Raw genomic sequence first — 56,299 nt, forward strand, 5'->3', positions numbered from 1 at the left:
TCGCGAGCGGCGGGAGGAAGCGGATGACGTTGCCGAACGTGCCGCAGGTCAGCACGATGACGCCCTGGGCGATCGCCGCCTTGGCGACGGCCGCCGTGAGCGCCGCGTCGGGCTCGCCGGTCTCGGGGTCGACGAACTCGGCGGCGATCATGGCGCCGTGCCCGCGCACGTCGCCCACGCGCGGGTCCTTCTCCTTCAGCGCGGTGAGGCGCTCGACGAGGATCGCGCCGACCTGCTGGGCGCGCTCGACCATCCCCTCGTTCTCGAAGGCGTCGATCGCGGCGAGCGCGGCGGCGCACGCGACGGGGTTCCCGCCGTACGTGCCGCCGAGACCGCCCGCGTGGGCGGAGTCCATGATCTCGGCACGGCCGGTGACGGCCGCGAGCGGCATGCCGCCGGCGATCCCCTTGGCGGTGGTGATGAGGTCCGGCTCGATGCCGAAGGTCTCGCTCGCGAACATCGCGCCGGTGCGCGCGAACCCGGTCTGGACCTCGTCGGCGATGAAGACCACGCCGTGGGCGCGGCACCAGTCGACGACGGTGTTGAGGAAGCCGTCCGCGGGGACGATGAAGCCGCCCTCGCCCTGGATCGGCTCGATGATGACGGCGGCGAGGTTGTCGGCGCCGATCTGCTTCTCCACGAGCGTGATCGCCCGCTTCGCCGCCTCGGGGCCGGTGAGGCCGTCGCGGAACGGGTAGGAGCCGGGGACGCGATAGACCTCGGGGGCGAACGGGCCGAAGCCGCTCTTGTAGGGCATCGACTTGGCGGTCAGCGCCATGGTGAGGTTGGTGCGTCCGTGGTAACCGTGGTCGAAGGCCACGACGGCCTGACGGCCCGTGTGCTTGCGGGCGATCTTGACCGCGTTCTCCACGGCCTCGGCGCCCGAGTTGAACAGGGCGCTCTTCTTCGCGAAGTCGCCGGGGGTGATGCGGTTCAGGGCCTCGGCGACCGCGACGTACGACTCGTACGGGGAGATCATGAAGCAGGTGTGCGTGAGCTGCGCGGCCTGCGCGGCGATGGCCTGGGCGACGGCGGGGTGGGCGTTGCCCACCGTGGTCACGGCGATGCCGCTGCCGAGGTCGATGAGCGAGTTTCCGTCGGCATCCACGACGACGCCGCCGCCTGCGGCCACGGCGGCCACGGGAACGGTGTGGCCGACGCCGGCCGCGACGGCGTCCGCCTTGCGCGCCAGGATGGCCGCGGATCGCGGGCCGGGGAGCTCGGTGACGAGACGGCGCTCCTGAGGGAGCGTCGGTCCACCGGCAGGGATCGTGGAGGTCTCATCGATGAGGGTCATGCCGCCGAGGCTACGACCACGGCGGGGCGGATGCACTCGCCGGACCGTACAATTGTGAGGCAGTTTTCGCCCGTCCGTATAACCCTGATTCGCGAGGAGAGTCGCCGTGGACACCGCCTCACCCCCCACGCTCCGCACTCTTCTCGATCGCCGCGATCTCCGCCTGCGTGCGATCCCGTCGCTCGGCATCGCGGATCCCGCCCTCGACCACCCGGTCCGCTGGGTGCACAGCTCCGACCTCGCCGACCCGACCCCTTTCCTCGCCGACGACCTCGTCCTGCTGACCACCGGGACGCAGATGACGGACGCCGATTCCTGGTCTCCCTACGTCGCCCGCCTGGCCGCCCGCGGCGTGGTCGCCCTGGGCTTCGGGGCGGACGTGCACCGCGCCGGCGTGCCGGACGAGCTGGTGCGGGCGTGCGGCTCCCACGGCCTCGCGCTGTTCGAGGTTCCCTACGGCACTCCCTTCATCGCCGTGGCCCGCGCGCACGCGGAGGCGATCGCCGCGCAGGCCTACGCCCGGCGGACCTGGGCGCTGGAGACCCAGCGCGCCTTGGCGATCGCCGCCCTACGGCCTCGCGGACTGGAGTCCACCCTCAGCGAGCTGGCCCGACGGCTCGGGTGCTGGGTCGGCATGTTCGACGCCGCGGGCGCCATCGCGCACGCGCATCCGGCCGAGGCGGATCCTCCCGCGGACATCGCCGCCGCCGCGCGCGAGCTGATCGCCCGGGGCGGCTCGGCGAGCCGCACGATCGAGCACGGCGAGGGCGCGTTCACCCTGTTCACGCTCGGCCGCACCGGACACCTCCGCGGGGTCATCGCGATCGCCGCCGCCGCCCTCGACTCGGAGACCCGCACCGTGGTGACCTCCGTGATCGCCATGGCCGGGCTGTCTCTGGAGCAGAGCGATCAGCTCGCCCGGAGCCGCCGGCGACTGCACACCCAGCTGCTCGCGTCGCTCCTCGACGACGACCCCGCGCTCGCCCGGCGCGTGCTCGGCGCCCTCCCCCCGGCGCCCGTCATCGTCGCGGTCGCCACCGGGGGCCACGACACGGCGGTGCTGGAGTGGTGGGACCGACACCGCGGCGCCTCCCCCGCGTTCGTCGCGGAGTCCGACGAGGGCGTCGTGATGTGCGTCACGGAGGGCGACGCACCTGCGCTGGACGACCTGGCCCGGCACGCCGGTGTCGCGGTCGGCGCCTCCGACCCGCACGAGTACGCGTCGTTCTCCCGCGCCCATGCGCAGGCGCTGACGGCGCTGCGCCGCTCCCCTGCAGGCGGGCGGGTGGCGCGGTACGGCGACGAGGCCTCGGCGACGATCCTGGAATCGCTCGCCACCGACGCCGCCCGCCTCGCCGCGGAGTCGCGGCTGTCCGCGCTCCGCCGGCACGACGCCCTCAGCGTGGCCGCCGACGGATCCGGCGGCCGCGGCACGAGGGGCGGGGAGCTGGAGCGCGCGCTGCGCGTCTGGCTCGAGCACGACGCCCGGCTCGAACCGGCCGCCGCCGCGCTGGGGGTGCACCGCCACACGCTGCGAACCCGCATCGCCCAGGCCGCCGAGCTGCTGGGGATGGACCTCGCTGCGTTCCCGGCTCGCGCCGAGCTCTGGACCGCGCTGCGCCTCTCCGATCCTCCGGCCTGAGCCGGCGCACCCACCGCCCGTGCCTGCGGCGTCGGCGTCGGCGTTAGGCTCAGGACGACAGCGCGGCGAGGAGGTCGTCGGCCGTACCCGAGAACTCCGGGCCATGGCCGGGCAGGAGCCGCCGCTCGGGCAGGCCGCGCAGCCGCTCCAGGCTGCCCGGCGTCACGGCCGGCTCGTCGCTGAAGGGCCCGATCCCGACGCCCGTCCGACCGGTCAGCACGTTGCGCGTGGTGACGGCGTCGCCGAGGAACAGCGCGTCGGCGGACGGGACCCGGATCGCCACGGATCCCGGCGAGTGCCCGGGGATCCCGATGATCTCGGGGCGCCCGGGGAGATCCAGCACGTCGCCGTCGACCATGGTGCGCACCTCGGTCACGGGACGCGTCCGGATCGCACCCCGCCGCAGCGCCCCGCCGAGGAACCGCAGGACCGGACCGAGGCGCCACGCCCCGCCGGGAGCGTGCGACGAGCTCGTGCCCCGCGCCCGGTCGGCGTCCGCCTCGTGGACGTACACCGGCACGCCGTAGGTCCGGCGCAGCCACTCCGCCACTCCGATGTGGTCGCTGTCGCCGTGCGTCAGGACGACGCCGCGGATGTCCCTGAGCGTGCGGCCGGCCTTCACGAGCGCCCGCTCCAGTCGACGGCGGTCGCCGGGCAGTCCCGCGTCGATGAGGGTGACTCCGTCAGGGGTCACGATCGCGTGCATCGCGACGATGTCGTCGCCGATCCGAAGAAGCTGCGTGGTCATGAAGGCTACGTTACATAGCTTTCATGGCTATGGTCAATAGCCTATTGTGGACGCGAGACGACAGCAGAGGAGGCCGTGATGCCCGCACCGCAGCGCGTGAGCACGGAGACGCTCGTGCGCGCCGTGCGTGGGATCGCGGAGCGCGACGGCGTGGACGCGGTGACGATGAGCGCCGTGGCCGCGGCCGTCGGCGTGCGCCCGCCGAGCCTGTACAAGCGCGCCGAGAACCGGCTCGCGCTGCTGCGGCTGGCCGCGGACGACGCGGCCGCGGAGCTGACCGGGATGATCGACGCGGTGGCCGTGTCGACTCCGGACCCGCGCACGCGGCTCGTCGGGATCGCGCACGCGCTGCGCACGTTCGCCGCCCGCTCCCCCCGGGTCACGACGCTGCTCTTCTCCGCCGAGGGCACCGGGCCGTCCACCGGGGCGACGGCGCCCGTCATGCGGATCCTCCTGGAGACCATGACGACGATCGCCCCGGACGACCCGCTCTCCGCCGCCCGCACGCTGACCGCCTGGGCCTACGGGTTCTGCACCATGGAGCAGAGCGGCGCCTTCCGCCAGGGCGGGGACGTCGACACGGCGTTCGCGCACGGGCTCGACGCCGTCCTGCGCGGTCTCGGCGCCTGAGCTGCGCCTGCGCGGACCACGCGCCCGCATCCGGCCGATGCGCCCCCACCCGCCCCTCGGGGTCCGTCGTCGGCGAGGTTGTCCGAGAGGATCCCGAGCACGCGCGTCCGCACGTCCCGGCCGTCGTGGTCGAGCGCGCGGTCACGTAGGGTGGGCACCGTGGCCCCGATTGATGAGCTCATCCGCGTCGCCGAGCGTGCCGCCGACGGCACGGCGGACGCCGCCCATGACGCCCTGACCGCGCTCCCCTGGCTCGGCGCGTCGATCGACGACGACCGGGCGGCGGACCGGTTCTCCCACTGGGGCGCGTCCACCGTGATCGACGAGAAGACCGGCGGCGAGATCATCCCCCATGCCCTGTTCGACGCGCTGCACGAGCGCGCGGGGCTCTCGGCGTCCTGGCCGGTGGGCAACGCGGGGCTGCTCCACGGCTATGGGTACCTGCTCTCGACCATGCCCACGCCGTACGGCCTGAAGCGCGACCGCTGGCTCGGCGACGCGCTGGCCGTCTCGCTCGGCCTGCCCGTGGACCACTTCCTGCCGTGGAGCGGATCGACGACCCTGCTCGCCCGCGCCGACGCGGCGGCCGCGTCCGTGCGGGACGCCGCCGAGTTCGCCTGGTTCGCCCCGGTGGACGGCCGGGCCACCCACACCGCCCTCGGCGCGGAACGCGGCGGGTTCCGCGCTCTCGTCCATGCCGTCGCGCCGACCCCGGGCGCCTCCCCGCTCCTGGTGACGACCTTCCCCGTCGCCGACGTGTCCGCCCTCCGCCGCGAGCTCGACGAGGCCTCGGCCCGCCTGCGCTGGAACGCGGCCTAAGCCTCGTTTGGGGCCCTTCCCGGGGCCGGCGCGCGCCGCCCGGCGCCCCGGGTCCCCGATTCGCGCCCCAAAAGCCGGCCGAGCGGGTCAGGCGGGGGCGTGCGCCTCCAGGAACTCGTACACGTCCGTCGTGTCCACGCCGGGGAAGGATCCGGTCGGCAGGGTCGCGAGCAGCGTCCTCGGCGTCCGCACGTTCGGCCAGGAGTTCTCCCGCCACCGCTGCTCCAGCTCGGCGGGCGCTCGGCGGCAGCACGCCTCGACCGAGTGCTTCGACACCCCGCGGTTCGGGGTGTCGCGGCCCACGAACCACTTCGTGTCGTCGAAGCGCACGCCCACGCTGACCGAGTGCAGCCCCTCGCTGGAGGGCTCCACCCGCGCGGTGCACCAGTAGGTGCCGTTCCCGGTGTCGGTGTACTGGAAGTACGGGTTGAACCGGTCCTCGATGTCGAAGACCACCCGGCTCGTCCACCGCCGGCAGCACATCTGCCCTTCGATGGATCCGAGCCGGTCCGTCGGGAAGTTCACGTCGTCGTTCTCGTAGGCCTTGGTGATGGTGCCGGACTCGTGCACCTTCAGGAAGTGGACCGGGATGTCCAGGTGTCGGGTGGCGAGGTTGGTGAACCGGTGGGCGGCCGTCTCGTACGAGACCGAGTATGCGTCGCGCAGGTCCTCGATGGAGATGGCTCTCCGGGACTTTGCGTCCTGCAGCACCGGGACCACGTGCGCCTCGGAGATCAGCAGGGCGCCCGTGAGGTAGTTCGTCTCCACCCGCTGGCGGAGGAACTCCGCGTAGCTGCGGGGCTCGCCGTGTCCGAGGATCCGGCTGGAGAGCGCCTGCAGCACCGCCGTGCGGGCATCGCCCTTGGCCGGCACCGACTTGGGGAGATACAGCCGCCCGTGCGCGAGGTCGGCGACCGAGCGGGTGGACTGCGGCAGATCCGAGGCGTAGTGGAGCGTGAAGCCGAGGTAGGCCGCGATCTCGGAGGCGGTGCGCTGGGTGAGCGGACCGCCCGGATGACCGACGGCGTCGAGGATCTGCGCCGCCTTCGCCTCCAGCTCCGCGAAGTAGTTGTCCTGACGGCGCATGAGATGGCGCAGCTCCAGGTTCGCTCTCCGGGCCTCCTCCGGTGTCGCCGCGCGCTCGTCGCGCAGCCGTTCGATCTCGCCGTGCAGCGCGAGCATGGCGGCCAGCGCCTCGGACGGCACGGACTTCCCGATCCGGAACGGCTCGATGCCGAGCGTCTGGAAGGTCCCCCCGCGCATCGCCCGCTCCAGGGCGATCTCCAGGGTGCTGCGCTCGTCGAGCGGGCCGTCCTCCAGCAACGCGTCCAGCGACGTGTCGAGGGCCCGCGCAATCGCCTGCAGGAGCGTGAGCTTCGGCTCCCTCTTGCCGGTCTCGATCATCGAGATCTGGCTCGGCGCGCGATCGACGGCGGTCGCCAGAGCCTCCAGCGTCATCCCGCGGGTGGTCCGCAGCTGTCGGATGCGGCGCCCGATGGTGAGCGCGTCGGTGTTGTCGTCCACGGGGCGATTCTGTCACAGAAACAGAAATTCGGAAGAAATTCACACCCGATCCGACCGGATCCGACCTCGAACTTCACACAGAGTGGGAGCACGCCATCCGGCACCGATGCCGGTTCCCCGAAGGAGACGCCATGACGAACACCGCACCCCGCCCCGCCGGCCTCCGCGCGGGCGACCAGGTCCAGACGGCCGCCGAGCTCCGCGAGAGCTGGGAGAACGACCCGCGCTGGGACGGGATCGAGCGCACCTACACCGCCGAGGACGTCGTCCGCATCCGCGGCTCCGTCCGCGAGGAGAACACGCTCGCCCGCCGCGGCGCCGAGAACCTGTGGAACCTCCTGCACACCGAGGACTACGTCCGGGCGCTCGGCGCCTACACCGGCGGGCAGGCCGTGCAGCAGGTCCGCGCGGGCTTGAAGGCGATCTACCTCTCCGGGTGGCAGGTGGCCGCCGACGGCAACCTCGCGGGCCAGACGTACCCGGACCAGTCGCTGTACCCGGCGAACTCCGTGCCGTCGGTGGTCCGCCGCATCAACAACGCGCTGCTGCGCCAGGACCAGCTCGAGCACGCGGAGGGCGAGGTCACGCGGGACTGGCTCGCCCCGATCGTCGCGGATGCGGAGGCCGGGTTCGGCGGGCCGCTGAACGCCTACGAGCTCGCCCAGTCGCTCATCCAGGCCGGCGCCGCGGGGATCCACTGGGAGGACCAGCTGGCGAGCGAGAAGAAGTGCGGCCACCTCGGCGGCAAAGTCCTCGTGCCCACTCAGCAGCACATCCGCACGCTGAACGCCGCCCGTCTCGCCGCCGACGTCGCCGGCGTCCCCACGGTGATCATCGCCCGCACCGACGCCCTCGCCGCCGACCTGCTCACCAGCGACGTCGACGAGCGCGACCAGGCGTTCACCACCGGCGAGCGCACGAGCGAGGGCTTCTACCGGATCCGCGCCGGGATCGAGTCGGTCATCAGCCGCGGCCTGGCCTTCGCGCCCTACGCCGACCTGCTGTGGGTCGAGACCGGCGAGCCCGACATCGCGCTCGCCCGCGAGTTCGCCGCGGCGATCCACGCGGAGTTCCCCGGCAAGATGCTCGCCTACAACTGCTCGCCGAGCTTCAACTGGAAGCGCCACCTGTCCGACGCCGAGATCGCGACGTTCCAGCAGGAGCTGGCGGAACTGGGATACCGGTTCCAGTTCATCACGCTGGCCGGCTTCCACGCCCTGAACCACTCGATGTTCGACCTCGCCCGCGGATACGCCGAGCGCGCCATGAGCGCGTACGTCGAGCTGCAGGAGGCGGAGTTCGCCGCCGAGGCCTCCGGATACACCGCCACCAAGCACCAGCGCGAGGCGGGCACCGGCTACTTCGACGTCATCTCCACCGCGCTCAACCCCGACAGCGCCACTCTCGCCCTCGCCGGCTCCACCGAGGCCGCGCAGTTCCACTAAGCCGTCGCGGATGCCGCATCCGTCGAGACCCCCTCGGCCTCCCGAGACCCCCTCCGAATCACGCATCTCCGAGGGGGTTTCGGGGCCAAGAGGGGGTCTCGACACCACCACCGGCTCCGCTCACAGAACAGGACTCCCACCATGAGCATCACCGCCCCCACCACCGCCACCCGCAGCACCGGACCGTCCATCGAGATCACCGGACCCCGCCACGACCGGTTCGACGAGATCCTGACGCCCGAGGCGCTGGCCTTCCTCACCGAGCTCCACCACCGCTTCGCCGGGCGGCGTCACGACCGGCTCGCCGCCCGGATGCGCCGCCGCTTCGAGATCGGCAACGGGCACGACCCGCGCTTCCGCGACGACACGGCGCACATCCGCGAGGACGCCGACTGGCGCGTCGCCGGCGCCGGGCCGGGCCTCGAGGACCGTCGCGTCGAGATCACCGGCCCGACCGATCCGAAGATGACGATCAACGCCCTGAACTCCGGCGCGAAGGTGTGGCTGGCCGACCAGGAAGACGCGACGAGCCCCACCTGGCGCAACGTCATCGGCGGCCAGTTGTCGCTGCGCGACGCGATCCGGGGGGAGCTCACCCACACGAGCGCCGAGGGCAAGGAGTACCGCGTCACGGCGGAGACGACGCCGACCATCGTGATGCGCCCGCGCGGGTGGCACCTGGTGGAGAAGCACCTGGAGTTCACCGACCGGACCGGACGGACCCTGGCCGCCTCGGGATCCCTCGTGGACTTCGGCCTGTACTTCTTCCACAACGCGCAGGCGCTCATCGACGCCGGGCGCGGCCCCTACTTCTACCTCGCCAAGCTGGAGTCCAGCGAGGAGGCGAAGCTCTGGGACGACGTGTTCACGTTCAGCGAGGACTACCTCGGGATCCCGCACGGCACGATCCGCGCCACGGTGCTGATCGAGACGCTGCCGGCCGCGTTCGAGATGGACGAGATCCTGTTCGAGCTGCGCGACCACTGCGCAGGGCTGAACGCCGGACGCTGGGACTACATCTTCTCCATCATCAAGAACTACCGCGGGCGCGGGGCCCGGTTCGTGCTCCCGGATCGCAGCGAGGTCACGATGACGGTGCCGTTCATGCGGGCGTACACGGAGCTGCTCGTGCAGACGTGCCACCGTCGCGGCGCCTACGCGATCGGCGGCATGAGCGCCTTCATCCCGAACCGGCGCGACCCCGAGGTCACCGCCCGTGCGATCGAGAAGGTGGCCGCCGACAAGAAGCGGGAGGCCGGGGACGGGTTCGACGGCACCTGGGTCGCCCACCCGGATCTGATCCCGACCGCGCAGGCCGAGTTCGACGCCGTGCTGGGCGAGCGCACGAACCAGCTCGATCGACGGCGCGACGACGTGCAGGTGCGGGCGGAGGACCTCCTGGACGTGCACATCGGCCGCCCCATCACCGCGGCGGGCGTGCGCGACAACGTCTCCGTGGCGATCCGCTATCTGGAGGCATGGCTCCGCGGTCAGGGAGCGGTGGCGATCGACAACCTCATGGAGGACGCGGCGACCGCCGAGATCTCCCGGTCGCAGGTGTGGCAGTGGATCCACCAGGATCGCGAGACGGAGGACGGCACCGCCATCACCGTGGAGTACGTCGAGAAGCTGATCGCGGAGGTGCTCGCCGAGGTCCGCGCCGACTCCGCTGGCGCGACGGGCGCCGCCGGCACGACGGGATCGTCCGCCGCGCGCACCGCGGACCGGTTCGACGATGCCGCGGAGGTCTTCCGCGAGGTGGCGCTGCGCGAGGAGTTCCCGGCCTTCCTCACCCTGGGCGCATACTCGAAGCACCTGACCGAGGCGGACTGATCGCCTCGATCCCTTCCATCGAGTGGTCAGTTTCTGCGGGTTCGGCGCCGTTCGACCCACAGAAACTGACCACTCGCGACGACGCGGCGCCGATCGCGCGATCCCGAGGAGCCGACATGACCGAGTCCACCGCCGACCTCTACGACCGTCTCGGCGAAGCGCTGCAGTCCCTCCCGCTGCAACTGCGCTCGTTCGGCGGACGGGCGGCGTTCTCCGGCCCCGTCCGCACAGTGCGGTGCTTCGAGGACAACGTCGTCCTGAAGTCCGTTCTGGAGACGCCGGGCGACGGCGCCGTGCTGGTCGTGGACGGCGGCGGATCCCTCGACCGCGCCCTGATGGGAGACATGATCGCCGGGCTCGCCGTGAGGAACGGGTGGGCCGGCGTCGTCATCCACGGCGCGATCCGCGACAGCGCCGACATCGCCCGGCTGCCGCTCGGGGTGAAGGCCCTCGGCACCAACCCGCGCAAGAGCACGAAGGAGGGCGTCGGCGAGATCGACGTGGAGGTCGCGTTCGGCGGCGTCGTGTTCCGTCCGGGCGCGCGCCTCGTCGCCGACGAGGACGGGATCCTCGTCGAGCGCTGAGGGATCCGCCCGAGGTCGCGGCGCTCGCCTGGCCGCCCCCGCGGCCCCCGGCCTGTTGACCCGGGCGTACGCTGGCGGCATGAGTGACTCCCCGGACGCCGTCCCCTCCGTCGCCGACGACCTCGTGGGCGAGTTCCTGGCCCGTTCGGCGCACGGCGCACGCCTGATCGCGGTCGCCGGAGCCGACGCCGACCGGGTGACCGCGTTCGCGACACGGCTGGCGGAGGCGTTCGCCGGCCGCGACGCCGTGGCCGATGTCTCCGACGCCACGGGCAAGGACGAGGCCGCCCTGCGCACCGAGGTCGTCGCGCCGTACCGGGCCTCCCGCGTGGACGCGGTCCGCATCGTGACCGGCGACGCCGGACTGCTGATCCCGTCGGCGCGGGGCCTCTGGCACCAGTCGATCTGGGTGCTCGCCGGCGACGAGCCGCCGCACACGGCGGCGGACGCCCTCGTGGATCTGACCGACCCCGGGCGCCCGACCCGACGCTTCGGCGACTACTGCGCGGTGCCGCCGGGCCACCTCGCCTGACGCCCCGGCACGACTCCCTCTTCCGGAATCCGCCGCACCGCTGCCAGGCCCCGGGCTCGCGACCCGGTAGCGTGCACTCATGCCGAAACGATCGCCGTGGCCCGCCGCCGGATGCCCGCGGACGCGATGCCCGTGACCCGTCGTCATCGCCGCCCGCTCGCCCGCCACGCCGCGTTCCGCTCCCCCGGCGTCCTCCGCCAGCTGCTCACCGTGCTCGGAGCCGGCGCCGCGTCCGTCCTCGTCGCCGCCCTCGCCGTCGGTGCCTTCGTCCTCTCCGAGCTGACCGGGAGCCTCGCCGAGAACACCGTGTCCCTCGGGCAGGACGCCGTGGTCCCCGCCCAGCCGCCCGGCATCGGCGCCTACAGCGGCAGCTTCGACGTCGTGATCACGGGTATCGACGAGTGCGGGCCGATCACCACGCCGCTGTTCGGCGACCGGTGCGCCGATCCCGAGAGCGACGTGCCGCTCAACGACGTCAACCTGCTGGTGCACGTCTCCGATGCGCCCCGCCGCGTCACGGTCGTCTCCTTCCCCCGCGACCTCATGATCTCCATCCCCGCGTGCACGGACGACAACGGCGACGAGACCTCGCCGATGTGGCGTGCGCAGATCAACACGGCGTTCGCGACCGGTGGGCTGCCCTGCGTGGCGAAGACCCTCGGCGATCTGGCGGGGATCACGGTCGGCTACGCGGCGAAGCTCGGCTTCGACGACGTCATCCAGATCACCGATGCGATCGGCGGGGTCGAGGTCTGCATCGGCGGCACCGGGATCAGCGACGAGCACACGAGCCTGGAATGGGAGCCCGGCAACCGCGTGATCCAGGGGCTGGACGCGCTGCAGTTCCTGCGGACCCGCCACGGCGTCGGCGACGAGAGCGACCTCGGGCGCATCTCCAACCAGCAGCAGTACATGTCGCGTCTGGCGCGCAAGGTGGTCAGCGACGAGGTGCTCGGCGACCCCGCGAAGCTGCTGCGGATGGCCACCGTGGTCACGGACAACGTCGTCACCAGCGACACCCTGCAGGACCCCGTGCTCCTGGTCCGGATGGCGCTCGCGCTGAAGAGCGTGCCCTTCGACGACTACGTGTTCCTGCAGTACCCGACCTTCACGGACCCGTCCGATCCGAACCGTGTCGTTCCCGACGAGGACTCCGCGGAGATCCTCTGGGCCGCGATCGCCGCCAACCAGCCGCTGCGGATCACGGGGGACGTCTCGCCCGTGGGCGGGGCCGAGCTCGTGCCCGACCCGAACGCCCCGGCCGACCCCAACGCGCCGGTCGACCCGAACGCCCCCGTCGATCCGAACGCGCCGGTCGACCCGAACGCCCCGGTCGACCCGAACGCGGTCGAGCCACCGGTGCCGACGCCCGGCGCGGTCGTGGACGGCCGTCTGGAGCTTCCGCCCTCGATCACCGGCACGACGCCCGGCGAGCTCACCTGCTCGGGCGGAAACGCCTGATCCCGCGTCGTCCGCTCCGCCGCCCGTCGTCGAGTGGTCAGCTTCTGTGGGTTGAGAGCCCGCGAACCCACAGAAACTGACCACTCGGCGTCCGTGCGGCGGCGGGCGGGGAGAATGGGAGCATGCGCACGCTGCTCAACATCATCTGGCTGGTCTTCGCCGGCGTGGGCCTCTTCCTCGCCTACGTGCTCGCCGGGGTCCTGCTGTGCATCCCGATCATCACGATCCCGTGGGCGATCGCCTCCTTCCGCACCGCGCGCTACGTGATCTGGCCCTTCGGCCGCACGATCGTCGCCAAGCCCACCGCGGGCGTCGGCTCGTTCCTCGGCAACGTGATCTGGGTGATCCTGGCCGGATGGTGGCTGGCGCTCGGGCACATCGTCTCGGGGATCGCGCTGTGCATCACGATCATCGGCATCCCGATGGCGATCGCGGACTTCAAGATGGTCCCGATCTCGCTCATGCCGCTCGGCAAGGACATCGTCTCGACCCGGGACGGCGCGTTCGACCGCACGCTCGGAGGCTCCTCGACACGGGGATGACCCGGCGCAGGGCGCCCGGGTACGCTTTCCCGTGTGACCGAACGCGCGCCTCTCTCCCGCAAGCTCTCCGCCATCGCCGAGTCCGCCACGCTCAAGGTGGACGCGAAGGCCAAGTCCCTCAAGGCCGAGGGTAAGCCCGTCATCTCGTATGCCGCGGGCGAGCCCGACTTCGCCACACCGCAGTTCATCGTGGACGCGGCCGCCGAGGCCCTCGCCGACCCGGCGAACTACCGGTACACGCCCGCCGCGGGCCTGCCGGCGCTGCGCGAGGCCATCGCCGCCAAGACGCTGCGCGACTCCGGGCTCGAGGTCTCTCCGAGCCAGGTCATCGTCACGAACGGCGGGAAGCAGTCCGTCTACCAGTCGTTCCAGACCGTTGTGAACCCCGGCGACGAGGTGCTGCTGCCGGCGCCGTACTGGACGACGTACCCGGAGGCCATCCGTCTCGCCGACGGAGTGCCGGTGGAGGTCTTCGCCGGTGCCGACCAGGACTACAAGGTCTCGGTCGCCCAGCTCGAGGCCGCCCGCACCGAGCGCACGACGGTGCTCGTGTTCGTCTCCCCGTCCAACCCGACCGGCTCGGTCTACACCGCCGAGGAGACGCGCGCGATCGCCGAGTGGGCGCTCGAGCACGGCATCTGGATCATCAGCGACGAGATCTACCAGAACCTCACCTACGACGGCGTCCAGGCCACCTCGGTCGTGCAGGCCGTCCCCGAGGTCGCGGGGCAGACGATCCTCGTCAACGGCGTGGCGAAGACGTACGCGATGACCGGATGGCGCGTGGGCTGGATGGTCGGTCCCGCCGACGCGATCAAGATCGCCGGCAACCTGCAGTCGCACCTCTCGAGCAACGTGAACAACGTCGCGCAGAAGGCGGCGATCGCGGCCCTCACCGGTCCGCAGACCGAGGCCGAGCAGATGCGCGAGGCCTTCGACCGCCGCCGGCGACTGATCGTCTCCGAGCTGTCCAAGATCGAGGGGCTGGTCGTGCCCGACCCGCACGGCGCGTTCTACGTGTATCCGGACGTCCAGGGACTGCTCGGCCGCTCCTGGGGCGGCGTCACCCCGACGACCTCGCTGGAGCTCGCCGACCTCATCCTGGAGCAGGCCGAGGTCGCCGTCGTCCCGGGCGAGGCGTTCGGGCCCTCGGGGTACATCCGCATGTCGTACGCGCTCGGCGACGACGCCCTCCTGGAGGGCGTGCAGCGTCTCCAGCGTCTGTTCTCCTGAGCGGACGGGTTTACCGAGACCCCCTCTCGCCACCGAGACCCCCTCTCACCCACGCGGGTGTGAGGGGGTCTCGGCGTTGCGAGGGGGTCTCGGCGCCCCGGGGCGGGAGGAGGGCTCGGAAGGGTCAGCCGCGGAAGCCGATCAGCCAGCGTACGCCGTATCGATCCGCGACCGACCCGTCGTGGTCCCCCCAAGGACGCTTCTGCAGCGGATCGATGATTCGCCCGCCGACAGCGAGGTCCTCGTACCAGCGGGTGAGCGTCTCGGGCTCGGCGGTGCCCAGCAGCGCGAGGAACATCCCGCTCATCTGGACGCCGTCCTGGTCGGCGCCGGCGTCGGCACCGGACACGGCGACGGGGCCGTGCAGCTCTCCGTGCGCGATCGCGTCTCCCGGACCATCGCTGCGGCCGCCCTCGGCATACGTGAACGTCATCAGCTCGCCGCCGAACACGCTCCGGTAGAACTCCAGGGCCTCGGCCGCGTTGCCGGGGAAGAGCAGGTACGGAGCGGGTGCGGTCATGCGGGCGAGCCTACGCGGTGGCTGAGCCGCCGGCTACAGCTCGACGTCGACGAGCACCGGCTCCGGCTGCAGCAGCAGCCCGAACTCGGCGTGCACGCGGCCCTGGATGAACCGCGCCAGCTCCGCGATCTCCCCCGCCGTCGCCCCGCCGCGGTTCGTCAGCGCAAGGGCGTGCTTGGTCGAGACGCCGGCGCGAGACCGCGGCAGCCGGAAGCCCTTGCGAATGCCGGCGTTCTCGATCAGCCATGCCGCGCTGACCTTCACGTCGGAGGACACGTCGGCGCGGGGCGGGGGCACGATGCCGTCGTAGGAGTCCAGCGGGATGACCGTGACGGTGTCGAGGTCGGGGGACACCGGCCACCGGGGGCACTCGGCGGGAAGGGTCCGCGCGAACGACTCGGAGACGATCGCGTTCTGGAAGAAGGACCCGGCCCCGTGCGTGTCGGGATCCTCCGGATCGAAGATCATGCCCTTCGCCGCGCGGGTGGCCAGGATGCGCTCGCGCACCCAGCTCAGCGGGACCGGCTCCTCCCCCTCGAGCCCCAGCGCGCGCCGGAGCTGCTCGCCGCGCACCACGCGCCCCGCGGGACCGACCTCCGCGAGGTCGAGGGTCACCGAGAGGATCACCGCTCGGCGCCGCGGCACCGAGCCATAGTGGTGCTTGAGGACGGAAGTGCGGAACCCGAGCCCGAGCTCGGCGGCCGGGACGACGGACACCTCGCCGGTGGACTCGTCGATCAGCTCGACCTCGACCAGCGTCTCCTGGATCTCCTGTCCGTACGCGCCCACGTTCTGCACCGGCGCCGCGCCGACCGTGCCCGGAATGCCCGACATCGCCTCGATCCCGGCGAGTCCCTGCGCGACCGTCTCGGCGACGAGGGCGTCCCAATCGTGGCCGGCCTGCACGCGCAGCCGGACGCGGCCGGGGTGCGGCGAGGGAAGCCGCTCGATCCCCGTAGAGCGGATCCGGACGACGGTGCCGTCGAACGGCTCGTCCCCGGCGAACAGGTTGGAGCCGCCGCCGAGCACGAACCACTCGTCTCCGCGGGACCAGACGTTCCGCAGCACCGCCACGATCTCATCGGCAGTGGACGCGTCGACCATGCGGGCGGGCGCGGCACCGGTCTGGAGCGTCGTCAGCTCGGCGAGGCGGATCGGGGAGGTCTCCGGCACGAGGGCGTCCGTCATCGTCCGAGCGAGTCCGCCGCGACGCGGAGCTGGGCCTTGACGAGCACCGTCGTGTCTCCGTGCTTGACCGTGAGGTCGATGCGCACGGCGGATTCGTCCGCCGCTCCCACCTTCGCGGTGACGGTCAACTCTGCGCCGGTGACCGGGTCCACCACGACCGGTCGTGCGAAACGCACGCCGTAGTCCACCACCCGTGCGGCGCCGGGCAGGGCCGCGACCACCACGGAGGAGGCGATCCCCATGGTGAGCATGCCGTGGGCGAGGACGCCGGGCAGTCCCACCTCCGCCGCGACGTCGTCGCGGTAGTGGATCGGGTTGAAGTCACCGGAAGCGCCCGCATAGCGCACGAGCGAGTCCCGGGTGAGGTGCACGGAGCGCTCGGCGACGACCGTGCCGACCTCGAACGTCTGGGCGGTCATGCCGCGGCCTCCGTCTTCTCCTCGTCGGATCCGATCAGCAGCACGCTCGTCGCCGTCACGACGTGCGCGCCGTCGGCGTCCGTGATCTCGGCCTCACTCGTGACCATCGCCGCGGTCCCCATCGGCCGGATGCCGGTGATGCGCAGCTGCGCCGTCAGCTCGTCACCCGCCACGATCGGCCGGGTGTAGGCGAAGCGCTGCTCGGCGTGGATCGTGCGGGCCAGGACGATGCCGGAGTCCGGAGCGGACAGCAGCTGCTGCAGGGTCAGGTCCTGGATGACCATCGCGAACGTCGGCGGGGCGACGACGTCCGCGAAGCCGAGCGCGCGGGCGGCCTCGACGTCCGTGTGCTGGGGGGCGTCGGCGAAGACGGCGCGGGCGAACTCGCGCACCTTCTCCCGCCCGACGAGATACGGCGTGGTCGGCGGGAACGCGCGTCCCACCAGTTCGGGGTTCACAGGCACCCTCCGATCCTACCCAGCGGGCCCGGGCCCCGTTCCGCGGCCGCACCGTGCGAAAGCCTCACTCCGCGACGTCCTCGCTCGACCATCCGATCCGGCGCCCCGTTCAGCCCTTCTTGCGGCCGCGGATCGCCTTGAGCGCCATCTGCACGCCGATCACCACGAGGTATGCCGCGAACAGCATGTTGCCGGCGAAGGGATCGATGAGCGTCGCGAGCCACGCGCCGAGAGCCGTCGTCGTGCAGGCGGCGAGGCCGATCAGCCCGGCGGCGAGCAGGTCGACGTTCCGGTGGCGGACGTTGCCGATCGTCCCCGAGACGGCGGTGGGGATCATCATCAGCAGCGACGTGCCCTTCGCGATCAGGTCGCTCGTGCCGAAACCGAGCATGAGCACCGGGACGACGATGACACCACCGCCGACGCCGATCAGGCCGGCCATGACACCCGTGAGCAGCCCCACGAGCACCAGCAGTGGTCCCGTCGCCCAGGTGAGCTCCAGCGCCGCGTCACGGGACGGGATGACGAGGAACAGGCTGACGATCACGACGACGAGGAAGCCGACGAAGAACCAGCGCAGCGCCGTCTGCGAGATCCGGGGAAGGAGACGGGTGCCGATCTGGGCGCCGACGACCGCGCCGGCGGCCAGCAGCAGAGCCGGCACCCACGCGACGGAGCCGGAGACGGCATAGGAGACGACTCCCACCGTCGCGGTCGGAACGATCGCCGCCAGCGACGTGCCCGCGGCGAGGCGCTGGTCGAACCCGAGCAGCAGCACGAGCAGGGGCACGATGACCGTTCCCCCGCCGACTCCGAAGAGCCCGGAGAGCAGCCCCGCGGCCAGGCCGATCCCGATGAAGGACGCGTAGGCGCGTGGCCCCCGGATGCGCTCGACGACCTCGCCCACGTCTTCTCCCGTCCCCCGCGCGGTCGGCGGGCAGCATCGACCAGCCTATGCCCGGGCGTCGCCCACGCGCGGACGGATCACTCCCCGCGGAACACCGGTGGTCGCTTCTGCTGAAACGCCGCGAAGCCCTCGCGGTAGTCGGCGGTGTCACGGAGCGCGGCCTGCGCCGTGTTCTCCTGCCGCATCGAATCCCACAGCCCCCGTCGCTGGTCCCGGAGCGCCGCCACCAGCCGCTTGCTGGCGAGGAAGGCCGCCGTCGCCCCGGTCGCCGCCCTCTCGGCCGCGGCACGGGTCGCCGCCTGCACCTCCCCGTCGGGCAGCACGCGGGAGAACACCCCCGCCTGCACCGCCTCGGCGCCGCTCATCAACCGACCCGTGTAGATCAGGTCCAGCGTCCGGTGCGCGCCGAGTCGCTCGTAGAAGAGCGCGTGACCGCCCGAGTCCAGGACCGCGCCGAGAGCTGCGAACGGGGAGCCGATCTTCGCCGATTCGGCCACGTACACGACGTCCGTCGCGATCAGGAGCCCCAGCCCCACGCCGAGGCAGGCGCCGTGCGCCGCGGCGAAGGTCGGCGCGGGGAATGCGGACATCCGCTCCAGCAGCGGCGTCACAAGGCCGTCCAGAAAGGCGGCCACATCGTCCTCGGCCGGGTCCACACGGGAGATGTCCCGCCCCGCGCAGAACGCCCTCCCCTCGCCGCGCAGGACGAGCGCCCGCACCCCGGCATTCGCCGCCTCGGCGTAGGCGCTGTCGAGGTCACGCAGCGCCCCTTCGTCGAGCGCGTTGAGGGTCGACGGGTTGTCGAGCGTGACGTGGGCGACGCCCCCGTCGATCCGCAGGTCGATCACGGTCCTCTCCTCTCTCTCTCATCTCCCGCTCCCACCCCGTCTGCGTCGGTCGAAACCCCCTCTCCTCGTCGATACCCCCTCTGAATCACGTCCGCGCAAGGGGGTCTCGGCGGGAAGGAGGGGTCTCGACGCACATGGATCGCACCTCACACGTCGTAGTCGACGACGACGCGATCGGAGGTCGGGTGCGACTGGCACGTCAACACGTAGCCGCGGTCGAGCTCTTCCTTCTCCAGCGCGTAGTTCTCGGTCATCGTGACGGACCCCTCGACCAGCCGCGCCCGGCACGTGCCGCACACCCCGCCCGCGCAGGCGTACGGCACGTCCGGCCGCACCCGCAGGGCGGCGTTCAGGATCGACTCGTCCGCGGAGACGGGCGTCTCGACGGACCCGGACTGGCCGTCGAGCGTGAACGCGATCGTGCGCGCCGGCTCGTCCTCGAGCGCCTCGACCGGGCGTCCGCCCTCCGGCCGCTCCTGGCCGGGCTCTCCCGTCGTGAACAGTTCGTAGCGCACGTGCCGACGGTCCACTCCGCTGTCGGCGAGCACGTCGCGACAGAGCTGGACGAGATCGAACGGCCCGCACAGGAACCACTCGTCCACGGAGCTCGGAGGGATCAGCCGATCCAGGATGCCGCGCAGCCGCTCCTCGTCGATCCGCCCGGACAGAAGCGGCGCGCTGCGCTGTTCGCGCGTGAGGACGTGGTGAACGGCGAACCGCGTCGGAAAGCGGTCCTTCAGATCGGCGAGGTCGTCCAGGAACATAACGTCCGTGGCGCGGCGGTTGGTGTAGACGAGGTCGAAGCGGGCGCTGTCGGATCGCGCGAGGACAGAGGCGGCGAGCGCCATGAGCGGCGTGATCCCGGAGCCGGCAGCGATCCCGGCGATGCGGGCGCCGTCGAGATCCGCGAGTGACGACGTGAACGTGCCCTGCGGGCTCATCACGTCGATCTCCTGCCCCGGACGCAGCGCGCTGTGCGCCCACGTGGAGAACCGCCCGCCGCGGTCCCGCTTGATCGCCACGCTGATGCGCGAGCCGCCGCTTCCCGACGCCCCTCCGTGAACCTCCGGGGCTCGGCAGAGCGAATAGGAGCGGCGCACCTCCTGGCCGTCGATCCGCGTCCGCAGGGCCACATGCTGCCCGGCGAGGTAGTCGAACTCGCCGGTCAGCACGGGCGGGACGGCGAACGTCACCTCGATGGCGTCCGTCGTGAGCGGGCGGATGGACGCCACGGTCAGCCGGTGGAACCGGGCACGCGGACGACGCCGCGGCTCGTCGCCGTCCGCTGCCTCCGCTGCGCGATCGGCCGAGCCGCCCACCAGTCCCCGCAGCAGTGCACCGGCGACGCGCTCGGCATCGGCCGCGGGTGCGGTGCTCGGGGGCGCCGGTGTCCACAGGCTCGTCATCAGAACGCCTTGAAGTGGTCGAAGGGCTCTCCGCACGAGCGGCACTCGTAGAGCGCCTTGCACGAGGTCGACCCGAAGCGGGACACCTCGTGGGTCTCCGGCGATCCGCACCTCGGACAACGCACGCGCAGGACGACCGGAACCGGTCCGCTCCCGCGGGTCGCCGCAGCGGAACCCGACGGCGGCGCGATCCCGTATTCGGTCAGCTTTCGCCGACCGGCAGCGGTCATCCAGTCGGTCGTCCACGCCGGCGAGAGCACGAGGCGCACGTCGACGTCGCCGAACCCCGCGTGCGTCAGCGCCAGGATCAGGTCGTCGCGGATCGCGTCCATCGCAGGACAGCCGCTGTACGTCGGCGTGATGTCCACGCGCACCCGACCGTCGTCGACCTGGATGCGCCGCAGCACACCGAGATCCTCGATCGTCAGCACGGGGACCTCGGGGTCCGGCACCGCTGCCGCGACCTCCCAGGCGCGCTCCTCGACGGTCACCACGACGCCCCCGGATGCTGCCGGGCGAGCACCTGCATCTCCGCGAGGAGATGCCCGAGGTGCGGCGCGTGGGATCCCCGGCGTCCGCCTCCCGCCGCCTCCGCGACCACCGGCAGGGCGTCGTCGAGCCCCGCCTCGCTCAGGACCGCCGCGATCACCGCGTCGTATCCCGGGCGCAGAGAAGACGGACGCACAGCGACTCCCGCGCGCGGCGCCGAGAGTCGATCGGTGAGCGGGTCGTCTCGGAACAGCTCGGCCGCATAGGGAAGCATGTCGCCGAGCCCCCGGACCATCCGTCGGCGTGACTGCTCCGTTCCCCCCGCCAGGCGCAGCACCCACTGGACGGCGTGGTCGCGGTGATAGTCCACCTCTTTGCGGGCCTTCTCGGCCACGGCGGCGAGCATCGCGTCCGTGCTCTCGCGGAGGGCTCCGTAGAGCTCGACGAAGTACGCCGCGGCGATCAGCTGGCGTGCGATCGTGTGAGCGAAGTCGCCGTTGGGCTGTTCCACGAGCCACGCGCTGCGGAACTCCGCCTCATCCCGGAAGTACGCGAGGTCGTCCTCGCTGCGCCCGTCCCAGCTCCCGGCGTAGCGCAGCAGAGACCGGGCGTGGCCGAGCAGGTCGAGCGCGATGTTCGCGAGCGCCACGTCCTCTTCCAGCTCCGGCGCACGGGTGACCCAGCCGGCCAGCTGCTGGCTGAGGATCAACGCATCGTCTCCCAGCCGGAGGGCATACTCGGCCACGTCCGCCGACGGGGCACGGCTCTCCTCCCCGGCGAACTCGGCCGAGAGCGGGAGCTCGTCGACCGTGACGTCCCCGTGCGGGCCTTCCGGCGGCCGCGACGATCCGGCGCTCACAGGTGCGGCACCCCCTCGGAGGCGGTGTAGTACACGGCGTGGCGGTAGTTCTTCCCGGCAGGGCTCTCGAAGAAGGCGTCCTTCGCGTCCGGATCGCTCGCCGTGATCGCCGCGGCCGGGACCACCCAGAGGGAGGTCCCTTCGTTGCGCCGGGTGTAGAGATCCCTCGCGTTGCGCACGGCCATCTCGGCGTCGGGCGCGTGCAGGGAGCCGACGTGCACGTGACTCAGCCCCCGGCTGGCGCGGACGAACACCTCGAAGAGGGGCCACTCCTCCGCGTCGTGCCCGTGGATCGATGCGTCGGGCATGCTCATGCCGCCTCCGCCTGCTCTTGTGCCGCGCGCTTGCGGGCGTACTCCGCCGCGGCCTCACGCACCCAGGCGCCGTCCTCGTGCGCATCCCGCCGCCGCTGCAGCCGCTCGGCATTGCACGGCCCGTGTCCGCGCAGCACCGCGAAGAAGTCGTCCCAGTCGATCTCGCCCATCTCGTACCGCTCGGTCTCCGGATCCCAACGCAGGTCGGGGTCCGGAAGCGTCACGCCGAGGACCTCCGCCTGCGGCACGAGCATGGCCACGAAGCGCTGGCGCAGCTCGTCGTTCGAGAACCGCTTGATCTTCCACGCCATCGACTGCGCCGAATTCGGCGACTGATCGTCGGGCGGCCCGAACATCGCCAGGCTGGGCCAGTACCAGCGGTTCACCGCGTCCTGGGCCATCCGCCGCTGCGCCGGCGTGCCCTGCATCAGCGTGAGGAGGATCTCGAACCCTTGACGCTGGTGGAACGACTCCTCCTTGCAGATGCGGACCATGGCACGCCCGTACGGTCCGTAGGACGCGCGGCACAGCGGCACCTGGTTGCAGATGGCCGCGCCGTCGACCAGCCATCCGATCGCCCCCATGTCCGCCCAGGTCGGGGTCGGGTAGTTGAAGATCGAGGAGTACTTCGCCTCGCCGTCGATGAGCTGCCGCGTCATCTCCTCCCGGGTGATCCCGAGGGTCTGCGCAGCGGAGTAGAGGTACAGACCGTGCCCGGCCTCGTCCTGAACCTTGGCGAGCAGGATCGCCTTGCGCTTGAGGCTCGGTGCGCGGGTGATCCAATTGCCCTCGGGCTGCATGCCGATGATCTCGGAGTGCGCATGCTGGGAGATCTGGCGGATCAACGTCCTGCGGTAGGCGTCGGGCATCCAGTCGCGCGGCTCGATCCGCTGCTCGTCGGCGATGAGCGCGTCGAAGAGCGCCTGCTGCTCCGCGTCGACCGGCGGTGCGTCGCGCTCGGTCCGGGTCGTCATCATCGACTCCTCCAGGAATTACCTAACGATCGTACAGTAATTATGACACACACCCTCGTCCGTGGCGATGGCAGACGGGACGACATGCCGTCACGACGGCGGCGACCACGACTCGACGCCCGTCCCGCTCGGACTCAGCGGCGCGTCTGCAACTGCGGCCGCGGCCCCTCCCAGCGCGCCACCGAGACCTTGACGTCGACGAGCTCGGCCTGCACGTCATCGATCCGGCGCGACAGCTTCTCCTCCACGCCGTCGATCCGATGCGACAGCTCCGCGTAGACCTGATCGATCCGATGCGACAGCTTCTCCTCCACGTCATCGATCCGACGCGAGAGACGGGCCTCCACGCCGTCGATCCGGCGGAGCATCCAGGCGAAGCCGACGAACATCGAGGACCCGAGGGTCACCACGAGCCCCAGCCCGGTGATCATCGTCGCGAGGATCTCGATCGACATGTACACGCCCCCATTCTGGCGCGCAATCCGACGCCACGCCAGAGACGGTATCGCCCCGTCCGGACGCACCGCCGCGGTGGGACGTGGTCTGTGCACAGCTCGCTCCCGCTCCCCGGTGTGCAGGACGAGGGGCGCAGGACGAGGATTCCGTCCGTGTCAGCCCGCCGCGGGCTCCTTCTCCACCAGCGTCAGCACGTCGTAGGTCGCCACGACCTCGTCCCGCTGGTTGTGGATCACGGCGTCCCAGCGCACCTCTCCGTACTCCTCGGTCTCCCGCGGGGTGATCTGCTTGGCGGTGAGGGTGACCCGGATCGCATCGCCCGGCCTGACCGGGGTGACGAAGCGCAGGTTCTCCAGACCGTAGTTCGCGAGCACCGGCCCGGGCTCCGGCGAGACGAACAGCCCGGCCGCCCAGGAGACCAGCAGGTAGCCATGCGCCACGCGCCCGCCGAAGAACGGGTTGGCCGCGGCGGCCTCCTCGTCCATGTGCGCATAGAAGGTGTCTCCCGTCGAGTGCGCGAAGGCCTCCACGTCCTCCAGCGACAGCTCCCGCAGCCCGGACTCCACCTGATCGCCCAGGCGGAGCTCGTCCAGGGACTTGCGGAACGGGTGCTGCGCCCTGTCCGTGCCCGCGCCCGTGTGCCAGATGCCGGTGATCGCGGTCAGGATCTCCGGCGTCCCCTGCACGGCGGTGCGCTGCATGTGGTGCAGGACGGCGCGGATGCCGCCGAGCTCCTCGCCGCCGCCCGCCCGCCCCGGCCCGCCGTGCACGAGGTGCGGCACCGGTGCCCCGTGCCCCGTGGAGGTCCGGGCGTCGTCCCGGTTGAGGAACAGCACGCGCCCGTTGTACGCGGCGATGCCCGCCAGCAGCGTCGCCGCGGTGGCCGGGTCGCGGGTGGCGACGCTCGTGACCAGCGAGCCGCCCCCCTCGCCGACGAGTCGGGCCGCGTCCTCCAGGTCCGAATACTCCAGGACGCTCGCGACCGGCCCGAAAGCCTCGATCCGGTGCACCGCCGGCGTCCTCGGGTCCGCGAAGCCGATCAGTGTCGGGGCGACGAACGCCCCGTCCGGCGCCAGCCCCGTGCTGCCGTCCGCACGACGGACCTCCGGCTCGGAGACGTCGCCCAGGATCAGCTCTCCCCCGGCCGCCCGTAGCGCGTCGACCTGCCGCCGCACCTCGTCGCGCTGCGCGACCGAGACGAGCGGGCCCATCGTGACCCCCTCCCCGCGAGGGTCACCGAGGACGACCCGCTCCTCGAGCTTCGCCCGCAGTGCGTCGGCGAGCGGTGCCGACATCCCCGCGGGGACGATCGCCCGGCGGATCGCGGTGCATTTCTGCCCCGCCTTGGTCGTCAGCTCGACGAGGAGCTGCGTCACGTACGCGTCGAACTCGGGGGTGTCCGGGGTCGCATCCGGACCCAGCACGGAGGCGTTGATCGAGTCCGTCTCGCTCGTGAACCGGACCCCCTCCGGAGTCTGCGCGCGAAGACCCTCCGCGGTGCTCGCACTGCCGGTGAAGGCCACGAGGTCGCCGAGCCGCAGGCGCTCGAGGAGGCCGGGGACGGCTCCCGAGATCAGCTGCAGCGTTCCGTCCAGCACGAGTCCGGCGTCGACGAGGATCCGCACCCACGCCTCCGCGATGTACGCGGTCGGGGTCGCGGGCTTGACGATGGTGGGGACCCCCGCGAGGAAGGCGGGCGCGAACTTCTCCAGGGCGCCCCACACGGGGAAGTTGAAGGCGTTGATCTGGAGCACGGCCCCCGGGAGCCTCGTGTAGACGTGCCGCCCGAGGAAGGACCCGTCCTTGGACAGCGGCTCGGCGGGGCCGTCCACGACGACCTGCGCGTTCGGCAGCTCCCTGCGCCCCTTCGACGAATACGTGAACAGGACGCCGATGCCGCCGTCGATGTCGTTCGCCGAGTCGCGCAGGGTGGACCCGGCGCGCAGGGACAGCGCGTACAGCTCTTCCTTGTGCTCGGTGAGCACGAGCGCCATCTGTTTGAGGAGGAGCGCCCGCTGGTGGAACGTCAGCGCCCCGAGGCTGCGCTGCCCCACGGAGCGGGCGTGGGCCAGCGCGCCCTCGAGATCGATCCCGGTCGCATCGACCCGGACGATCTCCTCCCCCGTGGACGCGTCCCGGACGACGACGCCGCCCTCGCCCGCCGGTGTCCACCACGATCCCTGCACGAAGCTGGGCAGCACCTCGGTCATGACGGGCTCCATTCGTAGAATCCTCGGCCGCTCTTGCGACCGAGCCTGCCGTCGGCGACCATGTCGCGCAGCAGGCGGGGCGGTGCGAAGCGCTCGCCGAACGCGGCGTGCAGCTCCTCCGCGATGCCCAGACGCACGTCGAGGCCGACGAGGTCCGTGGTCCGGAGGGGACCGGCGGGATGCCGGTAGCCGAGCTCCATCGCCGCGTCGATGTCGGCGGGCGTCGCGACGCCCTCCTCGACCATGCGGATCGCCTCGAGCGCAAGGGCGACGCCGAGACGGCTGGACGCGAACCCGGGGGCGTCCCGCACCACGATCGCGGTCTTGCCCAGGGCGGCCGCCCAGGTCCGCGCCGCCTCGACCAGGGCGGCGTCCGTCGCGGTCCCGGTCACGATCTCGATGAGGGCGGACGAGGGCACGGGGTTGAAGAAGTGCAGCCCGAGGAACCGATCGGGTCGGGCCAGAGCCGCGGCGAGATCGTCGATCGGGATGGACGACGTGTTCGTCGCCAGTGCGGCGTGCGGGGCGGCGCCCTCGATGCGACGCAGGGTCTCGGTCTTCAGCCGCCGGTCCTCCGGGACGGCTTCGATCACGAGGTCCCGATCCGCCAGCAGGGTCGGTGCGGTGCCGGTGACGAGCCGCGCGAACGCCTCGTCGACGCCCCGAACCGTGCCGCCGCGCTCGACCGAGCGGCGGATGCTCTCCGCGATCCGCTCTCCCGCCGAGCGGGCCGCTTCCTCGTCGCGCTCCACCACGACGACGTGGGATCCGGCGAGAAGGAAGGCGTGCGCGATCCCGGCGCCCATCCGGCCGCCGCCGATCACACCGACGCGCGCGGGGGCCCGCTCCCGGTCCGCCTCGCCTGCGCCCGTGGCGTCCGCCTCGCTCATCGACGACTCCTCCGTTCCAGGAATGCGGTCATGCGCCGGTGCTTCTCCGGGCTTTCGAAGAGATCGGCCTGGAGCTCGAGCTCGAGCTCCGGGTGCGCGTCGCTCTCCGCCCGCAGGGCCGTCTTGGTGTGCCGCGTCGCGGCAGGATCCGCCCGGGCGATCCGCTCGGCGATCGCGTGCGCCGCAGCGCGGAGGTCGCCGGGCTCGTGCAGGGAGGACACCAGCCCCCAGGCGAGGGCTTCGTCTCCCGTCAGGATGCGCCCGGTGAGGAGGAGCTCGGCAGCCCGGGCCGCGCCGACGATCTCCGGCAGTCGCCAGGTCGCACCCGCGGCCGCGATGATGCCCAGTCCGGTCTCCGGATTCCCGATCCGAAGACCCGGCGTGCCGATCCGGATGTCGGCCGCATAGGCGAGCTCCGCGCCGCCGCCGAGCGCATAGCCGTCGAGCGCCGCCACGACCGGCATCGGAAGCGCGCGGACCCGCTGGAACGCGTGCGTGTTGATCCCCCGGCGCGCATCGTCGGCGCCGCGCTCGCGAAGCTCGGCGATATCGGCGCCGGAGGCGAAGACCCCGCCCTCGCCGGTGAGGATGAGCGTCCGCGGCTCCGCTTCCAGCTCGGCGCACAGCGCGTGCAGCTGGTCGATCATCGCCTGGTCGATGGCGTTGCGGGTGTCGGGTCGGTCGAGCGTCGCCACGACGACGTCGGGGGCGCGTTCGATCCGGAGGGACGCCGCCATGTCACACCCGCTCGAGGATCATCGCCGTGCCCTGGCCGACGCCCACACACATCGTGGCCAGACCGTACCGCGCCCCCTCGCGCTCCATCCGCCCGAGCAGCGTGACGAGGATCCGGCAGCCGCTGGAGCCGAGCGGATGCCCGAGCGCGATCGCCCCGCCGTCGGCGTTGACGCGCGCAGGATCCAGGCCCAGGCGACGGATGACAGCGAGCGCCTGGGTCGCGAACGCCTCGTTCAGTTCGACGGCGCCGATGTCCGCCACGGACAGGCCCGCTCTCTCCAGCGCCTTCCCGGTCGCCGGCACCGGGCCGAGCCCCATGATCTCCGGAGCGAGGGCCGCGGTGGCGGAGGAGACGATCCGGGCCCGGGGAGCGAGCCCGTGGAGGTTCACGGCGGACTCCGACGCGACCACCAGCGCGGAGGCGCCGTCGCTGAGCGGACTGGCGTTGCCCGCGGTGACGAGGGACCCGCCCGGGACGGCGGCCGGCAGCCGAGCGAGCGCCTCGAGAGTCGTGTCCCGGCGCGGCCCCTCGTCCGTCTCGACGGTGTGACCGCCCGCGGTGGTCACGGGGACGGTCTCCGCGGCGAACCTCCCGGCGTCGAGAGCCGCGACCGCGCGACGGTGACTCTCCAGCGCGAACGCGTCGGCGTCCTCCCGCGTGATCCGGTCGATCCGCCCGACCTCCTCGGCGGTCTCCGGCATGGAGGACGTCGCACGGTCCCTCGCAAGCAGGCGCGGGTTCGTGAAGCGCCACCCGATCGCCGTGTCGAAGGCGGCGCCCGGCTTCGCCCAGGCGCGCTCCGGCTTGGCCTGGACCCAGGGCGCCCTCGTCATCGATTCCACGCCGCCGGCGACCAACGCGTCAGCGTCGCCGGCGCGGATCGCCTGGGCGGCGAGCGCGACGGCCGTCATCCCGGAGGCGCACAGCCGGTTCACCGTCATGCCCGGCACCGTGTCCGGAAGCGCCGCGAGGAGCACGGCCATGCGCGCGACGTTGCGGTTGTCCTCACCCGCCTGGTTCGCCGCGCCGAGCACGACCTCGTCCACGGCGTCGACCGGCAGCGCCGCACGTTCGACGGCGGCACGGACGACGAGGGCCGCGAGGTCGTCCGCCCGCACCGAGGCGAGCGCCCCACCGTAGCGCCCGACGGGCGTGCGCACACCGCCGACCAGATAGGCCTCGGGCATCGTGACCTCCTGCGACGGTGCGGGGCGGATCGTCCTCGTCGGCGGGCTCGGGCGCTCGCTCGACGCCCTGAGCTTTTCCTACCGATCGTTCAGTAATCTTCGCAGACCCGGGGTCACAGCGGCAACCCGGGTCTCGTCCGTGATCATCCGTTCGCGCAGCGGCGACCGCCGGGCGGTGGGAGACTGGTTCGATGACCCCCGATGCCGAGCGCGCGTCCGCCGACGCGCCGAGCGCGACGGCACCGCGGCGCGGCCGGCCGGGCTATGACCGGGACCAGGTGCTTGCCGCCGCGGTGCTGCTGTTCACCCAGCGCGGTTACGACGCGACCAGCGTCTCCGACATCACGGGGCGACTGGGCGTGTCCAAGGCCGCGCTCTACCACCACTTCTCCTCGAAGGAGGAGATGCTCCGCATCGCGCTCGACTCCGCTCTCGGTTCGCTCGAGCAGGTGCTCGAGACCGCACTGCGGTCACCGGGATCGGCCGCGTCCCGTCTGGAACAGGTCGTCACCGGCGCCGTTCACGTGCTGACCGACGAGCTGCCGACCGTCACTCTGCTTCTTCGCGTCCGCGGCAACAGCCAGGTGGAGCTCGCCGCGATGCAGCGACGGCGGACGTTCGACCAGCGGGTCGCCGCCCTCGTGGCCGAGGCCCAGGACGAGGGCGGCGTGCGGGACGACATCGAACCGGCGGTCCTGACGCGGTTCGTGTTCGGCATGATCAACTCCCTCGTGGAGTGGTACCGGCCCGAGGGCCCCGTCCTTCCGGACGACATCGCAGCCGACGTCGTGCAGGTGGCGATGACGGGGCTCCGCGGCGGCTGTCAGGTGATCGTGCGCTCGAGAGAGCGCCGGATCACTCCGCGGCGGCGATCTTCTTCGCGTCGTCCGTGTTCAGCAGCCGGAAGGCGAGCGCGGCCACGATCGCGCCCACGACGGGGGCGAGGATGTAGAGCCACAGCGCGCTCCAGGCGAACTGCCCGCTGATCGACAGCCCCAGGGCCACGGCCGGGTTGAACCCGCCGCCGGAGACGCCGCCGACCGCGACGGCGCCGACGAACACCGTGCCGCCGATCGCGAGGCCGTAGAAGGAGTTGCCGGCGGTGTCCTTGGACGTCGCGACGTTCAGCACCACCCAGACCAGGACGAGCGTGAACAGCGCCTCGGCGAGGAACGCCGGGCCGATCTCGATCTTCGTCGGCTCCGCGGCTCGCGGCCACAGGGCGAAGCTCGCGAGCGCGGCGAGGGCACCGCCGACGAACTGGGCCACGATGTAGGCGATGAGGTCGCCGACGCTCAGGCCGCCGCGCAGGAACACTCCGACCGAGACGGCGGGGTTCAGATGCGCGCCGGAGATGTGCCCGGTCGCGAAGACGAGCACCCCGAGCGCGAGGCCGATCGCAAGCGGTGCGAGCGCGTTGCCGCTGTTGACGGCTCCGATGATGCTGAAGACGAACAGGAAGGTCGCGAGCGCCTCAGCGGTCGCCTTCCGTGCCGTACCGGTCATGGTGATGCCCTTTCTCGTGGGTTCATCCGAATGAGGGCGATGCTCGCCCGCGCGCCGTGCGGGGTCGAACACCCGATCGGCGCGACCAGAATATCGACATCTGAGTGTTTCCTGTGTGTTTGCCGCACGTCCGCGTCGCCGTGTGACGACGAGGACGCGGACTCCCGCCTCCCCAGCCCGTCGCGACCGCGTGGCGACGGACGCGGCGCACGCCGGCGTCGTCACGGCTCCGGGAGCCCGGCCGGTCAGTCCTCCAGGGCGCCGCTCAGCACGGCGATCGCGTCGGCCGAGGAACGCCCCTCGGCGTCGTGCGCGGTCAGCGCGTCGATCGCGTCCTGGTACAGACGGAACACGATGGCGTAGGCGGCATCCGCATCCCGCTCGACGAATGCGCGGTACACCGCGTGGAAGCCGACGGCAGACGGGAACGGACGATCGATCTCCTCGAAGTACGCCTCCAGTCGCGGGCGCACGACGTCGTCCATGTCCATGAGCGCCTCGTTGTCGGACATGCGCATCGACTCGTCGCGGAACTCGATGCACCCGCGCATGACATCCTTCGGGCGGTCCTTCGCGAGGGCGGAGTCGATCCGGCGCAGCAGGGCGGCGAGATGATCGAGGTCGTCCTGGGAGCGCCGCTGCGCCGCAAGATGGCAGCCGTACGCCGACACCTGCTGCGCGACGACGAAAAGATCGGTCACGTCCTGGTAGCCGCACTCGGCCACGCGGGCGGCCGACCGGGGTCCGCCCGGGGTGGCGAGGCCCTCGTCGATCAGGTTCTGCACGGCCGGACGGACGGCGGCGCGCCCCACGCCGTGCGCGTCGCCGATCTGCCGTTCGGAGAGCACGCTGCCGGCCCGACGCCGGCCCGAGATGATCTCGCGCCGCAGGGCCTGCGCCACGCGGGCCGCCTCGTCCGAGGAGTGCGTCCTGGCGCCCTCCGCCTTGGTCATCGTCGTCGTCACCCGCGCCCCCCTCCGTCGACACCGGAAGCCGCCGACTCGGCCTCCTCCAATCCGCGAAGAGCACGGTCCACGCCGACGCGCTGGATCCGCGACTCCTCCTCCTCCAGCAGGCTCACCGCGGCCTCCACGTCGCGCGCGACCAGGGCGTCCATCAGCGCGTGGAGCCATCTCCGCGCGTCGGTGCGCGGCTCGATCGCCGCGGCCAGCACCCGCTGGCGGATCTCGAAGCGCGCCATCGCCTGTTGGAAGACGCGGTTGCGCGTGGCCGCGATGAGGCGCTGCTGCACATCCGCGAGGATCTCCTCCGCCGCGGCGGGGTCCTCATCGGACAGCTCGGCCAGCCTCGCCTTGCCGTCACGCAGCTCCTCGTCCGTGGCGTGCGCGACGACGAGCTTGACGAACAGCACGGCGAACGCCCCCTGGACCTCGCGGGCGTCCGCGATCTCTCGGGGGTGATGCGTGCTCTTCACCACCGCACCTCGATTGCGCCGGTGCTCGACGAACCCTTCGCGCTCCAGAAGGTCGAGCGCGACACGCGCGGGCGTGCGGCTCACACCGAACTCGGCGGCGATGTCGGCCTCGACCAGTCGCGCCCCGTCGGCGATCTCGCCGCGGACGATGCGCCCTCGCAAGGCGTCCGCGATCCGCCGCGTGTGGTCGCCCGCGGCATGGAAGTCAGTCATGGCCACTATTTTGGCATGCGACCTAACCATCGCGATCTCCCTTTGCTCTTGCGGGCGAGGAAGCCTCGCGTGCCGCGCCTTCTCCCAGCCCGACCCGAGCGCGACCTGGCGAGCTTTCTCACCACCCACCGTTGTGCCACCGGGTCGCCGTACGGAATCCGCTGTGCGAATGCTCCACACATTTCGTGAATACTGGCGTGCAATCTATCCACCATCCACCCACGGTTCACTATGCTCGGAACATGGCTTCTGTCACCCGCCTCGTCGAAGAGGGCGCGTCGTCGCCCGAGCACGGGGCGACGCCCCCGGACGCCGCCCCGGCACTTCGCGGACTGGAACGGATCACCCTCTCGCCCCATCGGCTGAGCGACGCGGTGTTCGACATCCTCGCGGGCGCCATCGCGACTCGGCAGCTCCCGCCCGGCACGCGCCTCGCCCTGCCGGCCCTGTCGGCGGAGCTCGGGGTCTCGCGGATGCCGGTCCGCGACGCCCTGCTGCGCCTCGAGCAGATCGGCTTGGTCGAACTCGCCGCCAACCGCTTCTCGCGGGTCACGCCATCCACGCGTCGCTCGTCGGATCTGTCGGTGAGATTCGCGTGCGATCTGACCGGCAGCACTCTGCGCTACATCGTTCCCGAACTGAGTTCCGCGCAACGCCGCCACCTGGTCGAAGACGTCGTCGCCATCGAGGAGGCGCTGGGATCGCACAGGATCACCGACGTCCTCGCGTCCTTCTCCGCGGGCATCGAGCGCCTCGCAGAACTGGCCGAGGGCACGCCGTACGGCGCTGCCCTGTCGCACATGCGATTCGCTTTGATGCGCGACATGTTCGCCTACCGAGTCGCCGCGCCGCTTGCCCCCGATCTCGGCGCGACCTTCGAGAGGCTTCGCCGCGCCATCCAGGACGGCGAGGGTGAGGAGGCGGCTGCCGCGGTGCAGGGACTCCAGTCCATCCTGGCCCCCGCCGACGACGTCCCCGACAACGACCTCGGGAGTCGGTGAGGCGCACCCGCGCGCGACACCGGTCGCGGCACGTCCCGACCGATCACACTGACGAGCCTGCGCCGTGCTCGCAGGCCTCCGGTACCGCGAACACGCGATGACACGTCCTCCCCCGGCGATCGTTCGTGGCCGGCGACGGTGCCCGTCATCGGCCCGACGCATCCGCGTCGCGTCGGCCTTCGTACGCATGGCCAGGGAACGGCGCCCGGCGCCGACATGGACGGCCCGGCTTCGAGGCCTGGGGAGGTGACTCTCTGCCGCTTCGAGGTGCTGGCATGCCATCGAATCTCAGCGATGACGGGCACTGGCCAGTGTAGCCCAGCTCATCGCGCGAGTCGATACAGAACTCCGGCGAAAAGTCTATGCCGTGGCGCGCATCGAACTGGAACGCAATCGTGGACAACGCATCGATTCTCTGGCATACTCTTCACGGGCCGCTTCGCGCTCCGTGGCAGAGGACACCCTCTGCCCCACGCGAGGACCCCGTCGACGCGGCCACCCGGAGGAAAGACCGTGAGCCCCGCGCGGTGGGGGATAACCCGCGGGGCTCGCGCCCGGGCAACCCTTCCCGCCCCTCTTCCGCGGGAAGGGTTGCGTCGTTGGTGCGACACTGTATTCCAACGCCTCATCAGTCGCCGCACAGAGCCTCCCCTGCTTGCTCGTTCGGCTTTCCCAGATAGGATGCCAGGACGCAAAGGGGAGGAGACCCGATGGAACCGGGTTCTGGGGACACGAGGCCGCACGGACGACGCGTCATGCCGCCGTGGCCGGTAGGCGCTTCGACAGGGGCCCGGCGGGTGAGTGACCCCGCCTACGCCCATGGAGTCATCGCACTTCTCGCGGCACGGTTGGCCGCCTCCCGTCGCACCGACGACGACCTCGCCGTGCTTGAAGGCCACATCGATGCCGGAGCGGACGAACAGCGGACATGGGCGGACTTTCTGAGCGCCCTGCGACACGCCGCGCGGAACCCTCTGCTGGAGCGGCTCGGCCCAGAGACCCTGAGCCACGTCGCTTCGCTGGATCGCGCGCCGGCCGCTGTCGCCGCCCGTCAGGCGGCACGAAAGACGGTCGTCGGCGCCGTCCGCGCCGGTGATTCCGAAGCCGCAGAGGAAGCGCTCCGGCACCTGCTCGACCTCGTCGTCCGTCCGGACCGAGCGGGATCGCCGACCTACCCCGTTGCATCCTGATCCGGGTCCGTGGCCCGGGCGGGCCGCCGCCGCTGCGTAACCGGTTCAGGGACGCTGGATGAGGAGCGAGAACTCCACGGCCCCCGTCGGCTCCACCGAGACGAACCCGAGGTTCGGCGCTTCGACGCCGAAGTCCGCGAACGTCACGGGGATGGATCCGGCCACCTGGCCCCCTTCGCCGTTCCAGATCGCCTGCAGGTCCACGGTGACGGCACGGGTCTGCCCGGCCATCGTGAGTTCTCCGCTGGCAGTGATCGTCTGCGGCTGACCGGCGGCGGGCGCCTGTGGGGCGGTGACCGGCTCGGTCAGTCGGAAGGTCGCCGTCGGATAGGTGCCCGCGCGCATCGCCGTGTCACGGAAGTAGCTATCGCGGCTCGCAGAATCAGTCTCGATGGAGGCCACGTCGACCTCGATGACGGCATCCGTGAGCGTCAGGCCGTCAACCGTCAACGATCCCGTGACCTTCTCGGTGCGTCCGACGACGGTGACGTCCGTGCCGTTCAGGACCTCGTCCACCCGATAGCCCGCGTATGACCCGTCCTGCACCGCCCACTCGCCATCGAGCGCAGGAGCCGCGGCGTCGCCGCCTCCGGCGCCTTGTGTCGCGGGAGGCGTCGCGGCGACCGTCGGCGGCGCGTCGACCTCCCCGACGATGAGATCGCGGTACACGATCGGACCGGCGATCGCTGCCACGCCGCCGAGGACGAGCACGCCGGCCAGGCTGGACAGGAGGATCACTTTCGTACGCTTTCTCATCAGCGTGCGCTCTCTTCTCGTCTCGTGATCGGTGTCTGGCGTCGACGGATCAGCCGTCCACGCCGAGGTTCGCATACGCGAGGTAGCCGTCTGCCACGGGCTCCGCCGCCAGCGGCCCCGTCGGATCGTGGATCCCGTCCGCGTCCTGTGTCTCCACGCCCTCGTTCCCCTCCCGGCGTTCTGGAGTCCCATCCACTCCCGAGGTCCGGACCCGCCGTCGGATCGACACTAACCGACCGGTCTCGGAGCCTCGACGTCCTCGCCCCGTTATGGAGGGGATTCATCGGAAAGCGTCCTCCGATACACGGCGCTGCTGCTGGTACGCGTTCGCCCCGGCAAAGGGACGTGACGGCCCGTCTGTGAGCGACGACGACGGAGAAAGGGCGTGCGGTAGTCTGAGGACTTCTCGCCGCACACGCCCGCCGTCGTTCGCCGACGCAATCCCGATCCGGTGGTGCACGGGGCGATCCGGACGGGAGGTGCAGGGCGTGGACGAAGCCGACGAGTGCTCCGCCACCGAGCGCGTCCAGCGGGCGATCCGCGACGAGATCATCGACGGCACCCGGCCCGGCGGAAGCCGGATCGTCGAGGCGACCGAAGCCGCACGGTTCTCCGTGAGCCGCATCCCGGTGCGCAAGGCGATCCGCGGGCTGATCCACGAGGGACTGGTCGACCGGCTCCCCCGCCACGGCGGGCTCGTTCACGTGCTCAGCCGGACGGACGTCGCCGATATCGCGGAGCTGCACAGCGCCTTCGACCGCCTCGCGGTCCGGCAGGCGGCCGTACGCCGCACCGACGCGGACCTCCGCCGATTCCGCGCCGACGTGGAGGACGCCCGTCGCGCGGTCGCCGCGGATGACACGGAGCAGCTGCGCCGAGCCGGGCTGGCCTTCCGGACACACAGCTACGAGTCGACCCGCAATCCCATCCTCCTCGAGATCCACGCCGCCCTGCTGAGCCGCACCCGGCGGATGTTCGCTCTCGCCGACCCCGCCCTGACGACGCCCCTGCCGTTCTACGAGAGGTTCGAGCGCGCGTTCGCCGACGGTGACCCCGATGCCGCCGAGACCACGATGGTCGAGCTCGCCGAGAGCTCGCGCGCCGCCCGCCATGCCCGGGTACTGCGTGCGCTCGACGACGATGCGTTCGACCTCTCCCTGACGGCGCCGGAGGCGGAGACACCGCCTCTGCACGGCGAGGACCGATATGCGCCTGAGCACGTGATGGTGCACGACCGCCTCCAACGTCAGATCATCGACGGCCTCCGTGCTCCCGGGAGCGTCCTCTCCGAGAGGCTCCTGGCGGAGGAGTTCGGCGTGAGCCGCATCCCGGTCGGCGAGGCCATCGAGATGCTGACCAGGGAGGGACTCGCGACTTCGGGGTCCTCGCGGGTGGCCTCCCGCGTGCGGGGCCTGCGCGACGAGGAGCGCGACGACCTCTTCGACGTCGGCGCCGCCATGGACGTGCTCGCCACACGCCTCGCCGCCCAGCGGCCACTTCCGCGAGAGCTCGCGGCGCTGAAGGAGAAGCTGGTCGCCGAGCATCGCGTCGTGCCGGGCGACACGAAGAACCTCGTGGAGACGATCTTCGACTTCCGGACGCAGATCTACGCCATGTGCGGCAATCGGCTGCTCGGCGAGGTGAACCGGCTCATCGAGGGCCGGATGAGGCTGCTCGTCTCGGAGGCGCCGCTCGCCTCCGTCGTGTTGCGCGGGCACAGGCTGCTGTACGAGGCGATCGCGAGCCGCGACACCCGCCTGGCCGAGTTGGTCTATCGCGACGTCTTCACGCGGGCCGACCGCCGGGGGCAGATCCTCGCGAACGCTCCTCGCGACGACGGTCAGTGACCCGCGCCCTCGCCATAACGCCACGGGCACTGCCGCTCGACCTCGACAACGGGATCCCGCTCGCCAGCAGCGCCGCAACCAGGAGCATCTCGGCACCGCCTCCTTCACCCGGCGGGACGAGTTGCCCGACTAGCGCATGGTGAGGCCAACAGCGACGATCGCGAACAGCACATCAGCGATCACAAGCGTCCCGAGAACGATCCGAAGCGGACGGTACCGCTGCACCAGGAGCGACAAAGCGGCCAGCACCGGAATCGCAACGAGGCCTTTTGCCGACATCACAACGACACCGAAAACGGCGGTGCCTGCGAGATTCCCGGGTATCGAAACCATGCCAACGATCGCGATCATCAGCAGGTAGCCGAGCATGTCGCCGCCAATGATCCATGCCGGTGTCGGCTCTCGTTTGCGGATCGTCGCGACGGTGGCTCGAACGACCAGTGCGATGGGGATCACGGCCAGAGCCTGAACAACGTCGAGGTACGTTGAGATTCCGTCCGTGAGGCGTCCCATCGCCCCCGGGAGAATCAACACCAGGACAGCAGCATGGTAGGTGAGCGCGCCCGCGACCGCGGCCTCCCGCCATGCTGCTGCCCTGTCGTCACTCAATGTGAGGCACTCTTCTGGTGGAAGCCCATGCCGCAGATGTTACCGAGCAGACAGTGGGATCCCTCGGGACGCTGAGCGATCCGGCCTGCGGGACCTCATCGCCGGGCGCAACCCGGAGGAGTTCGTCTTCACGAGCGCGCGGGGCGGCCGACAACGCCGCGTGATTTCCCCTGTGATACGTATGTGATACGCCGGCGTCAGGCGCTCCCCGCAGACACGGAAAACCCCGAGATTCTGCGGAATCTCGGGGCGTTCTGTAGCAGGAGCGGGGCTTGAACCCGCGACCTCACGATTATGAGTCGATCACTTGTCACTTCCAGTCAATCTCGGCGAAAATGTCCCGCGATGTCGTGTTTTCTTGGAAGAGATGATGACTGAGGATTACTGGACTTAACCGTAGATGACTGGGTTAGACCGTAGCGCAGACCGTAGCGATCTCACCTTGCATCTGCCGCTTGACGCTCCCGATACGCCCGCGACAGACCCACCATGTCGATCCCCGCCGTGTAGTTCGACTGGTTCACGGCCTCACCGTGGCCGAGCTGGGCGGCCCGCGCCTTGAGAGCGATGCCTGCCTCCTCCATGCGAGCGTTCAACGTCGTGCGCCATACGTGGGACCGCTGGAACTCGAGCGCAGAAGCATCGCAGGCCGTAGCGAGCTCCGGGTAGAGAGCACGGATTTGGTCTGCAGCCCCAGAGGATCCGTTCTGGGTCCAGCGCTTCGCAGGGTTTGCCGGCCCCCCGATGAGCGGCGCATTCGATCCCAGATCCTTCGTTTCCTCCAATCGTGAGGCGAGACGCTTCTGGATGCGCGGGTCGAGCACCGCTGCACGGCGCGGGATGTGCGTCTTCGCGACCTCCGGGCGGATGTCGATGAACATGAGCTCGCCGTCAATGACGACGTCGCGGCGCTCGAGCATCAGAGACTCCTTAATGCGGATGCCTGTTCCCGCGTGGAGCAGAGTCAAGTCGATCGCGTTCCGGCGCTGCTTGACGGGGATGCCCTTCCACCGGCCGCGGATCACGTCGACGACGCCTTCGGCGGGGTCGAGCGCCAAGAGGTACGAGATGACGCGCTCCTGCTCCTCGGGACCGAGCGCCACTCCGCCGCGTTTCTTGCCGGTCTGCGCTGGTGCGCGCTTGGCGAGGTCGAGCTTCGCACCCTCGATGGGATTGCTCGTCGCGAGCCGGTACCGCTTGAGCGGCTGGCCGACGTAGAGCCCGAGAACCGTACGCGCCTGACGCGCCTGCTCCGCACCGTGGGCTGCGGCAATGGCATAGAGGGCGTCCGTGAGGCGGTCGTAGTGCCAGGCGTCGGCGATCGAGTACCCCGCCAGCTCCGCGCGAATATAGGAGAGTGCACGTTTGTACTGCGACACAGAGGCTGGGCGGTGACTTGCCTCGTCGATCGCGGGGCGCGAGACCCTGTCGATAAATCGGGTCATCTTGTCGGTGCCGCGCCAGTCGCTCTTCTGGCCGCCGGTCTCGAGGATCGCCTTCGCAGCCCTCTTCGCCTTGTTCCGCGTCTCGGAGATCGACGCGCCCTGCGAGCGCCTCGTGTGGAGCTTGCCCGCCATGTCGCGCACGGACCAGTCGAGCACAAGCACCTCACGGCCCTTCAGCACACGCCTCGTCGGCGTGTTCCGATCGATGGAATGCTCACCCTTGTCGAGCTTCGTCGATGCCGCTCTGCGGCCAGTCTTCTTCGCGTCCACGGTCATTCTTTAAGCGTAGCCATTACGCAGGTTCAATTCAACTAAAGAGATGACAGAAAGACCCGATCAACACTGGTAATCAGGAGACTTCTCGGGCAGACTGGGAGGTATACAGAGAAAGGCCGAGAACAGAACAATCGGCAGGGAGAGCCCTTCTCCCACGACAGGTGGCGCATCCAACGATGCACTCTGGAGCGACAGCCTGAAATGGTTGGCCAGCGACCCGCTTGCAGGTACGACACTGCAAGGGATACGTATGTCTACAACAACCATTACGCCCGCCGTCCTCGTCCCGAGCGAGGCTGCGATCTATCTCGGCACGACGCCCGAAGCGCTCGCCGTCCTCCGGCACCGTAAGTCCGGCCCGCCGTACCTGAAGGAAGGTCGGGCAGTCCGGTACCGCGTCGCCGCCTTGGACGCCTACCTCGAGACCCGCGAGGCCGAGACGATGGCCGCGGTGCACCGGGAATGAACCGGGCCCCACGAAAGCAAACGACCCCAGCCATTCGGCTGGGGTCGTTCCGCGAGAGGGGCATAACCTAAGGGCGCGTCTGCTCTATGAACGCGATCAGCGCGTCGAGGCGGTGTGCCCAGAAGAGTGTTAGACCGCGTGCCTGGGCGCTCTCAAGGTTGCTAACCTTGAAGACGCCCGACAGCACCGCAGCGGGAACCACATTCACTTGGCCGAATTGGTTGATCCACACCTCGGCCTTGGCTGCTGCGTCGTTATTCACGCGCTTGACGCTGTTGACCTCGGAGTTACTGACCTTGCACTCGACGGCAAGCACTCGACCGTCCCAGAGGCAAACGATGACGTCCGCCTTGCGCCCCGCGAAGCTGCTCTCCGTGCAAGACTCACCCGCGTTCCGGGAAGTGAGAGATGTTCTCAATCGCTCGCGTCTTGACCTGAGTGAAGCCGTTGCCTAGGAGCGCATCCGCAACCGCACCCCCCTGCAGCTTCTTCGCCCGCGCGCGCCGCCACGTCTGCAGGCTTCTGATTAGCAATTAGGACAACCGTTCCGACCACCGCGCTCTCGCGCTCGGCGTCGAGCGGCTCCCTGTTTTCGGTTACCCACGGGAATGGCCGACGGTCGATACCGGACAGGACGGTGTCTCCGACTCTCTCGGCGATCGATGGGTCCGTCTTGATCTGTCCCCTTGCGAGGCTGTCAGTCTCGGCGATCGCCATGAGGTCGTCCTCGCTGAGCGGAGGTCCGGCCAGGTATCTGACCACAGTGAGGTTCCCACCGCTGCTCAGAAGCGTCGCAGCCTGGTCGCGGATCCCGGTGAGACCGACGGTAATTGCCGAGCGGCGTGTCGTGACGGAGTTGCTGCCCCGCTCGTCGCAAGCATCGACCAAGGCCCCTACCTCGGCGGTCGCGCGCCGACCGCGCGCTGCGGGCGCGTTGAGGGCCATGGGAGCCTCCCGGGTGTGCGGTGGGTCGACTGACTCAGTCCTCGAGGACGAGGCCGGAAAGCCGCTGGAGGTAGCCGGGGCCCGTGGGCTCGGCGAGGTCGAACCAGGTGAAGGGGTGGCGTTCGGCCAAGATGGCGGGCAGGAGGGGATGACCGTGCCGGAGCGGGGCCTCCCACTCGTCCCACCTGCAGGCGTCGTCGAACCCGTCCGAGACAGTATCCCAGTCGTCGTCGCCGAGCAGGTACTCGGCCTCGTCGTCGACGGCCTCGCGTGCGGGGACCCGCTCGAAGATCTCCGGCATGTCTTCGAGCGACGCCTGTGCGCCCGTGAGTGCCGCGCCGATCAGCACCTCGTCGATGAGCGGCCCCGGCCGGTCGAACGGGAGTGTGCCGGCCTCAATCTCGTCGGAGATCACGCGGCAACGCCGGCGGACCGCCTCGGCCCAGGCGCGATTCTCCCCAACCAGCATCATGACTCGGAGGTCGAACTCGTCGAAAGGCGGGACGTCGTAGAGCGGTCCGCTCGGATCGCTGATCCAGGCGGACAGATGCAGGTCGTCCCACATGTCGAGCTCCAGGGCAATGGCGTACGCCTGCCGTGGCGTGAGACGTGGAGAGTCCTGCCACGTTCGGGTGAACGCAGCCACTTCCTTGGACAGTGCGAGATCGGACTCGGAGAGGCCGTCCAGGGCGCTTTCGCAGGCTCGACGCGTCTTTTCACTGACCGAGCCCGGGTCCTGCTCCCAGCGCCGCCAGGTGGCCAGGGAGACGCCAGCGCGGCGCGCGGCGTCGGTCTGCGTGAGGTCCAGCTCGGTGCGTCGGTGGGTGCGCTCATTCATGAGACGAGCCTACCGAGTACTCACTGAGTAGTCAATGCTCATGCCTGAGTCGATGGGCAGGCGCGTTCAGGTGGTGGTGGACTGCCCACAACCCACCCTCCGCGACATCATGCGACCAAGGGCGCGCGGCCCTGCGGGAGGCGGCTCGCCGCCAGGCTGGCTCGGCGCTTGTGCTCGCGTGCCGCCGCCCGCTCGGCCAGCTCAGGCGGGAGGGGGATGGGCGTAATGTTCGAGGCCGCTCCCCCTATCCTTGCCCGGCGCGCAGCGCAGGCTGGTCGGAGGGAGGAAGGGGCGGCGGGGGGGTGTGACGCCGATGAGGCACTGAGGCACTGACCCCCGCCTAATGCCTCACGTAGTGCCTCAGTCGTTTACCCAGGTCAGGAGCGGTTTCTCGGAGATTTGAGGCACTGAGGCACTAGAACGATCAAAATAATGCGTGGCGGGAACGCGTGTGAGTAGGCAGTCGGAGGATTGCCACGAAGATCTTCAACGCGGACTTTCTCGTCGATCCAGTGCCTCAGTACCTCAAACTCGCACAAACCTGGACCTGACCAGGCATTCACGTTAGGCACCACGTGAGGCACCACGTGAATGCCAGTGCCTCAGTGCCTCATCTCCAACGCGACCCGCTGTCACTGCTCCCACTGCGCCTCGAGCTCAGCAATGCGCTGCTGGATACCCGTGATGGCGTCCTGCGCCTCCTCATAGTCGGCCCGCGCCGTGCTCGAGCGCCACTCGGCCACCGAGAGCTCCCGCCTGAGCTCCCCGAGCTCCTCGTCGGCAGCCGTGCGGTCCCGCAGCAGCGCGGCGAGCGGCACCTCGAGGATCTCGGACAGCGCCACCGCCTCATCCAGTCGGACAGGGCGGTCGTGCTTCTCCGACCGTGCCATGGCGCTGTGGTCGATCGTTCTGCCCACAAGCTCCGATAGCCGCGCGGCGACCGCCGCCTGACTCAAACCGGAGCGCTGGCGTTCCTCCCGTACCCGCCGGGCGAAGGTCTGTGTCGCGATCGTCATGGCGATTCCTCTCGTCTATGAGCCATTCTAGCGCAGTACACAAATCCTGAACACGAATCTCGGACATTCTCTTGTGTCTGGCACCAGATCTGGCGTATCCTGGTGATGCGACCCGAGATGGTCGACCCGCCGCACGATCGATCAGCTGATCGGCGGTGAGGGCAGTGCCAGTGCTGGTCCCGGCTGCGACGCCGGAGACCTAAGCGCCCGACCTTGGCTGGTCCGGCGTGGAGACAGACGTGCCGTCCCCGTCCATCTTCCACGCCAGGAGGTACTCGGCATGAGCACCGCCACCGCTCGCCGCGGCTTCACCATTTCCCAGGCCTCCAAGCGCGGCTGGGGTCACCCGCAGACCATCCGCCGCCGCATCCTCGACGGCCGCCTGCGCGCCGAGGTGATCGACGACCGCGGCACGTACTGGATCGCCGAGGAAGACCTCGAGGCCTCTGACCTCGGCCGCTTCCGCGAGCCGGCCGCCGGCGCGAAGTACATCGACCCCGAGATCGCAGGCGAGCAGGCACCCCCAGCGGCCGTCTCGCTGGACGAGCTCGCCATCATCGCCGCCAGGGTCGTCTCGACCTGGCCGCGCCTCAGCGACGAGCGGAAGGCCGAACTCGGCCGTCTCCTCGCCGCCTGACATGAGAGAGGCCCCGCCGTAGCGGAGCCTCTCGAGTTCACTCACCAACCGGATCACGAGTTGCCGCTCGTGCACGACCCGAAGGAGATACCTCGATGGTATCCGACCTGATGCCCCCTGACAACAGCTCCGCGCCGCGGACGACTCCTCTGTCCGAGGCGATGGCCGCCAACGCGAAGCACTTCGCCGGGCAGCTGAGTGTCGCGCCGCTCAACGAAGTCCTCCGTCGGACGACTCGCGCCCACCTGAGCGCGATCGATCCGGCTGATCCGCCGCCGCCCGCGCGGATCGAGCATGCCCTGCTCGCCGCCTGCTGCGGCGTCCTGCGCGGCGAGAACCAGAAGATGGACAAGGGGGACACGAAGTACTCGATGCCGAGGACGCTCTACCCGGTCCAGGCCGCGCTGATCGTCCACCACCTGCACCATGTCGCCGAGGTCACCCCGGGCGGGGCGAACTCGGACGACGGCCTCGGCGTCCTCGCGATCTACCAGGAGTCGGGCGAGCACGAAGGGCTCTACCGCCGTGCCGACAAGGACCTGCTGGTGAACCTCGCGAAGGCGTACAACTTCAGCCACGACGGCAAGTGGTTCGCCGAGTTCGAGCGCCAGGTCCGGGTGCACGCCGTCAAGGTCACCGAGACCCAGAACCCCGACCTCGTGGTCATGCGCGACTGCATCTTCGACTACCGGACTGGTGAGCGCATCGAGTTCACCCCAGAACACGTGTTCCTTGCCCGCAACTGCGACGTCCGCCTGATCGAGGATCAGCACCCCGTGCCTCGGATCGAGGAGGAGAACGGCAACGTCTGGGACCTGGAGCGGTTCTGGGAGGAGACGATCCCCGACGAGGGGACCCGCACGTACCTCATGAAGGTGATCGGCGCGGCCCTCCGCCCACGGCACGACTGGCAGAAGATGCCGTCGCTGCACGCCGAGTCCGGGTCCAACGGCAAGGGCACGATCCTCGCGCACGTCCGCGCCCTGGTGGGCGACCGGAACTGCGCGAGCGTGCCGATCAAGGACTACGGCTCGCAGTTCGGCAAGGAGCAGCTGATCGGGACGCACCTGAACGCGCCCGACGAGACTCCGGTGGGCGAGTTCATCAAGGACGCCAGCGACCTCAAGGCGATCATCACCAACGATCCGATCCGGATCGACAGGAAGCACAAGACCGTCATCACCTACAAGCCGTCGATCTTCACGATCCTCACCCTCAACGGCGCGCTGAACTTCCGCGACAAGACCGAGTCGATGGACCGCCGCCTGGCGATCGTGCCGATGACGCAGAGGTTCCCGGATGGCGTGAAGAACAAGGCCATCAAGGACGACTACCTCCGCCGCACCGAGGTCCTCGAGTACATGGCGTACAAGGTGCTCGTCGAGATCCCGAAGTACTGGGAGCTCGATGAGCCGCCTGCAGTGCGCAACGCCCTCCGGGCGCACAAGCGCGAGACCAACACGGTGCTGGCCTTCTTCGACGAGTACGGGCACCAGTTCCAGCGTCCGTTCGTCCCGTTCCCCATGGTCCGCGCCCTGTACGTCGCGTGGCTGCGGGAGAACCGCTCCGAGTCGAAGCCCGTCGAAGCGAACACCTTCACCAAGGAGATCAAGGCGCTGTTCGACCCCGACGTGTGGGTCGTCCCGCAGATCGACACCGCCGATGGCAGGAAGGACCAGAAGCTCAATACCCGCTCCTGGCTCACGTCCGCTGAGCCGGTGCTCGACGAGTTCCACTACGTGGAAGCGGTCAACAAGTGGCAGTGGGAGAGCTCCGGCTACGGGCCGACCCGCGGCCTCGCGAAGTCCGCGCCCCGCCAGGAGCGCGGCTTCCTGCGCCGCGACGTGCACGACGCGTGGGTCGCGGCCGGCATGGGGCGCGGCCCGCAGGCGGCGGAGGCAGCCGTGCACGAGGCGCAGCAGAAGCGTGTCCGGGACTGTGATGCCCCCACTGACCAGAAGACGGAGGACTGATCATGACGACCGATCATCGCGACCGCACCCCTGAGGAGCAGGAGAGGCTCAACGCCCACATGCGCGAGAAGCCCGTACTCGGCTGGGTGCTCTTCCACTCGCTCAACGCCCGTCCCGCTACGCGGCAGCAGGTGGAGGCCTTCCTCGCGACCGCGCCGCCGGAGGTGTTCGTGCTGTTGGACGAGCTGATCGCGCCACCGGCCCCCGGCCTCCCGCTCGACATGTCGGACTCGGTCTTCGAGAACCCGATCGTGCGTGGCTTCGTCGGTCTGATCCGAGCGTCGGGAGGACGTCGATGAGCATCCCCCGCATCCCCGACAACCGCGCCGCGGCGCTGCGCGCCTGGGCCCGCGGCGACGTCGCCCTCGAGGCGGCCGTCGAGCTCCTCGTCCGCACCCTCGGCGGCCGCCTCCTCGACGGCCCGTGGATCCGCCGCCACGCTTCGGGCGGCGTGTGGTTCGACGCAGACCTGGCGGGACTGGATGGCGGCTACCTCAGCGGCGGCGAGCGGCGCATCCTCGCGGTCGCGTCCAGCCTCGCCAGCGCCGCGCAGCCGGTCGACTTGCGCGACGCGATCACGGGCATCGACCCCGCCGCGCTGAAACTAGTGCTCGATGCGCAAGCCCATGCTGGCGGTGCGACCACCCGGTGGCCGATCACCCTGCCCTCCTCCTGACCGGGGCCGCGCAGGCGCCCGGCGAAGCCGGGCTGCCCAGTTTCGGATGCATCCGCACACAACGCGCTTGTGCCCGCAGGCGACACCTCAGGAACACCCTGAGGGCTCCTTAGGGACGCGTCGAAGCATGCGCCTTCAGGCGGGACTCGTCGGCGACGCCTCAGAGACGCCGAGGAGACACGGGCGAGACGCCTCGGAGCACGCGCGCCGGGCAGACACCCCGGGGGACGCATGAAGGACGCGCGAGAGACACCTCGGGGACGCATCAGGAACACCGAGGAACGCGTGCTCTCCGACGAGACACCTCAGAGACACTGAGGTGTCTCGTCGTGGACACTCGGGAGCTCCTTGCGGGACACGCCCTTCGTGTGCGCTTCTCGCGTCCGCCCGGTGCGCCCGAGGTGTCTGCACGGAGACACTTTGAGGGCATCTCAGATTGCAGACGCCTGCATCGTGGTGCCGTCGCCAGGCAGGGGTCGCCGGATGAGGTTGTGTCGCGAACTGGCCCGCGCTACGACCTGCCTCTGGCGACGCTGGACTCTTGGGGGCCCCTCCGAGCGCAGCGAGGAGGGGAGGTCCGGCGAGAGCTGAATTCCATGGTGAGCGCGACGCGCGAATGGACCAGATCCGGAGGACAGATGACCGAGCGTGCGAGGTTATCTGTCATACGGATCAAACTGGTCCTCGCCTCTGTTGCGAGGGGGTACGGGTGCTCTGTTGCGTCTGTTGCGAGGGGGTACGGGGCGGGTTAAGGTCGTAGAGACAGCAGGTCGTATTAGCGCCACCGTCCACACTCGAATCTCTTTGGGTGGCGGCGACCCTCAGCTCTCCCGGACGCCGGACGCATGGGATCCATCCAGAGGATCCCATCGATGTCCGCTCCCCGCAGCACCGGCAAGCAGCGTCGGCCAAAGCCCGTCAATTTCGGACGTCAGCGTGCGCTGCGTCTCGGTGACGCCGAGGAAGCGGCAGTCCACCGGATGCGTAACGCGCTCGCCAAACAGCGCCGCGTGCCGGTGGAGAGCGTCGACTTCTCCGAAGCCGTGCGTTTGCTCCTCTGCGGCAACGAGCGAGCAGCGCGGATCCTCGCGGGTCAGCCGGAGGCGTGGACGCCCTCTCGCGTCGTCGAGGTGCCGCAGAACCTCTGGGACGGGCTCGACCAGTGCAGGAACGCGGTCGTGCACGCGCGCGGGTCGATGTACGGCATTCTCCGCAAGGTGAACTTTGACGACGGCCCGGTCACCCGCACGGAGATGCTCGCTGCTTTCGATGCAGCCCAGTCGTCACTGGCTGCGCTCGAGCGCATGGAGGCCGCTCTCGTCGAGTTGGTCAGCACTCTGGAGGCTGCAGCGGACGCGGAAGCCTCTGACGAGGTTCTCTGATGGTCAACGTCTCGTCTCAGTCGACGTACACGAGCGGCCGAGCGCAGAACTATGCCAAGAAGGACGCCGTCGCAATCTCGGCTCTCAACGCGTCCGTCCCGCTCTTCGAGAAGCGGCTCCAGAAGATCCGCGTGCGGCACGGTAAAGACGGCGTGCGTCCGCGCGCGCTGACGGACTCGGCCGGCACCATCCTGCGCGACACGAGCGGCACCCCGGTGCCTGCGCGCGACGCGAATGGTCGGGCGATTTACGAGTCGACGTACGTCCAGGCATACTGCCTGATCCAAAGCTTCGGCCGCGACGAGCTTGACCCCGACGATCCGGAGTCATGGATCATAGCTCACGAGCTGGGCCGGGCGCTGGCCGAGGATCGTTTCCCGGGTCATCCCGCGCTCATCGCGACGGAGATCAACGGCCGCTCCGGCTGCGTGCACAACCACATCATCGTCGGCGCGGTGCACCCCGAGACCGGGAAGAGCATCGACAGCAACATCGTCACTCACAGCCGACTCGCCATCGCCCACGATCGCGTCCTCGCCGCCAACGGCTTCACGCAGCGCGCGGACATGGCACGGAAGACGCAGGAAGCCGAGCAGGCGATGGCGACCGTCCGTACTGCTGTACTCGCGGATTCAGAGACCGCGACGCTGTCGCCGAGCGAGCGCCGGCGGAGGACCACCGCGGCAGAGAACGCCGTGCGGCTGCATCGCGACACCTCGACGTCGGCCGCGCAGGCACGTCAGAGCCGTCGGATGCGTGAATTCGACCGGTACCAGCTCACCGAGCGCGACCGGATGATCGCCACCGACATCGGCATGGCTCCTCCGACCGAGCGGTTCTCGGAGATCGAGCTGGAGGCCCGCGTGAAAGAGGCCCTCTCGGATCCGCGGTTCCAGTCCTGGGAGGAACTCTCCAAGATTGCCCGCGAGTACCGCGTCACCATCACCGCTCGCGGACAGGACGTGAGCTTCGGCATGATGCTCACGCTGCCGGACGGTACCTTCGCTGAGCCGGCACGTGCCCATATGCGGCGAGGCGGCCGTCCTGGCACGAACAAGGGTCTCGGCGACGGCTTCCGCCGTGAAGACGTCGAAGCGGCGATCGAGCGGAATGTGCGCGAGCACGAACGGGCCGAGCGGAGCGCCGTGTCGAAGCAGCCGTCGGCGCTCTCTCTTGAACGGCAACAGCGTCTCGACAAGGCCGCTGCCCGGCAGCGTGCGCTCATCGAGCAACTCCAGGCCGAGTCGGACAGGGCCTGGGCATCGGCCACACGAGCGTCCCGACCGGAGCCCGCCCCAGCTTCGGTCGATGAGAAGGCACACGCCGCTCCGTATGTGCGTCGGCGTTTCATCTCTTCCCGTCCGGTGAAGCTTGAGAACCCGGCGGCTCCACTCCGCTCCGCGCTGTGGGAACTTTCAGCGCCTACGGATACTCGACGACGTCGCGTCCACGCTCTCGCCCAGTTCGAGGAGCGCTGGCGCGGCCGAGCGCCGAGAACGAGCGCGGAACGCGCCGCCTTCGAACAGGAAGCCACCGCGATCGGCATCGGTCCTGCGCTCCTCGCCCACGTCGCCGGCCACTTGGACCCTGAACTGCACGCCCTCCTGACAGCTCGAGCGTCACTGGCCGAGGAACGAGCGCGGGCGTTCGATCGTGCAAAGCGGCTGAGCGCAGCCGTCGCCGAGCACGAGACGCAGGTCAACGAGGATCCGCGCGGCAGGCTCCGCACGATGAAGGCCGATCTCCGATTCGAGCTCGGATACGTCGCACGCGTCGACGCGGACCTCGCAGCGGGCATCTACGACTCTCGCTCCCACGAGCGCCGCGAACACATCATCCAGAAGAACAGCGCGCGTGTTGCAGACCTCGAGACCCGGGAAAGGGGAGACAGGGAGATGGAGCTGTGACCAAGTGACTGGCCGCGACACCGGCGTCGCCCATGCGCCCGCTGCCGCGCCGAGATAACCACCAGAAGGACAGGAACCGGCGAAACCTTCGCCACCTCCGTGCTGATTCGAGATTGGAAAGAAGCCATGACTGACAACAACATCACCCTGCAGGCCTACATCGACCAGTTCGACCGGCTCCTCAAGACCGCAGCTGACTTCGAAGAATCGGTGCTCCGCGATAACCGCGGCATGATCTTCGTCGCCTCGTTCGAGGTCTTCCTCACGAACGATTTCAGCATCACTGCCGAAGCGAGCGTCGGTGCCGACGGAGAGATTCTCGACGTAAAGATCCACCACTACGAGGTCGCCGACCGCGACGACGAGCCTCGGGTCATCGCCACTCTCCCCGTGGAGAGCACCAGCGGGCTGTGGAGCGCAATGAAGATCTGGCTCGAGGCTATGCGCAGGGTTTCGAAGCAGGCCTGAGCGATGAAGTACGGCTACACGCGGACGTCGACGTCGGACAAGCAGAGCGACGATCTTCAGCGCCGGGCGCTGATGGATGCCGGCGTCGATGCGCGCCACATTCACTCCGATCAGATCTCGGCGGCGAAGCTCGCTCAGTCGCGGCCCGGCTGGGCGGCATTGGACATGCGACTGCGCGAGGGCGATGAACTCGTCGTCTGGCGCGTCGACCGGATCGGCAGGTCGATGATTGATGTGATCTCGACAGTCCATGAGCTCACCGAGCGCGGTGTCCAGGTCCGATCGCTTTCGGACGGCATCGACCCGTCGACCCGCGAGGGCCGACTGATGCTCAACCTGATGGCCGCCTTCGCGGAGTACGAGCGTGAGTTCATCCAGGAGCGCGTCCAGGCCGGCGTCGATGCGGCCCGAGCCCGAGGCGTGAAGTTCGGGCGGCCGCCCGTCGATCCGGACGATGTCGCACGCAAGGTTCGCACCGTCCAGCACCTGGTCGATTCAGAGAAGCTGACTGTGGCTAGGGCGGTCCGCCTCGTCGGCTGGTCACGTGCCACGTACTACCGACACGCGTCAGCGCTCTCAGCCGGCAGCCTGCTCGAGGAGACGGGCGAGACGCTGTAGCGCCGACCGGTGCGCCTCAAGGCCGCGGTTCCTTTCTGCGCGCACCTCGTCCACGCGCGCTTCGAAGACGTTCCGCGCGGCGCGTCGGCAGCGCGAGCACCACGGGCGTTCCAGCACCTGACGGGCCGACAGCGGTCTGCCGTACACGAAGCCTGCCATCACGTCGCGCCCGAAACCCGAGACCTCCCCCCTGAGCAGTGCTGGGCCACCCGCCGCGTCACAACCAAAGGGCGACCCCCAGTGCTTGAGGCTTCCGGAGCCTTTCGCGGAGTCGACGATGTGAAACGCTGGCAGTTGGAGACACGAGATAACGGGAGCGCCCACGACGTCCACGCTCACGTAGTGGAGCTCCCCGGTCGCCGCGGCACCGCATTCCTGGCATACCCGTTCGGCGATAAACGCATTGGCGACCTCGATCGCTGCGGCGAGTTGCTGCTCATCGACTGCATCCCCGGCAACGGCTGTATCGGCCCAGCCGTGACCCGCGTGCCGCACCCAACCCTGGCGACTCGACGACCAGCGCAGCGGACCGCCGGCAGGATGCTCGAGCACCACTGCGTAGAACTCGGCGAAGACGTCGTGAGCATGCATGCATCCACCGTGCCACGACGGCTTGTCTCAGAAAATCCAGATATTGAATTGCTCCATTTGAGACACTCCGCATTGTGATTGTTAACGCTCTTCGGCGGTGATTTTGCAGCGCTTGTTGTCGCAGTGGACGCGCGTGAGGGGCCCCCATCGCGCATTGATGAGCGCGCTGCTCAGATGGTTGAATCTCGACTCGTTAGGGTCGCCCTATGGCGGTGGTGATGTGGGCGTGTTCTGTGCTGACGATCGTTAGCGCGGGCGTGAGACTTGGTTATGCCGTAGCGGGACTTAGAGCGGCGCACGGCGCGGAAAGGCTCCCGTCGTCTTATGCGCTCGCTCGTAGCGCGGCCCTGATGGTCGTTGCGCTGTCGGCTCCCGTCACGTCGAATCTTGGCTTCATCGCGGCGGCAGCGGTCGCGATGATTTGCGTGCAGTCTCTGGACGCGGTCATCGGCGTTCGAAGCGGGGACCGACTGAAGACGATCGGTCCTGCGTTCACCGCAGTCGCGAACGTTGCGGCACTGATTTGAGCGCTTGTTCCCTGAAGCCCAACTGCCCGATACCCTGAGGTTGACCCCGTGTCCCGGACACTGACCAGGCGGGATCCGCGTGTTCGCGGTCCTGTCGGGGAGGATGTCTGTGATGGGCGCGAGTTGAGTTGGCGCCAACCTCCGCCTCTACGCTCGCCACGGGGTACCGCAAGACCAACAGGACAAACGATCGAAGCCCGCGTCGGCGACGTTTGCCCTGCGTGCAGTAGCGTGAAGTTCACAGGTGGTATCAAATCCGACCCAAGTACTCGGCTCAGAGGAGTTTTCGTGGCACAATTGACCGGTTTCGGCAACGTGGTTCTGCCCGCGCGAGATCTGCCCGCGAGCATCGCGGCCTGGACCGCGTTGCTGGGCCGACAACCCGCCTTCCAGAGCGACGACTTCGCCGCGTTCTCGGGGGATGGCGTGGAGCTCGGGTTGACCGCGGCGCCGTGGGTGGACCATCCGCTGGTCTTCTGGACGGTCGAGGACATCGAGCAGGCCCATCGCACGTTGGTCGCCGCCGGGGCCACGGCGCTGACCGAAGTCGCCGACGGAACACTCGCTGAGGTCGGCACCGCCGAGGCCGCCGCGGGTGACAACATCGATCCGGGCACCGGCATCGTGGACATGCCCGGTGCGCGGCTCGCCGTGCTGAAGGCGGCCGACGGCAACCTGATCGGCATCACGCAGGAAGTACCGATGGACTGGTCGGCCGACCAGTCGTGAGTTCGGGCGTGCGCGCGCTGTCGCGGCGAGTCCTGAATCGGACACTGCTGGAGCGGCAGCTGCTGGCCCGGCGCGTTTCTCATACGCCACTGGAGGCGATCGAGCATCTCGTGGCGATGCAGGCGCAGATGCCGAACGGACCCTACGTGGGGTTGTGGGCGCGGTTGGAGAACTTCCGGCTCGACGACCTGACATCCTTGCTGAAGGGCCGGAATGTGGTACACGCAACCATGTTGCGCGGTACGCAGCATCTAGCCCGCAGCGAGGACTTCGGTTGGCTGTGGCCGACGGTCGAGCCGGTCGTGCGGAGCGCACTGGCCCAGCCGTACTACGCCGCGCAGATCGAGGGGATCGATCTGGACGAACTCGCCCGCGTCGGCCGGCGGCTACTGACCGGCAAGACGCTCCATCGCCGGGAGCTCGGTCACCTGCTCGTCGACCGTTTCCCCGGCCGCACCCCGGGCCGGCTTGCCGAGGCCGTCGAACTGCTCGAGGCGTTGGTGCACCCACCGCCGCACCCCACCTGGGGCCGGTGGGGGCATCGCAGTGGGACACCGGTCGCCCTGGCCGACGAATGGCTTGGCCGCCCGATGGTCGACGCGCCACAACCGGAAACGATGGTGCTGCGCTACCTCGCCGCGTTCGGTCCGGCCTCGGTCATGGACATCCAGGCCTGGTCGGGGGTGACTCGGCTCCGCGAGATCATCGAAGGGGTGCGGCCGCGCCTGCGCGTCTTCCGGGATGAACACGGCGGCGAACTACTCGACCTGCCCGACGCGCCGCTGGGCGAACCGGACCGGCCGGCGCCGGTCCGGTTCCTGCCCGCCTTCGACAACGCTGTCCTCGGGCACCGGGACCGGACCCGCGTGATCAGCGAGGAGAATCGCCGACGTATCGCGCCCCGGGCCTCCGCGGGCGTACCACTGTTCCTCCTCGACGGCTTCGTCGAAGGCAGCTGGACCCTGACCCGCGACCACCTGCACATCGAACCCTTCCGGCCGCTGACGGACACCGAAACAGCAGCGGTGCGGGACGAGGCCGCCCACCTGCTCCGATTCGTCGCTCCGGACAACTCCGAACCAGCGATCACCCTGACGTGAGCGCGGTCGGCATACCGTCGCCGTGATTCCTGCTGGGAAGCCGCGTTACCCGTTTCCTTACTGAACGTGCGTCTAGGCCCAAGAGGTATGTTCGCGCGTTTGAGTCTCGGCAACCGAGACGGCGCAAGTCGCGGCCAAGCGGCTGGCTGAGACTGCTCCGGGGACATGGCGGTGATCTGGTGGATCGTGTTCCCGGTCGCCCTCGCCGTGCAGCGGCACCTGCTCAGCAGCGGAGCAGCGCGGTACTACCTAAGCCCCAGCGTGACGCGCTGCTTGGTCTCGTCGCCACCCCGCAGGGCTGACACTCACGAGCACACCAGGACCGTCAACCTCGAGCTCCACCTCACCGCCTGACCCTCACCCAGCATCAGGAACAACAGGAGTAACACGTCTCTTTGCGGTGCTTCGTGTCGTTAGTTTCCTATGACGAGGGTGCTGGCTGCGGCTTCGATGACGTCGTCGGTGATGGTCTCGAGTTCGTTGATTTTGAGGACTCGTGCGATCTGGGGGAAGAGTCGTTCGACGAGGCGGAAGTTGCCGCGGGTGATGCGTTCGATCGTGGCGATGGCTTGTGCGTCGGTGAAATCGTCGGGGTCGAGGGTGCGGCCGAGTCGTTTCCAGTGGCGGTCCAGGACGAAGGCGAGTTCGTCTCGGCCGAGGTTGCGGTAGCGGTGGGAGAAGCCGAGTCTGCTGTAGAGCTGTGGGTAATGGCGAAAGCGCTGGTCGATGCCGGGCATGCCAACCAGGATGATCGCGAGGTGGGTGCGGTCGTGTCGGTCACGGAGGATTTCGAGAGCGGTTGGAGTGAGTCGTTCCGCCTCATCGATGATGAGTAGTTCGACGAGTTCGTCGGTGTTGTTCCGAGCGGATGTATCGGGGACCTTGCCGGTGCTTCGAAGGTGCTCGTCGACGCAGATCCCGATCCTCGTCTGGAGGTGATTGATCTCGTGGATCAGTTGTGCGTGCTTGGGCATCACGGTGGGCGTGTAGAAGACTGTGCGGGATCGGCTGGCTGTCGCGCGTAGCGTTGCGAGTCTTCGTCGTTGCGCGGTCCCCACGTGGTGATGAAGGGCTCGAGGGTGTCCCAGTGCGCGTACCGCCGCGCGGACTGGGTTTTGCCGACGCCGGCGTCGCCATGGCAGATTCCGATGGTGCGCTCTTTGCGGACGGCGTTGGCGAACTCGGTGAAGCGGCGGTGTTCCTTGGTGACGATGAAGTCCCGGCTCATGTGTCGTCCTCCTCATAGGTGCGTAGCTTCACTCGCTTTGGTGGGGTCTGCTCTGTTCGAGGTTCTTCGCGTGTGGCCGCGCGTGGGATGCGGTCGTTGATTTCTTTGCGCAGCTCGCGGCGGCGGGCGCGGCGCGCGGTTTCGATGTCGCGCAGACTCAGCCGCTGATTCGGGTGGCCTTCATCGATCGCTGTGCAGATATAGGTGTCGTGGTCGTAAACGCGGATCTCTGAGACGTCCCTTGGGTCGTATCGGATCGTGACCGGCTGACCGACGAACGGCGCGAGCGTGGGCGAGAGGTAGCGCTGGCCTTGGAAGTGGATGCCGTCACGTTGGACGACTCGGTTCTTCGGCACCGTGAGCAGCAGACCGTCGAGCTGGTCGAGACTGTCCGGCATCCGCGGCAGCCAACCATCGGCCTTCCACGCGGCCTTGGGACTCTGTTTGATCTCGCGGTGGGAGCGTTCGTTGTACTCGGTGACGAACCCGCCGACGGCGTGGTCAAGTTCGGCCAGCGTAAGCTGCGGCTTCGGGCGTGCTGCTCCGGTTGCCAGGTGTCCGGGCAGGGCGGAGAGGAGTTCGGTGTTCACGGTGCCGAAGAACCGCTCGACCTTCCCGCGCCCTTGCGGGCGCCCGACGGTGGAGTAGACCAGCCGGATCTTCAGTGCCACGGCAGTGTATTCGATGTGCTGGCTGGTGAAGTCGCTGCCGTGGTCGATGTGCAGCACGTCGGGCAGGCCGCACATCGGCCACGCAGGATCGCTCTTGCGCCAGATCGCCTGCCGGAGCGCGAGGGCCGTGTTGATCGCCGACGGGGCGCCGGTGAAGACGGAGTACCCGCAGATCGCGCGCGAGTAGTCGTCGATCACGGATGTCATCCACGGCCGCTCGGGCTTCCCGTCGGCACCGACGATGAGGATGTCGAGCTCGGTGTGGTCTACCTGCCAGGTCGCGTTTGGCCGCTCGGCGCGCCGGCGAAGCAGCAGCTCGTACCGGTCCCGGTATGCGACCAGCCCCTCGAGTGCGAGCGTGACCAGCCCCGGATCAAGCCCCTGCACGATCGACCGGACAGTCGAATAGCCGGGCCTGGGACGCTCCAGCCTGTCGGCTTCCTTGGCCGCGAGGCGGTGCAGGGTCGCGATGCTTGGCCGGGGTCTGGTCAGCGCCAGCCGTTCAACGAATGCGACCAAGTTAGCGTCCGTGCGCCGCTCGCCCGCATCGGCCCGCTCTCTCTGGTTCAGACCCGCGATCCCGTCAGCGGTGTAGGCCTGCTTCCAACGCTGGAGCGTGCGCAGGCTGATATCGGTGTCCCTGGCCAGGGCCGCCAGCGAAATCCCGTCCTCTACATGAAGACGCAGGAGCCGCCACCTGGCCAGCGCGTCCAGGTCACATCTCGCCGCCGGCTGTTGCTGCTTGCTGGTGCCGGTAGAGCGTCGCCCTCGACCAGCCCACCAGCCGGGCCGCCTGCTCCGCCGTGCGACCCCGCGCGCGCCTCGCGCACGATCTGCAGCTTCTGCTGGATCTCATCGGGCTTCACCGGCGGGCGCCCGAACCGGCTCCCCGACTGTCTGGCCGCAGCGATCCCCGCGTTCACTCGCTCGGTGATCAACTCGCGTTCGTACTCCGCGAGCGTCGCGAGCATTCCCAGCATCATCCGCCCGGAGGACGTCTCCGGGTCGATGCCGTCCGAAATCGACCGGACCTTCACGCCACGCTCACGCAGCAGATTGACCGTGTTCAACACGTCGATCAGCGAGCGACCGAGCCGGTCGATGCGCCACACCACGACGGTGTCTCCGTCCTCGGCATACTCCAGCAGCTTCTTCATCCCGGGCCGCTTAATCGCCGCTCGGCTTCCCGAGGTGACATCCGAGAACACGTCCCGTGCCTCCACCCCCGCGCCGCGCAGCGCGTCGAGCTGAAGGCGTGCGTCCTGACTGGTCGTACTCACCCGTGTGTATCCCAAATGCCTCACGTGACCAGAATGCCTCACAAGCTCCGAAAATAGCGAGCATCGAGACGAAACGCGGCGAGGCAACTTTATGAGACAAAGGCGGGGTGCGGATTTCTGGCTGGGAGGATCCACGGAACGGGCGCCCCCGTATGTCTCATTTAGCTATAGGAAAACAAGACACTGGTCCTGACCGCAAACTGGCCGTTCGTGCAGGCGATCGGCGGACGTTATCGCGAGCGTCAGGGCAGCGCCCTGAGGTTCGGCTCATGGGATCCGGTCGACGGGTTCGCCTCCGCTGTTGATCATGCTCGTCGCGTGCTCGGGCTGTCTGCCAATACCGACGCGTACGACCTCCTGCGGCAGGGCGCCTGCGCCGACCCAGCCCAGGCTGCCGTCATCGACGCAGCCGACCGGGCCGCGCTGCGCGCGAACTACCAGGCGTTCTTCCGTGACCGCGGCCTCGACACCGATCTCGCCACCGTCGACGTGCCGATGTTGATGTAATGCGGCACGGCCGACTCCCGGCATGAGCCAATGCGGCGGGTCGCCAGCCGCACCGGTGCCCACTTCTACTCAGTCACAGATGCCGACCACCAGGGAGGCTGGACCAGATCTGCCGAAGTGCTACCCAAGGCGCTGGACTTCCTGGCCGGCTAGATCAGTCGGCTGCCGATGAGCGTTGTGGTCAGTTCGGTAGATGCAACGCACTCAGCACCAGCGGGCCGCCCGAAGGGCGATTCGACCGGATGTGCACCGTGTCAACGCTGAGCGTCCCGTTGCCGCCGTGGTGCAGGAAGTTCGTGATGCGGTGG

The 56,299-nt window shown here is 69.7% G+C and carries 57 protein-coding genes and 3 pseudogenes (1 of these 60 only partly in view); 27 read left to right on the forward strand and 33 right to left on the reverse strand.

The genetic code is table 11. The features are described from left to right. Positions 1-1,297, reverse strand: the 5' portion of a protein-coding gene (gene gabT, locus K8F61_RS09130; protein ID WP_231821424.1) for a 4-aminobutyrate--2-oxoglutarate transaminase. 62 nt of this gene lie to the left of the window's left edge; the window shows 1,297 of its 1,359 coding nt (coding positions 1-1,297); the start codon lies at positions 1,295-1,297; the stop codon falls past the left edge of the window. 106 nt (positions 1,298-1,403) lie between these two features. On the opposite strand from gabT, the gene K8F61_RS09135 reads away from it, so the two are divergent. Further along, positions 1,404-2,939 carry a PucR family transcriptional regulator gene (locus K8F61_RS09135; RefSeq protein ID WP_231821425.1) on the forward strand — a complete coding sequence of 512 codons (1,536 nt, stop codon included), beginning with the start codon at positions 1,404-1,406 and terminating at the stop codon, positions 2,937-2,939. A 49-nt stretch (positions 2,940-2,988) separates the two neighbouring features. Here the strand turns inward: K8F61_RS09135 and K8F61_RS09140 are convergent, their stop codons facing one another. Then, entirely contained in the window at positions 2,989-3,687 is a 699-nt protein-coding gene (locus K8F61_RS09140) for an MBL fold metallo-hydrolase (RefSeq protein WP_231821426.1), read from the reverse strand. Between the two features lie 78 nt (positions 3,688-3,765). Between K8F61_RS09140 and K8F61_RS09145 the strand changes: the two genes are divergently transcribed. Both K8F61_RS09145 and K8F61_RS09150 read left to right on the forward strand, forming a co-directional pair. After that, complete coding sequence (locus K8F61_RS09145) at positions 3,766-4,317, forward strand: TetR/AcrR family transcriptional regulator (protein ID WP_231821427.1); 552 nt, start codon at positions 3,766-3,768, stop codon at positions 4,315-4,317. Positions 4,318-4,476: 159 nt separating this feature from the next. After that, on the forward strand, positions 4,477-5,136 hold the full coding sequence (locus K8F61_RS09150) for an amino acid deaminase (protein ID WP_231821428.1): 660 nt from the start codon (positions 4,477-4,479) through the stop codon (positions 5,134-5,136). 87 nt (positions 5,137-5,223) lie between these two features. On the opposite strand, the gene K8F61_RS09155 is transcribed toward K8F61_RS09150, so the two are convergent. After that, positions 5,224-6,594 carry a helix-turn-helix domain-containing protein gene (locus K8F61_RS09155; protein WP_231821535.1) on the reverse strand — a complete coding sequence of 457 codons (1,371 nt, stop codon included), beginning with the start codon at positions 6,592-6,594 and terminating at the stop codon, positions 5,224-5,226. A 197-nt stretch (positions 6,595-6,791) separates the two neighbouring features. On the opposite strand from K8F61_RS09155, the gene aceA reads away from it, so the two are divergent. The 7 genes from aceA to K8F61_RS09190 all read left to right on the forward strand — a co-directional run bounded on the left by aceA (position 6,792) and on the right by K8F61_RS09190 (position 14,290). Then, on the forward strand, positions 6,792-8,105 hold the full coding sequence (gene aceA / locus K8F61_RS09160; protein WP_231821429.1) for an isocitrate lyase: 1,314 nt from the start codon (positions 6,792-6,794) through the stop codon (positions 8,103-8,105). Between the two features lie 141 nt (positions 8,106-8,246). Further along, positions 8,247-9,938: a malate synthase A gene (gene aceB, locus K8F61_RS09165; RefSeq protein WP_231821430.1), complete on the forward strand. Its 1,692-nt coding sequence runs from the start codon at positions 8,247-8,249 to the stop codon at positions 9,936-9,938. Between the two features lie 116 nt (positions 9,939-10,054). Next, entirely contained in the window at positions 10,055-10,522 is a 468-nt protein-coding gene (rraA, locus tag K8F61_RS09170) for a ribonuclease E activity regulator RraA (RefSeq protein WP_231821431.1), read from the forward strand. 79 nt (positions 10,523-10,601) lie between these two features. Then, positions 10,602-11,054 carry a hypothetical protein gene (locus K8F61_RS09175; RefSeq protein ID WP_231821432.1) on the forward strand — a complete coding sequence of 151 codons (453 nt, stop codon included), beginning with the start codon at positions 10,602-10,604 and terminating at the stop codon, positions 11,052-11,054. A 96-nt stretch (positions 11,055-11,150) separates the two neighbouring features. Continuing rightward, complete coding sequence (locus K8F61_RS09180; RefSeq protein WP_231821433.1) at positions 11,151-12,515, forward strand: LCP family glycopolymer transferase; 1,365 nt, start codon at positions 11,151-11,153, stop codon at positions 12,513-12,515. 122 nt (positions 12,516-12,637) lie between these two features. Continuing rightward, positions 12,638-13,057, forward strand: coding sequence for a YccF domain-containing protein (locus tag K8F61_RS09185; RefSeq protein WP_219085180.1), 420 nt, complete (start codon positions 12,638-12,640; stop codon positions 13,055-13,057). Positions 13,058-13,090: 33 nt separating this feature from the next. After that, complete coding sequence (locus tag K8F61_RS09190) at positions 13,091-14,290, forward strand: pyridoxal phosphate-dependent aminotransferase (RefSeq protein ID WP_231821434.1); 1,200 nt, start codon at positions 13,091-13,093, stop codon at positions 14,288-14,290. A 124-nt stretch (positions 14,291-14,414) separates the two neighbouring features. On the opposite strand, the gene K8F61_RS09195 is transcribed toward K8F61_RS09190, so the two are convergent. The 16 genes from K8F61_RS09195 to K8F61_RS09270 all read right to left on the reverse strand — a co-directional run bounded on the left by K8F61_RS09195 (position 14,415) and on the right by K8F61_RS09270 (position 28,154). Beyond that, positions 14,415-14,810: a VOC family protein gene (locus K8F61_RS09195; protein ID WP_231821435.1), complete on the reverse strand. Its 396-nt coding sequence runs from the start codon at positions 14,808-14,810 to the stop codon at positions 14,415-14,417. Positions 14,811-14,843: 33 nt separating this feature from the next. Then, complete coding sequence (locus K8F61_RS09200; RefSeq protein WP_231821536.1) at positions 14,844-15,983, reverse strand: UDP-N-acetylmuramate dehydrogenase; 1,140 nt, start codon at positions 15,981-15,983, stop codon at positions 14,844-14,846. 11 nt (positions 15,984-15,994) lie between these two features. Next, a complete protein-coding gene (locus K8F61_RS09205) occupies positions 15,995-16,417 on the reverse strand; it encodes a MaoC/PaaZ C-terminal domain-containing protein (protein WP_067243288.1) in 423 nt (140 codons plus the stop codon). Continuing rightward, positions 16,414-16,881, reverse strand: a complete 468-nt coding sequence (locus tag K8F61_RS09210; RefSeq protein WP_067243289.1) for an FAS1-like dehydratase domain-containing protein — start codon at positions 16,879-16,881, stop codon at positions 16,414-16,416. The genes K8F61_RS09205 and K8F61_RS09210 overlap by 4 nt, the downstream gene beginning before the upstream one ends. A gap of 103 nt (positions 16,882-16,984) precedes the next feature. Next, positions 16,985-17,782 (reverse strand): sulfite exporter TauE/SafE family protein, encoded by a 798-nt coding sequence (locus tag K8F61_RS09215; RefSeq protein WP_231821436.1) that lies wholly within the window; start codon positions 17,780-17,782, stop codon positions 16,985-16,987. 77 nt (positions 17,783-17,859) lie between these two features. Next, positions 17,860-18,630, reverse strand: a complete 771-nt coding sequence (locus K8F61_RS09220) for an enoyl-CoA hydratase/isomerase family protein (protein WP_231821437.1) — start codon at positions 18,628-18,630, stop codon at positions 17,860-17,862. A gap of 146 nt (positions 18,631-18,776) precedes the next feature. Beyond that, entirely contained in the window at positions 18,777-20,036 is a 1,260-nt protein-coding gene (paaE, locus tag K8F61_RS09225; RefSeq protein ID WP_231821438.1) for a 1,2-phenylacetyl-CoA epoxidase subunit PaaE, read from the reverse strand. Beyond that, on the reverse strand, positions 20,036-20,527 hold the full coding sequence (paaD, locus tag K8F61_RS09230; protein WP_271061577.1) for a 1,2-phenylacetyl-CoA epoxidase subunit PaaD: 492 nt from the start codon (positions 20,525-20,527) through the stop codon (positions 20,036-20,038). Before paaD ends, paaE begins: the two co-directional genes overlap by 1 nt. Then, on the reverse strand, positions 20,524-21,384 hold the full coding sequence (gene paaC, locus K8F61_RS09235; protein WP_231821439.1) for a 1,2-phenylacetyl-CoA epoxidase subunit PaaC: 861 nt from the start codon (positions 21,382-21,384) through the stop codon (positions 20,524-20,526). The genes paaD and paaC overlap by 4 nt, the downstream gene beginning before the upstream one ends. Then, the gene (gene paaB / locus K8F61_RS09240) at positions 21,381-21,698 is read right to left on the reverse strand and encodes a 1,2-phenylacetyl-CoA epoxidase subunit PaaB (protein WP_231821440.1); all 318 of its coding nucleotides are present in this window, start codon (positions 21,696-21,698) and stop codon (positions 21,381-21,383) included. The genes paaC and paaB overlap by 4 nt, the downstream gene beginning before the upstream one ends. Beyond that, entirely contained in the window at positions 21,695-22,672 is a 978-nt protein-coding gene (paaA, locus tag K8F61_RS09245; protein ID WP_219085174.1) for a 1,2-phenylacetyl-CoA epoxidase subunit PaaA, read from the reverse strand. Before paaA ends, paaB begins: the two co-directional genes overlap by 4 nt. A 134-nt stretch (positions 22,673-22,806) precedes the next feature. Further along, on the reverse strand, positions 22,807-23,133 hold the full coding sequence (locus K8F61_RS09250) for a hypothetical protein (RefSeq protein WP_418888081.1): 327 nt from the start codon (positions 23,131-23,133) through the stop codon (positions 22,807-22,809). A 150-nt stretch (positions 23,134-23,283) separates the two neighbouring features. Next, complete coding sequence (paaZ, locus tag K8F61_RS09255) at positions 23,284-25,350, reverse strand: phenylacetic acid degradation bifunctional protein PaaZ (RefSeq protein WP_418888082.1); 2,067 nt, start codon at positions 25,348-25,350, stop codon at positions 23,284-23,286. Beyond that, positions 25,335-26,228, reverse strand: coding sequence for a 3-hydroxyacyl-CoA dehydrogenase family protein (locus K8F61_RS09260; protein ID WP_231821441.1), 894 nt, complete (start codon positions 26,226-26,228; stop codon positions 25,335-25,337). The genes paaZ and K8F61_RS09260 overlap by 16 nt, the downstream gene beginning before the upstream one ends. Next, a complete protein-coding gene (locus tag K8F61_RS09265) occupies positions 26,225-26,965 on the reverse strand; it encodes an enoyl-CoA hydratase/isomerase family protein (RefSeq protein WP_219085171.1) in 741 nt (246 codons plus the stop codon). Before K8F61_RS09265 ends, K8F61_RS09260 begins: the two co-directional genes overlap by 4 nt. Before the next feature lies 1 nt (position 26,966). Further along, positions 26,967-28,154 (reverse strand): thiolase family protein, encoded by a 1,188-nt coding sequence (locus K8F61_RS09270; protein ID WP_231821442.1) that lies wholly within the window; start codon positions 28,152-28,154, stop codon positions 26,967-26,969. Between the two features lie 191 nt (positions 28,155-28,345). Between K8F61_RS09270 and K8F61_RS09275 the strand changes: the two are divergent. Further along, a pseudogene (locus tag K8F61_RS09275) lies at positions 28,346-28,909 on the forward strand (TetR/AcrR family transcriptional regulator); the annotation flags it as partial. Positions 28,910-29,009: 100 nt separating this feature from the next. On the opposite strand, the gene K8F61_RS09280 reads toward K8F61_RS09275, so the two are convergent. From K8F61_RS09280 to K8F61_RS09290, 3 genes are all read right to left on the reverse strand, one after another. Further along, positions 29,010-29,660, reverse strand: a complete 651-nt coding sequence (locus K8F61_RS09280) for an aquaporin (RefSeq protein WP_231821443.1) — start codon at positions 29,658-29,660, stop codon at positions 29,010-29,012. Between the two features lie 245 nt (positions 29,661-29,905). Next, positions 29,906-30,625 carry a GntR family transcriptional regulator gene (locus K8F61_RS09285; RefSeq protein WP_219085168.1) on the reverse strand — a complete coding sequence of 240 codons (720 nt, stop codon included), beginning with the start codon at positions 30,623-30,625 and terminating at the stop codon, positions 29,906-29,908. Then, positions 30,622-31,308, reverse strand: a complete 687-nt coding sequence (locus tag K8F61_RS09290) for a GntR family transcriptional regulator (RefSeq protein ID WP_231821444.1) — start codon at positions 31,306-31,308, stop codon at positions 30,622-30,624. The genes K8F61_RS09285 and K8F61_RS09290 overlap by 4 nt, the downstream gene beginning before the upstream one ends. A gap of 242 nt (positions 31,309-31,550) precedes the next feature. On the opposite strand from K8F61_RS09290, the gene K8F61_RS09295 reads away from it, so the two are divergent. Next, entirely contained in the window at positions 31,551-32,309 is a 759-nt protein-coding gene (locus K8F61_RS09295; RefSeq protein WP_231821445.1) for a GntR family transcriptional regulator, read from the forward strand. A 797-nt stretch (positions 32,310-33,106) separates the two neighbouring features. Next, a complete protein-coding gene (locus K8F61_RS09300) occupies positions 33,107-33,499 on the forward strand; it encodes an FCD domain-containing protein (RefSeq protein WP_169797644.1) in 393 nt (130 codons plus the stop codon). Between the two features lie 45 nt (positions 33,500-33,544). On the opposite strand, the gene K8F61_RS09305 is transcribed toward K8F61_RS09300, so the two are convergent. Beyond that, positions 33,545-34,255 carry a YceI family protein gene (locus K8F61_RS09305; protein WP_231821446.1) on the reverse strand — a complete coding sequence of 237 codons (711 nt, stop codon included), beginning with the start codon at positions 34,253-34,255 and terminating at the stop codon, positions 33,545-33,547. Positions 34,256-34,743: 488 nt separating this feature from the next. Between K8F61_RS09305 and K8F61_RS09310 the strand changes: the two genes are divergently transcribed. Continuing rightward, the gene (locus K8F61_RS09310) at positions 34,744-36,102 is read left to right on the forward strand and encodes a GntR family transcriptional regulator (protein WP_231821447.1); all 1,359 of its coding nucleotides are present in this window, start codon (positions 34,744-34,746) and stop codon (positions 36,100-36,102) included. A 129-nt stretch (positions 36,103-36,231) separates the two neighbouring features. Here K8F61_RS09310 and K8F61_RS09315 read toward each other — a convergent pair whose 3' ends face one another. Both K8F61_RS09315 and K8F61_RS09320 read right to left on the reverse strand, forming a co-directional pair. After that, positions 36,232-36,558: a hypothetical protein gene (locus K8F61_RS09315; RefSeq protein WP_231821448.1), complete on the reverse strand. Its 327-nt coding sequence runs from the start codon at positions 36,556-36,558 to the stop codon at positions 36,232-36,234. 590 nt (positions 36,559-37,148) lie between these two features. Continuing rightward, entirely contained in the window at positions 37,149-38,432 is a 1,284-nt protein-coding gene (locus tag K8F61_RS09320; protein ID WP_231821449.1) for a site-specific integrase, read from the reverse strand. A 250-nt stretch (positions 38,433-38,682) separates the two neighbouring features. Here K8F61_RS09320 and K8F61_RS09325 point away from each other — a divergent pair, with 250 nt between their 5' ends. Beyond that, entirely contained in the window at positions 38,683-38,898 is a 216-nt protein-coding gene (locus tag K8F61_RS09325; RefSeq protein ID WP_231821450.1) for a helix-turn-helix domain-containing protein, read from the forward strand. A gap of 67 nt (positions 38,899-38,965) precedes the next feature. Here the strand turns inward: K8F61_RS09325 and K8F61_RS19040 are convergent, their stop codons facing one another. From K8F61_RS19040 to K8F61_RS09340, 4 genes are all read right to left on the reverse strand, one after another. Then, entirely contained in the window at positions 38,966-39,214 is a 249-nt protein-coding gene (locus K8F61_RS19040; RefSeq protein ID WP_418888083.1) for a XamI family restriction endonuclease, read from the reverse strand. A gap of 98 nt (positions 39,215-39,312) precedes the next feature. Continuing rightward, a complete protein-coding gene (locus K8F61_RS19045; protein WP_269456637.1) occupies positions 39,313-39,843 on the reverse strand; it encodes a XamI family restriction endonuclease in 531 nt (176 codons plus the stop codon). A gap of 34 nt (positions 39,844-39,877) precedes the next feature. Then, positions 39,878-40,681, reverse strand: a complete 804-nt coding sequence (locus K8F61_RS09335; protein WP_231821451.1) for a helix-turn-helix domain-containing protein — start codon at positions 40,679-40,681, stop codon at positions 39,878-39,880. A 632-nt stretch (positions 40,682-41,313) separates the two neighbouring features. Beyond that, positions 41,314-41,697 carry a helix-turn-helix domain-containing protein gene (locus K8F61_RS09340; RefSeq protein ID WP_231821452.1) on the reverse strand — a complete coding sequence of 128 codons (384 nt, stop codon included), beginning with the start codon at positions 41,695-41,697 and terminating at the stop codon, positions 41,314-41,316. Positions 41,698-41,977: 280 nt separating this feature from the next. On the opposite strand from K8F61_RS09340, the gene K8F61_RS09345 reads away from it, so the two are divergent. The 8 genes from K8F61_RS09345 to K8F61_RS09380 all read left to right on the forward strand — a co-directional run bounded on the left by K8F61_RS09345 (position 41,978) and on the right by K8F61_RS09380 (position 49,358). Further along, positions 41,978-42,334, forward strand: coding sequence for a hypothetical protein (locus K8F61_RS09345; protein ID WP_231821453.1), 357 nt, complete (start codon positions 41,978-41,980; stop codon positions 42,332-42,334). 95 nt (positions 42,335-42,429) lie between these two features. Continuing rightward, positions 42,430-44,307, forward strand: a complete 1,878-nt coding sequence (locus K8F61_RS09350) for a DNA primase family protein (RefSeq protein ID WP_231821454.1) — start codon at positions 42,430-42,432, stop codon at positions 44,305-44,307. A gap of 2 nt (positions 44,308-44,309) precedes the next feature. After that, positions 44,310-44,606, forward strand: coding sequence for a hypothetical protein (locus tag K8F61_RS09355; protein WP_231821455.1), 297 nt, complete (start codon positions 44,310-44,312; stop codon positions 44,604-44,606). Further along, on the forward strand, positions 44,603-44,983 hold the full coding sequence (locus K8F61_RS09360; protein ID WP_231821456.1) for a hypothetical protein: 381 nt from the start codon (positions 44,603-44,605) through the stop codon (positions 44,981-44,983). The genes K8F61_RS09355 and K8F61_RS09360 overlap by 4 nt, the downstream gene beginning before the upstream one ends. A gap of 872 nt (positions 44,984-45,855) precedes the next feature. Beyond that, positions 45,856-46,365, forward strand: coding sequence for a hypothetical protein (locus K8F61_RS09365; RefSeq protein WP_231821457.1), 510 nt, complete (start codon positions 45,856-45,858; stop codon positions 46,363-46,365). Beyond that, positions 46,365-48,272: a relaxase/mobilization nuclease domain-containing protein gene (locus tag K8F61_RS09370; RefSeq protein ID WP_231821458.1), complete on the forward strand. Its 1,908-nt coding sequence runs from the start codon at positions 46,365-46,367 to the stop codon at positions 48,270-48,272. Before K8F61_RS09365 ends, K8F61_RS09370 begins: the two co-directional genes overlap by 1 nt. 126 nt (positions 48,273-48,398) lie before the next feature. Next, on the forward strand, positions 48,399-48,740 hold the full coding sequence (locus tag K8F61_RS09375) for a hypothetical protein (protein WP_231821459.1): 342 nt from the start codon (positions 48,399-48,401) through the stop codon (positions 48,738-48,740). A gap of 3 nt (positions 48,741-48,743) precedes the next feature. After that, positions 48,744-49,358: a recombinase family protein gene (locus K8F61_RS09380; protein ID WP_231821460.1), complete on the forward strand. Its 615-nt coding sequence runs from the start codon at positions 48,744-48,746 to the stop codon at positions 49,356-49,358. Here K8F61_RS09380 and K8F61_RS09385 read toward each other — a convergent pair. Then, positions 49,317-49,949 carry a hypothetical protein gene (locus tag K8F61_RS09385; RefSeq protein ID WP_231821461.1) on the reverse strand — a complete coding sequence of 211 codons (633 nt, stop codon included), beginning with the start codon at positions 49,947-49,949 and terminating at the stop codon, positions 49,317-49,319. The two genes, K8F61_RS09380 and K8F61_RS09385, sit on opposite strands and share 42 nt — an antisense overlap. Positions 49,950-50,155: 206 nt before the next feature. Here K8F61_RS09385 and K8F61_RS09390 point away from each other — a divergent pair, with 206 nt between their 5' ends. From K8F61_RS09390 to K8F61_RS09400, 3 genes are all read left to right on the forward strand, one after another. Beyond that, on the forward strand, positions 50,156-50,476 hold the full coding sequence (locus tag K8F61_RS09390) for a hypothetical protein (RefSeq protein WP_231821462.1): 321 nt from the start codon (positions 50,156-50,158) through the stop codon (positions 50,474-50,476). Between the two features lie 288 nt (positions 50,477-50,764). Next, entirely contained in the window at positions 50,765-51,205 is a 441-nt protein-coding gene (locus tag K8F61_RS09395; RefSeq protein ID WP_231821463.1) for a VOC family protein, read from the forward strand. Positions 51,206-51,213: 8 nt separating this feature from the next. Continuing rightward, entirely contained in the window at positions 51,214-52,305 is a 1,092-nt protein-coding gene (locus K8F61_RS09400) for a winged helix DNA-binding domain-containing protein (protein ID WP_231821464.1), read from the forward strand. 413 nt (positions 52,306-52,718) lie between these two features. Here K8F61_RS09400 and K8F61_RS09405 read toward each other — a convergent pair. The 3 genes and pseudogenes from K8F61_RS09405 to K8F61_RS09415 form a co-directional block, all read right to left on the reverse strand. After that, positions 52,719-53,533, reverse strand: a pseudogene (locus K8F61_RS09405) (AAA family ATPase). Beyond that, on the reverse strand, positions 53,530-54,918 hold the full coding sequence (locus tag K8F61_RS09410; protein WP_231821539.1) for a Mu transposase C-terminal domain-containing protein: 1,389 nt from the start codon (positions 54,916-54,918) through the stop codon (positions 53,530-53,532). The pseudogene K8F61_RS09405 and the gene K8F61_RS09410 overlap by 4 nt, the downstream one beginning before the upstream one ends. A 1-nt stretch (position 54,919) precedes the next feature. Next, a pseudogene (locus K8F61_RS09415) lies at positions 54,920-55,508 on the reverse strand (recombinase family protein). Between the two features lie 186 nt (positions 55,509-55,694). On the opposite strand from K8F61_RS09415, the gene K8F61_RS09420 reads away from it, so the two are divergent. Then, entirely contained in the window at positions 55,695-55,991 is a 297-nt protein-coding gene (locus K8F61_RS09420; protein ID WP_231821465.1) for a hypothetical protein, read from the forward strand. The last annotated feature ends 308 nt before the right edge of the window (positions 55,992-56,299 follow it).

The organism is Microbacterium resistens (genome assembly GCF_021172025.1).
Lineage (GTDB): Bacteria > Actinomycetota > Actinomycetes > Actinomycetales > Microbacteriaceae > Microbacterium > Microbacterium resistens.

Coding starts and splice junctions, on each gene's coding strand:
- K8F61_RS09155 (WP_231821535.1), bottom strand. CDS start 6,594: ATGACGCTGGAGGCTCTGGCGACCGCCGTCGATCGCGCGCCGAGCCAG.
- aceB (WP_231821430.1), top strand. CDS start 8,247: ATGAGCATCACCGCCCCCACCACCGCCACCCGCAGCACCGGACCGTCC.
- K8F61_RS09390 (WP_231821462.1), top strand. CDS start 50,156: ATGGCGGTGGTGATGTGGGCGTGTTCTGTGCTGACGATCGTTAGCGCG.
- K8F61_RS09320 (WP_231821449.1), bottom strand. CDS start 38,432: ATGACCGTGGACGCGAAGAAGACTGGCCGCAGAGCGGCATCGACGAAG.
- paaA (WP_219085174.1), bottom strand. CDS start 22,672: ATGACGACCCGGACCGAGCGCGACGCACCGCCGGTCGACGCGGAGCAG.
- K8F61_RS09325 (WP_231821450.1), top strand. CDS start 38,683: ATGTCTACAACAACCATTACGCCCGCCGTCCTCGTCCCGAGCGAGGCT.
- K8F61_RS19045 (WP_269456637.1), bottom strand. CDS start 39,843: ATGGCCCTCAACGCGCCCGCAGCGCGCGGTCGGCGCGCGACCGCCGAG.
- K8F61_RS09360 (WP_231821456.1), top strand. CDS start 44,603: ATGAGCATCCCCCGCATCCCCGACAACCGCGCCGCGGCGCTGCGCGCC.
- K8F61_RS09175 (WP_231821432.1), top strand. CDS start 10,602: ATGAGTGACTCCCCGGACGCCGTCCCCTCCGTCGCCGACGACCTCGTG.
- aceA (WP_231821429.1), top strand. CDS start 6,792: ATGACGAACACCGCACCCCGCCCCGCCGGCCTCCGCGCGGGCGACCAG.
- K8F61_RS09265 (WP_219085171.1), bottom strand. CDS start 26,965: ATGGCGGCGTCCCTCCGGATCGAACGCGCCCCCGACGTCGTCGTGGCG.
- K8F61_RS09270 (WP_231821442.1), bottom strand. CDS start 28,154: ATGCCCGAGGCCTATCTGGTCGGCGGTGTGCGCACGCCCGTCGGGCGC.
- K8F61_RS09365 (WP_231821457.1), top strand. CDS start 45,856: ATGTCCGCTCCCCGCAGCACCGGCAAGCAGCGTCGGCCAAAGCCCGTC.
- K8F61_RS09305 (WP_231821446.1), bottom strand. CDS start 34,255: ATGAGAAAGCGTACGAAAGTGATCCTCCTGTCCAGCCTGGCCGGCGTG.
- K8F61_RS09340 (WP_231821452.1), bottom strand. CDS start 41,697: ATGACGATCGCGACACAGACCTTCGCCCGGCGGGTACGGGAGGAACGC.
- K8F61_RS09185 (WP_219085180.1), top strand. CDS start 12,638: ATGCGCACGCTGCTCAACATCATCTGGCTGGTCTTCGCCGGCGTGGGC.
- K8F61_RS09195 (WP_231821435.1), bottom strand. CDS start 14,810: ATGACCGCACCCGCTCCGTACCTGCTCTTCCCCGGCAACGCGGCCGAG.
- K8F61_RS09350 (WP_231821454.1), top strand. CDS start 42,430: ATGGTATCCGACCTGATGCCCCCTGACAACAGCTCCGCGCCGCGGACG.
- K8F61_RS09290 (WP_231821444.1), bottom strand. CDS start 31,308: ATGACTGACTTCCATGCCGCGGGCGACCACACGCGGCGGATCGCGGAC.
- K8F61_RS09380 (WP_231821460.1), top strand. CDS start 48,744: ATGAAGTACGGCTACACGCGGACGTCGACGTCGGACAAGCAGAGCGAC.
- paaE (WP_231821438.1), bottom strand. CDS start 20,036: ATGACGAGCCTGTGGACACCGGCGCCCCCGAGCACCGCACCCGCGGCC.
- K8F61_RS09375 (WP_231821459.1), top strand. CDS start 48,399: ATGACTGACAACAACATCACCCTGCAGGCCTACATCGACCAGTTCGAC.
- K8F61_RS09145 (WP_231821427.1), top strand. CDS start 3,766: ATGCCCGCACCGCAGCGCGTGAGCACGGAGACGCTCGTGCGCGCCGTG.
- paaZ (WP_418888082.1), bottom strand. CDS start 25,350: ATGGAGCCCGTCATGACCGAGGTGCTGCCCAGCTTCGTGCAGGGATCG.
- K8F61_RS09280 (WP_231821443.1), bottom strand. CDS start 29,660: ATGACCGGTACGGCACGGAAGGCGACCGCTGAGGCGCTCGCGACCTTC.
- K8F61_RS09295 (WP_231821445.1), top strand. CDS start 31,551: ATGGCTTCTGTCACCCGCCTCGTCGAAGAGGGCGCGTCGTCGCCCGAG.
- K8F61_RS09205 (WP_067243288.1), bottom strand. CDS start 16,417: ATGACCGCCCAGACGTTCGAGGTCGGCACGGTCGTCGCCGAGCGCTCC.
- K8F61_RS09345 (WP_231821453.1), top strand. CDS start 41,978: ATGAGCACCGCCACCGCTCGCCGCGGCTTCACCATTTCCCAGGCCTCC.
- K8F61_RS09370 (WP_231821458.1), top strand. CDS start 46,365: ATGGTCAACGTCTCGTCTCAGTCGACGTACACGAGCGGCCGAGCGCAG.
- paaB (WP_231821440.1), bottom strand. CDS start 21,698: ATGAGCATGCCCGACGCATCGATCCACGGGCACGACGCGGAGGAGTGG.
- K8F61_RS09335 (WP_231821451.1), bottom strand. CDS start 40,681: ATGAATGAGCGCACCCACCGACGCACCGAGCTGGACCTCACGCAGACC.
- K8F61_RS09260 (WP_231821441.1), bottom strand. CDS start 26,228: ATGAGCGAGGCGGACGCCACGGGCGCAGGCGAGGCGGACCGGGAGCGG.
- K8F61_RS09355 (WP_231821455.1), top strand. CDS start 44,310: ATGACGACCGATCATCGCGACCGCACCCCTGAGGAGCAGGAGAGGCTC.
- rraA (WP_231821431.1), top strand. CDS start 10,055: ATGACCGAGTCCACCGCCGACCTCTACGACCGTCTCGGCGAAGCGCTG.
- K8F61_RS09385 (WP_231821461.1), bottom strand. CDS start 49,949: ATGCATGCTCACGACGTCTTCGCCGAGTTCTACGCAGTGGTGCTCGAG.
- K8F61_RS09140 (WP_231821426.1), bottom strand. CDS start 3,687: ATGACCACGCAGCTTCTTCGGATCGGCGACGACATCGTCGCGATGCAC.